Raw genomic sequence first — 55,698 nt, 5'->3', positions numbered from 1 at the left:
CTGGGTCAGGCGCGACTGGCTGACCGGGATGATGGCCGGCGCCCGGTTGCTGCGCGGGAACAGCAGGCCTACGGCGTGCATGGCCGACAGCAGCGGCGTCGCCGGCGCGAAGGTGAAATTGATCGACCGCGTCGTGCGCCCGGCCAGGCCGGCGATGACGTCGAGGATCTCTCGCATCGGATAGTGGATCAGCGAGTCCATCGCCACGACGTCGGTGAAGCGCCCGTGGTCGGCGCTCAGCATGTCGCCAACCCGAAAATCGATCCGGCCAGGGCACAGGTCGGCCGGCGCCCGTTCGCGGGCGATCTGGACCAGGTTGCCGGCGACATCGACCGCGACGATGCGGGCGCCCCGACGCGCCACCGCGACCGAAAGGGCGCCGGTGCCGCACCCGGCGTCCAGCAGCGTCGCGCCGTCCATGTCGGTCGGCAGCCAGCCCATGAACACCGCCCGCATCCGATCGCGGCCTTCCCGCACGGTCTGCCGGATGCCGCTGACCTTCACGTCCGAGGTCAGGTGGGCCCAGGCGGTCACGGCCGTCTTGTCGAAGTAGGTTTGCAGCCGTCCGCGGCGCTCGTCGTAGGGGGCGACCGACATCATTCGAACCCCAGGAAGTCGAACACGTCGCGGTCCTTCATCGGCATCACATCGTAGGAACGGGATCCGGCCCAGAGGCTGGCGGCCAGCCGCATGTATTCGTTCAGCACCGCGTCCAGCTCGGGCGACGACTCCATTTCGAACAGGGTGGATTTCTTCAGCCGGCTGCGGCGGATCACGTCGAGGTCGGGGAAGTGCGCCACCCGCTCCAGGCCGATCGCCGCGTTGAAACGGTCGATCTGATCGGTGTCGCGGCTGCGGTTGGCGATCACGCCGCCGAGGCGCACCTCGTAGTTCTTCGACTTGGCGCGGATCGCCGCGATGATCCGGTTCATCGCGAAGATGGAATCGAAGTCGTTGGAGGCGACGATCAGGGCTCGCTCCGCGTACTGCAGCGGCGCCGCGAACCCGCCGCAGACGACATCTCCGAGGACGTCGAAGATGACCACGTCGGTGTCTTCGAGCAGATGGTGCTCCTTCAGGAGCTTCACGGTCTGGCCGACCACATAGCCGCCGCAGCCGGTGCCGGCGGGAGGGCCGCCGGCCTCGATGCACATCACCCCGTTGTAGCCTGGGAAGACATAGTCCTCGGGCCGCAGTTCCTCGGAGTGGAAATCGACGCTTTCGAGGATGTCGATGACCGTGGGCGCCAGCTTCTTGGTCAGGGTGAAGGTCGAGTCGTGTTTCGGATCGCAGCCGATCTGCAGCACCCGCTTGCCGAGCTTGGAGAAGGCGGCGGAGAGGTTCGACGAGGTGGTGCTCTTGCCGATGCCGCCCTTGCCGTAGACGGCGAACACCTTGGCCTTGTCGATGCGCAGGTCGGGGTCCATGCGGACCTGCACGCTGCCTTCGCCGTCGAGCTGGCGCTTCAGGGTCTGCGGCATTTCGAGTGTGGTCATCGGGTCGCCTCGCTCATCATGCCGCGGTCGGAACGCCTTCGAGGCGATCCTCCAGGTCGTCGCTGGCCCGCCGCAGGGCCTCCAGGGTGGCGTCGTCCGGCGCCCAGTACTGCCGGTCGCAGGCCTCCAGCAGCCGCTTGGCCATGCGCGACGACGAAGTCGGGTTGAGCGCCGCCAGGCGCTCGCGCATCGCCGGGTCCAGGACGTAGGTCTCAGTGATCTGCTGGTAGATCCAGGGCGCGACCTGACCGGTGGTCGCCGACCAGCCCATGGTGTTGGTCACCTGAGCCTCGATCTGGCGCACGCCCTCGTAGCCGTGCTGCAGCAGCCCCTCGTACCAGCGCGGGTTCAGCATCCGTGTGCGGGTCTCCAGCGCCACCTGTTCGGCCAGGGTCCGCACCTTGGCTTCGCCCTGGGTCTGGTCGCCGATGTACACGGGCATCTCGACGCCCCGGGCGCGGCGCACCGCCCGGCTGATGCCGCCCAGCGTGTCGACATAGTGGTCGATCGTGGTCACGCCGAGCTCGACCGATTCGACGTTCTGATAGGCGAGGTCCACGCGCTTGAGGATGTTCTGCAGCATGGCCGACTGGCGCATCGGCGCGCCGGTGCGGCCGTAGGCGAAGCACTTCCGCGCCTGGTAGGCGTCGGCGAGTTCGTCCTCGTCGGTCCAGCAGCCGGCGTCGATCAGCTGGTTGACGTTCGCGCCATAGGCGCCGTCGGCGTTCGAGAACACCCGCAGGGCGGCGGTCTCCAGATCGCAACCCTGTTCGCGCTGATGATCCAGCGCGTGCTTGCGCACGAAGTTCATCTCCAGCGGCTCGTCCGCCGCGGCGGCGAGATAGGCCGCCTCGGCCAGCATGCGCACCTGCAGCGCCAGCAGGTCGCGGAAGATGCCCGACAGGGTCATGACCACGTCGACGCGCGGCCGGCCCAGCTCTTCCAAGGGGATCAAGGCGGCCCCGCAGAGGCGGCCGTAGCTGTCGAAGCGGGGTCGCGCGCCCATCAGCATCAGCGCCTGGCCGATCGGCCCGCCTTCGCTTTTCAGGTTGTCGGACCCCCACAGCACCAGCGCGATCGATTCCGGGAAGGCGCCGGTCTCGGACTGGTGACGGTCCAGAATGATCTGCGCCTGGTGCGCACCCTCCCGCAGGGCGAAGGCGCTGGGGATGTGGAACGGATCGAAGCCGTGCAGATTGCGCCCGGTCGGCAGGATCTCCGGCGTGCGCAGCAGGTCGCCGCCCGGCGCGGGCCGTATATAGCCGCCATCGAGGGCGTGCAGGATCGCATCGACCTCGTGATCGCGCGCCAGCAGCCGGTCGCTGGCGGCCAGGCCCGACAGCAGCGCGATGTTGGCGCTCGATGCGTTCAGGCCGCTGAGCAGGATGGCGGTCTGCGGCGCGGCGCCCGCGACCAGCGCCATCAAGGCCTCGCGCGCCGGCGCGGGTCCGCCGCGCGCCTGGGACATCGCCACCATCAGCTCGAGGCGCTCGTCCGGCGTGGCGGGTTCACCGACCGTATGCAGGCCGCTGGGGATCAGGGTCTGTTCGACCTCGAACACCTGGTCGGCGATCGCGGCGATGGCGCCGTCCTGGGCCGCCGGAATCTCCAGCGCCTGGGCCTGTTCGCGGATCAGGCCTTCCAGCGCGCCGCGTTCGCCGTTCGCGTCCGGGCCCAGGGTCCGCCAGCGCTGGATCGACGCCTTGAGGTCCAGCAGGCCCCGGTAGAGCCCCGCCTGGGCGATGGGCGGCGTCAGGTAGCTGACCAGGGTCGCGCCCGAGCGGCGCTTGGCCAGTGCGCCTTCGGAGGGGTTGTTGGCGGCGTAGAGGTAGACGTTCGGCAGATCGCCGATCAGTCGGTCCGGCCAGCAATCGGCGGACAGGCCGACCTGCTTGCCCGGCATGAATTCGAGCGCCCCATGGGTGCCGAAGTGCAGCACTGCGTTGGCCCCGAAGTCTTCGCGCAGGTAGCGATAGAAGGCCGAGAAGGCGTGGGTCGGGGCGAAGCCGCGTTCGAACAGCAGCCGCATGGGATCGCCCTCGTAGCCGAATCCCGGCTGCAGGCCGACGAACACATTGCCGAACTCGGCGCCGAGCACGAAGATCGAGCGGCCGTCGCTGAGCGCCTTGCCGGGCGCGGGGCCCCACTGGCCTTCGATCTCTGCCAGGTGCCGCTCACGGCGCACATGATCGTCCACCGGGATGCGCCGATGAACGTTGGCGTCGGCGCCGAATTGCGCGGAGTTGCCGGCGATGAGGCGGGTGCGCAGCTCATCGACGCTCGCCGGCGCCTCGACGTCGTAGCCTCCGGCCTGCAGCGATTTCAGGACGTTGTGCAGCGAGGCGAAGACCGACAGATAGGCGGCGGAGCCGACCGCGCCGGAATTGGGCGGGAAGTTGAACAGCACGATCGCCAGCTTGCGGTCCTTCCGCGCTGTCCGGCGCAGGGTGACCAGCCGCAGGACCCGCGCGGCCAAGGTCTCCGCCCGCTCCGGGCAGGCCTGCATAAGCGGGGCTTCGGCGGAGACCGGAAACCGGCACCGGCGGGCGCAGCCCTGGCACGAACTGCCGTCGCCAGTGGAACGGCCGCCAAACACCATCGGCGAGATCGCCCCGTCCAGCTCGGGGATCGCGACCATGATGGTCGATTCGACCGGCGACAGCCCGGCGCTGGAGGCGCCCCAGGCTTCGAGGGTCTGGAATTCCAGGGGCTCGGCCGAAATGTAGGGCACGCCCAGCCGCGCCAGAATCTCCTCCGCCGCCTTCGCGTCGTTGTAGGCGGGGCCGCCCACCAGCGAGAAGCCGGACAGGGACACGACGGTGTCCACGGTCGAGCGGCCGTCCTGCATGAAGAAGCGCTCGATGGCCGGTCGCGCGTCCAGGCCGCTGGCGAACGCCGGCACGACGCGCAGGCCGCGCGCCTCCAGCGCCGCGATGACCCCGTCATAGTGTCCGGCGTCGTCCGCCAGGACATAGGAGCGCAGCACCAGCAGGCCCACCACGCCGACCGGATCGCCGGCGGGCGGGGGCAGGGCATCCAGCTGCTCGACGATGCGGCCGGCCGCGCGCGGATGGTACAGCCCGACCTCCGGATAATCCTTGGGCGGGGCCCCGACGACCCGGCCCCGCAAGGCCTGCCGCGGGCCGTCCGCATAGCGGCCGACCAGGAAGCTGAGCATCGCCACGAGGTTGTCCTGCGAGCCGGACAGCCAGTATTGCATCGTCAGGAAGTAGGCCCGCAGGTCCTGGGCCGCCCCGGGGATGAAGCGCAGGATCTTCGGCAGACGACGCAGCATCGCCATCTGGCCCGCGCCGGAACTCTTGACCTTCGAGCCCCGCAGCCGCTTCAGCAGCGCCAGGGGCCCCTTGTCCGAACCGTCCATCCGGAACGGGCCGAGCTTGGTCAGCCGGATGACCTCGCCGGCCGACAGGGCGCCGATCATGGCGTCGCAACTCTCCCGCCGCGCCTCGAGGGCCGGCAGGACCGCGCGCACATGATCCTCCATGAACAGCATGGTCGCGACGATGATGTCGCCCCCGGCGATGTCGGCGAGGCAACGGTCCAGGGCGTCCGGATTGCCGGCCCAGTCGGTCGCGGCGTGCAGGGCCAGGGACAGGCCGGGGATCTCGCGGGACAGGTCCGACGCCGCGCGCTTGAACACGCCGCTTAGGTGACGGTCCAGGGTGACGATCACGACGCGAACCGGCGCGCCAGGGTCCGGCGCGGGACTACCGCGCGAAATGGCTGCGTGCATCATAAAGGGTCTCAAGGTGAACGAGGGCGATCCCACGGGACGCGGCAAACTGCTCGGTGTTGCGGCGCGCCTTTCCGCGCACGAAGAAGGGAATCTTGGCGAGTTCGGCCTGCGCCTCGTCGCTCCATGCGATCACGGACGCCACCGCCGCGGCATCGGGCGCAGCGGCCGGGGCCGGCGGTGACGCACTGGCCGCGCCCGCGCCCAGGTGCGAGGCGCCAGCGGCGTCGTTGAACTCGAAATCATCGCGGAACATCGCCAGCAGGTGCTCCTCCAGCCCCATGACCAGCGGATGCACCCAGGTGTCGAACAGCACGTTGGCGCCTTCGAACCCCATCTGCGGCGAGTACCGCGCCGGGAAGTCCTGGACGTGGGCGGGCGCGGAGATCACCGCGCAGGAAATCCGCAGGCGCTTGGCGATATGCCGCTCCATCTGGGTGCCGAGCACCAGTTCGGGCTGCAGCTCGGCAATCACCCGCTCGACCTCCAGGTAGTCGTCGGTGATCAGCGCCTCGACGCCGTATTTCGCGGCGGCGGCGCGGACCTCGCGGGCGAATTCGCGGTTGTAGGCGCCCAGGCCCACCACCTCGAAGCCGAGCTCCTCGGCGGCCACGCGGGCGGCGGCGATCGCGTGGGTGGCGTCGCCGAAGATGAACACGCGCTTGTTGGTCAGGTAGTTGGAGTCCACCGAGCGGGACCACCAGGGCAGCCGACCGGCCGATTCGGCGAGCACCGGCGCGGGATCGATCCCCGCGATCTCGGCGACCTCGCGGATGAAGTCGCGGGTGGCGCCGACGCCGATCGGGATGGTCCGGACCGACGGCTGGCCGTGCGTCCGTTCCAGCCAGGCGGCCGCGGTCCCGGCGATTTCCGGATAGAGCACCACGTTGAAATCGGCCTGCGGCAGACGCCGCAGATCCGCCGGCGAGGCGCCGAGCGGCGCGGTGACGGCCACGTCCACGCCCAGCCGCTGCAACAGGCGGGTGATCTCGACCAGATCGTCGCGATGGCGAAACCCAAGCGCGGTGGGCCCCAGGATATTGCAGCGCGGACGGCGCGTCGCATCCGGAGCCGGGCGCGGCTGGGCGTCGCCCGGGGCCAGGGTCCGCACCATCTGATAGAAGGTTTCCGCCGCGCCCCAGTTCTCCTTCTTCTGATAGGAGGGCAGGTCGAGGGGGATCACCGGGATCGGCAGGGCGATCGCGCGCGCCAGTCCGCCGGGATCGTCCTGGATCAGCTCGGCGGTGCAGGATGCCCCGACGATCATCGCCTCCGGCTTGAACCGCTCGTAGGCGTCGCGGACCGCGGTCTTGAACAGTTCGGCGGTGTCGCCGCCGAGGTCGCGGGCCTGGAAGGTGGTGTAGGTCACCGGCGGGCGGTGGTCGCGCCGCTCGATCATCGTGAACAGCAGGTCGGCGTAGGTGTCGCCCTGCGGGGCGTGCAGGACATAGTGGACGCCCTGCATCGCGGTCGCGACGCGCATGGCGCCGACATGGGGTGGTCCTTCATAGGTCCAGACCGTGAGTTTCATCGGTCAGACCCTCAGCAGGTCGCGGCGCGCCAGAGGTCGCGCGAAGAGAGCCGCCAGGTCGCCGGCCTGGTCGAAGCCGTGCACGGGCGAGAACACCAGCTCGATCGACCATTTCGTGGTCATGCCCTCCGCCTCGAGCGGATTGGCCAGGCCCAGGCCGCAGACCACCAGGTCGGGCCGCGCGGCGCGGCAGCGTTCCAGCTGCCGGTCGACATCCTGGCCCTCGGAGATGACGGCCTCGGGAATCTGCTCCAGTTCCCGGGCGACGAGGTCCTTGTTCAGGTAGGGCGTGCCCACCTCGATCGGCCGCATGCCGAGCTCCCGCGCCAGGAACCGCGCCAGCGACGGCTCCATCTGGGAATCGGGAAAGAAGAAGACGCTCTTGCCCTGCAGCGCCGTTCGATAGCGTTCCAGGGCGCGCCGGGCGCGATCCCGTGGGGGGGCGATCACGCGCTGGAAATGGTCGTCGGCGATCCCCCAGGCGTCGGCCGCGGCCTTGAACCAGGCCGTCGATCCCTCCGCGCCGAACGGAAACACCGCCGGCAGGCGCTTGGCGCCGCGGGACGCCAGCCTCTGGGCGGTGTCGCCCAGAAACGGCTGGGCCAAAAGGAACCGGGTGTTGGGGCCGATCGGGGCGATCTCGCCGGACCGCCGCGGGGGAAAGAAATCCACGCTCGCAATGCCCAGCGCGCTGAACAGCCGGCGGAACTGGTCCTCGACGATATCGGGCAGGGTCCCGACCACAAGCAGCGAGGGCGGCGCGTTCGCCGGCGCTTGCGGCGCCTCGGGGACCAACGCGGCCAGGCAAGCGTCCTCGCCCTGGGTGAAGGTAGTCTCGATCCCGCTGCCGGAATAGTTGATCACCCGCAGCGCCGGCGCGTAGCGCGTCGACAGCCGCTGGGCGGCCCGCGAGAGATCCAGCTTGATGACCTCGGAGGGGCACGAGCCGACCAGGAACAGCATGCGGATGTCGGGCCGGCGGGCCAACAGCTGGTCGACCACCCGGTCGAGCTCTTCATTGGTGTCGGCGAGGCCGGCGAGGTCTCGCTCTTCCATGATGGCGGTCGCGAAGCGAGGCTCGGCGAACACCATCACCCCCGCGGCCGACTGGATCAGGTGCGCGCAGGTCCGCGAGCCGACGACGAGGAAGAAGGCGTCCTGGATCTTGCGGTGCAGCCACACGATGCCGGTCAGACCACAGAACACCTCCCGCTGGCCGCGCTCGCGCAGGACGGGTCGATCCCGAGGGGTTGCAGGCGCTGGCCGGGCCAGGCTGGACAGCGCGCCGAGGACCGTCACGCAGCGCCCCCCATGGACCCATGCGACGTGAGCGGCCCCAGTCGGCCCTCAAGGCGCGCGGCCCGGAGCTTCAGCAGAAACTGCGCGGCGTTGATCACGTAGGTCGCGTAGGCGGCGACGGCGATCAGCATCTGCTGCCGCGCCGTGCCCCAGCCGGCGAACAGGGCGACGAGGTAAGCGGTCTGCAGACCCAGCACCAGCATGCTGAACGCGTCTTCCCAGAAGAATGCGCGTGCGAAGAGCCAGTGACCGAAGACCTCTTTTTCCCAGATCGAACCGGTGACCATGATCGCGTAGAGCGCGACGGTCTTGACCAGGATCGAGACGGTGGCGACTTCGTAGCCGTGGCCGGTCAGCAGGTAGCGGCCGATCAAGACGATGCTGACCGCGAAGGCCAGGAACTGCAGCGGGGCCAGGACGGCCTGGACGATCGTCCACGGCGAGGCGTCGCGCCGCCGCCGCTCTTCGGGGCTGTAGAGCGCAGGTTTGACCGGGTGAGCTGGCCGGACGTGCTCGAAGGGCTGTCGGCCGGAATGGCCTCCCCAGGGGCACGGCGCGATGCGATCGATCACGTCGTCCACCAGGGTTGAAGCCGTTAGTCCCAAGCTCATTCGCCTCTGTATTGAATGGGAGCGCCCGTGATCGGCTTGGCGGAGAGTCTCCCCTTCGGAACGGTCGTTTCCCCCCGCACTGAAGCTCGCGGTCATGGCTTAGCTCCGAAGGCGAAATCCCCGAGAATTCCTTGACTGTTAGGAAGCCTAGGCGCCGGTTTTTTCACTGTCAAGACATCCTTACGTCCATAGTGTTTGACAGTTTCGAGTTTTCTTACGAATTTGTAAATCGACCCCTAAACAGGGCGGAATCTTTTGGTATGGTGAAGTCGCTGGACGTAAAGGGCTTACGACAAAGGCCAGTCTCAGCAAGGGGAAACGCAGCCCCGGCGTGGCAGTGTAAGCAATGCCGGTGCGGAGTGGCGCTAAAGCGGAGACGCGCGAACGGGAAGACTCCGCATAGACGTAGGGGTTCCTATGACTAGCTTCCCTTCTGCACTAAAAAGTGTCTTTGGGGGTAGGGCGACTGACGATCTACCGAGCATTCAAGAGATCCCCAGGGCCTGGCCAATATTCAGACTGGTCTCTTCACCGCGCCCGCCAAGACCGGCCGGTCTCCGGGAAATGGTCGAGGGCGAGATCGTACCCCGGCTCGTGCAGGCTCACGCCGCGCCGGTCGCTCGTCAGGCGTGTGTCGCCGGGCCCGAAATCCCGCTCGACGCCAGGTCCGCCCTGGCGTTCGTTCGCATCGTATTGTCCAGAAATCAGGACACTCTTGGCGGCTTTGTCGAAAACCTGCGGGCGCGTGGGGTCGACTCGGCAAGGCTCTATGCGGACCTGCTGGCGCCGGCCGCGCGACTTCTGGCCGATCTCTGGGACGAGGACGAGATTTCGTTCACCGAGGTGACCATCGGTCTGGGCCGGCTACAGGGTCTGGCGCGCGACCTGGACTCGGCCACGCCCTACAACGGTGACAACAATCCGTCGGCCCGGTCGTGCCTGTTCTCCCCGCGTCCTGGCGAGCAACAGACGTTCGGCTTCTACATGATCGAGGAAAGTTTCCGCTGGTCAGGCTGGCGGACCTGGATCGAGACCGCCGCGACAAACGCGGAGCTGGTCGCCGACGTGCGCTGCCAATGGTTCGATATGTTCTGTCTGAGCGTCAGCCGTTCGACCGACATCGAAGACGTCGCCACGACGATCGAGACGGTGCGACGCGCGTCGCGTAACCGCGAACTGTTTGTTCTGGTAAACGGACGCCCATTTCTTGAGCGTCCGGAACTGGTCGCAACCGTGGGGGCGGACGCTGTTGCGTCGTGCGGTCGGGATGCTTTGCATATCGCGGACAAGGCTGTGTGGCGTCTCGCGAACGTGTGATGATGACTAGCCCCATCAAGGTTCGGTCTTCGTGATGGACGCAAAGGGTGGTTCCCCCCTCTCCGGCGGCCCGAAACGCCAGCCGTTTTCGCGTGGTCATTTGGGAAAGCTGGACGCGGCCGCCGCCGCGCGGGTCGCCGCAGCGGGGGGCGATATAGCCCTGATCATCGACCGTGACGGCGTGATCCGCGACCTGGCGTTGAGCAATGACGACCTGGCGGACGCGGGGGTCGGCGCCTGGCTGGACCAGCGCTGGTCCGACACCGTCACTGTCGAGAGCCGGCACAAGGTCGACGAACTTCTGCGCGACGCAGTGCGCTACGGCCGCACCAAATGGCGCGAGGTCAACCAGCTCACGCCGGCGCTCAACTCGCTGATGGTGCGCTACGTCGCCGTCGACGCGGGCCGGGAAGGCCATGTCATCGCCATCGGTCGCGACGATCGGCCGACGGCGACGATGCAGCAGCGCCTGATCGAGGCGCAGCAGACCATGGAGCGGGACTATTCGCGGCTGCGGGACGCGGAATTCCGCTACCGCCTGCTGTTTCAGATGTCCGCCGAGGCCGTCATCATCGTCGATGCCACTGCCAGGAAAATCGTCGAGGTCAATCCCGCCGCCACGCACATAGCCGGAAAGTCCGGGCCCCGGCTGGTCGGCGAGTCGTTCGCCAGGATGTTCGATCCGGCCAGCCAGGAGGACGCCGCGGCCCTGCTGGCGGTGGCCCAGTCGACGAACCGGACCGGCTGCGCGCAGATGCACCTGTCGATCCAGGGGCGGGCGTTTCTGGTCTCCGCCTCGCTGTTCCGGGAGGGTCGGGCGATGCTGTGCCTGGTCCGGCTGTCGCCATCAGACTCGGGCGCATCCGTGGAGGCGGACGGGTCGGCGCGGCTTCAGGAGGTTCTGGCGCGCATCCCGGACGCCTTCCTGGTGACCGATAGCGCCCTGACCATTGTCATGGCCAACACCCTGTTCCTGGACATGGTTCGCATCCCGACCCTGGAGCAGGCGCTCGGTCGCTCGCTCGGCCAGTTCCTCGGGCGCGCCGGCCTGGAACGCAACGTCCTGATCGACAACTTGCGCGCCAACGGTTCGGTGCGCAATTTCAGCACCTCCCTGCGCAACCAGTTCGACGAGCCGGAAGATGTGGAGATTTCGGCGGTCTCCGTGCCGGACGGTTCGGAGACCTATTTCGGATTCACCATCCGCGGCGTGCGCCGCCGCCCCGCCGACCTCGGTCTGGGTGGGAAAGAGGTGAACCGGTCCGTGGACCAGCTGACCGAGCTGGTTGGCCGGGTGAAGCTTAAGGAACTGGTGCGCGAAAGCACGGACCTCGTCGAGCGGCTGTGCATCGAGGCCGCACTGGAATTGACTAAGAACAACCGCGCCTCCGCCGCCGGGCTGCTGGGTCTGAGCCGCCAGAGCCTCTATTCCAAGCTGCATCGCTTCGGACTCGGCAACCTCGCCGATGGCGACGGTCAAGGCCTGCCCTGAGGCGCCGCAGCGGCGCTCCGCCGGGCCTTCCAGCCAGCTTAGATGTCAACTCGTCGAGACGTTTTGGAGTGTCAATCCGAATTGACGCTCAGCGGGGCCAAGTGTATCCCTGGGCCATGAGCGGGCTGGATGTGACACTGGGTAGTCGCGACGGGTCTTCGCGGCGGCCCTCGGCCTCGGCCGTGCTGGAATTGCTGAAGCCGGTCACCTGGTTCGCGCCGGTCTGGGCGTTCATGTGCGGCGTCGTATCGTCCGGCGCGTCGCTGGTGGCCCACTGGCCCATGGCGCTGGCCGGCATGGTGCTGGCGGGCCCGGCAATCTGCGCCGCCAGCCAGGCCGCGAACGACTGGTTCGATCGGCACGTCGACGCGATCAACGAGCCGAACCGGCCGATTCCGTCCGGACGGATTCCGGGCCGCTGGGGCCTCTGGATCGCGATCATTTGGACCGCACTGTCCCTGTTGCTGGCTGCCTCGCTCGGACCCTGGGTGCTGTACGCGGCGCTGATCGGGCTCGCGCTCGCCTGGGCCTACAGCGCACCCCCCTTGCGCCTGAAGCAGGCGGGGTGGTGGGGCCCGATCTCGGTGGCGATCTGCTATGAGGGTCTGGCCTGGTTCACCGGCGCCGCCGTGATGACGGACGGGTTTCCGGACGCCCATGTCGTCGTCCTCGCCGGCCTCTACAGCTTCGGCGCCGTCGGGATCATGGTCTTCAACGACTTCAAGGCCGTTGAGGGCGATCGGCAGATGAACATCCTGTCCGTGCCGGTGGATCTCGGCGTGGAGAACGCCGCCTGGCTGGCCTGCATCATCATGGCGGCGCCGCAGGTGGTGGTGGCGACGCTGCTCGTGTCCTGGGGCCTGCCGCTGCATGCGGCCGCCGTGGGGCTGTCCCTCGCCATCCAGTGCGGCCTGATGGTTCGGCTGCTGGGCGATCCGCGCAAGTTCGCGCCGTGGTTCAACGCCACGGGCACCTTGCTCTACGTCCTGGGAATGCTGGTGAGCGCGTTCGCTGTCGGCGCGCATATTGGAGCTCCGCGATGAAATCGGCGCCGTTGAGTTGGCTGGGAATCGTTCGGCTTGGGCTGGTGCAGAGTGCGCTGGGCGCGATCGTCGCCCTGACCACGTCCACCCTCAATCGGGTCATGGTGGTCGAAGAGGCGATGCCCGCGGCTCTGCCCGCGGCCTTCATCGCCTGGCACTATGTGATCCAGCTGTCGCGGCCACATTGGGGCTACGGGTCGGATCTGGGTCATCGGCGCACCCCCTGGATCGTCGGCGGCATGGGGGTCCTGGCCCTCGGCTGCGTCGTGGCGGCCGACGCGACAGTGATGATGTCGCACGCCCCCCTGATGGGATCGCTGCTGGCGCTGCTCGCCTTCGCGATGATCGGCGGCGGGGTCGGGGCCGCGGGCACCTCGCTGCTGGCCCTGCTGGCGACCCGGGTCGCCCCGGAGCGGCGTCCGGCGGCCGCGTCGATCACCTGGATCATGATGATCGTCGGCATCGTCGTCTCCGCCGGGGTGTCCGGCGCGCTGCTGCAGCCCTTTTCCGCCCAGCGGCTGGCGCTGGTCGCCTCGGGCGTTGCGGGTGTCGGCTTCCTGATGACGTTGCTGGCGGTCTGGAAGGCAGAAGGCGAGGGGGCGGTCACCGCTCCGGCCGTCCCATCTCCCGCGGCGCCGCGGCCGTCGTTCGGCCAGGTGCTCGCGGAAATCCGCACCGATCCCCTGGCGCGGCGGTTCACCATCTTCGTGTTCGTCTCGATGCTGGCCTACAGCGCGCAGGAGCTGATCCTGGAGCCCTTCGCCGGCCTGCTGTTCGGCATGACGCCGGGCCAGTCGACGCAACTGTCGGGCATTCAGCACGGGGGCGTCCTGCTGGGCATGATCCTGGTCGGCGCCCTGGGCGCCCGGTTCGGGGATCGCAAGTCGTTGTGGATGCGCCGCTGGACCATCGCCGGCTGCGTGGGATCCGCCGCGGCCCTGGGCGGCCTGGCGGCGGCCAGCGTGGTCGGTCCGGGCTGGCCGCTGGCGCCGACCGTATTCGTGCTCGGCTTCGCCAACGGCGTCTTCGCCGTGTCCGCGATCGGCTCGATGATGGGACTGGCCGGCGCCGGGCGCGAGTCGCGCGAAGGGGTGCGGATGGGCGTCTGGGGCGCCGCCCAGGCCGGGGCGTTTGCCATCGGCGGATTTCTCGGCGCGGTGGGGGTCGGCGTCTTGCGCGACCTGCTGCACCAGACGCCGCTCGCCTTCCTGCTGGTGTTCTGCGCCGAGGCGCTGGTGTTCCTGATCTCCGCGTTCCTCGCCAGCCGGCTGGAGCCGGCCGCGGCGCGGATAGAGGGCCGGTCGGCGACGCCCCAACTGGGCGGAGCCCACGGATGACCCCCGCGCCCCAGGAGACCTATGATGTCGTCGTGGTCGGCGGCGGCCCCGCCGGCGCCACGGCGGCCGAACATCTGGCCAAGGCGGGCCGCTCGGTCCTGCTGCTCGACCGCGCCGGCCGGATCAAGCCGTGCGGCGGCGCGATCCCGCCGCGCCTGATGCGCGATTTCGACGTGCCGGATTCGGTGCTGGTGGCGCACGCCACCTCGGCGCGGATGATCGCCCCCTCGGCGCGCCAGGTCGACATGCCTATCGAGGGGGGTTTCGTCGGCATGGTTGACCGCGAAACCTTCGACGAATGGCTCCGCGAACGCGCCGCCCGCGCAGGCGCAGAGCGCCGGACCGGCCTGTTCGAGCGGATCGAACGCGACGCCGACGGCGTGGCCATGGTGTGCTACCGGCGCCTTGACGCGGCCGGGGGTGAAGAGCTCTCCCGCGTGCGCGCCCGCAGCGTGGTCGGGGCCGATGGCGCACGCTCGCAGCTGGCGCGCCAGACGATCAAGGGCGCCGAGCGCATGCCCTGCGTCTTCGCCTATCATGAGATCATCCGCTCGCCGGCAAACCTGGAGGCGGACTTCGACGCCCGGCGCTGCGACGTCTTCTACCAGGGCCGCCTGTCGCCGGACTTCTACGCCTGGATCTTTCCGCACGGCGAGACGGCGAGCATCGGCGTCGGCAGCGCCCGGAAGGGGTTTTCCCTGCGTGGCGCGGTGAAGGCCCTGCGCGCTTCGACCTCGCTGCAGGACTGCGAAACCCTGCGGACCGAGGGCGCGCCCATCCCCCTGAAGCCGCTCAAGCGCTGGGACAACGGCCGCGATATCGTGCTGGCCGGAGACGCCGCCGGGGTGGTGGCGCCGGCCTCGGGGGAGGGCATCTACTACGCCATGACCGGCGGGCGGCATGCGGCGGATGCGGTCGAGGTCTTCCTGAAAACCGGATCGCCCCGCGCACTGGCCAATGCGCGCAGGACCTTCATGCGCACGCACGGGACCGTCTTCTGGGTGCTCGGGATCATGCAGCACTTCTGGTACCGCAGCGACAAGCGCCGCGAACGCTTCGTCACCATGTGCGCCGATCCCGACGTGCAGAGGCTGACCTGGCAGGCCTATATGAACAAGGAACTGGTGCGCGCCGATCCCCTGGCGCACGCCCGGATATTCTTCAAGGACATGGGGCACCTGCTCGGCTTGTCATCCCCGTGAAGCGCGGGCGCGCCGGGCCCATCGGCGCGGTTTCGGTCGCCGCCGCCGCGGCGCTAGCCGTGGCCGCGGTCGGCGGCACGGTGACAGAGCTTGGTCCCTGGTATCGCGCCCTGTCGAAGCCCGCGTGGCAGCCGCCGGATTGGGCGTTCGGCGTGATCTGGACCGCGATCTTCGCCTTCGCCGCCGCGGCAGGTGCGACGGGCTGGCGCGCGACCGCCAGCACCGTGACCCGCGAATGGATGCTCGGCCTGTTCGCGTTGAACGGCTTCCTGAACGTGCTCTGGAGCCTGCTCTTCTTCCGTCTGCACCGACCGGACTGGGCCCTGATCGAGGTCGTGGGCCTCTGGCTATCGATCGGCGTGCTGATGGTATTCCTGGCGCGGGTGTCGCGCACCGCCAGCGCGCTGCTGGCGCCCTACATCGTCTGGGTCTCGATCGCGGCGGCGCTGAACTACGAGGTCATCAGGCTGAACCCGCCGTTTGGCGGGGCGTGGCCATGAAACCGGGGCCTGGCGATGCTTGAGCGTCTGTTCACCAGCGGCCACGCTGTCGATCTGGTCTTGTTGTTCATGGCCGCGGAGTTCGCCTTCCTATGCTGGCGCGGTCGCACGCGCCGGCGGCCAGGCGCGACCCTAGACCGCCTGCTGGCCATCGCGCCCGGCGCATGCCTCGCCATGGCCGTACGGGCCGGGCTGACCGGCGCTGACTGGATGTGGATCGGCCTTTGGCTGGCGGCGTCCTTGCCGTTTCACCTCGGCGATCTGGCGCGCCGCCGGCTCTGAGTGGCCCGGTCCCAACGCGCTCACACGCAATCAGCCGGAACTCCGAAGAGCTCCGGCTGGCGGCCTGGATCTGCGCGAACAGACGATTCGACGCAGCCTATTTGGTGTTTTCCTGAAGGTACGCGATCACGTCGGCGCGCTTCTGAGGATCCTTGACGCCGGTGAAGGTCATGAAGGTTCCGGGCACCACCTTCTGCGGATTTTCCAGGTAGGCGTAGAGCTGCTGCTCGGTCCAAACCAGTCCCGAGTTCTTGTTGGCGTCCGAATAGTGGAAATTCGGAATCATGCCGGAATGCCGGCCGATGATCCCGTGCAGCGACGGGCCGACCTTGTTGGTGCCGGCGTCCTTGGAATGGCAGGTCTCACACTGGGCGAAGACCGATTTGCCGCTCACCGGGTCGCCGGACACCGCCGCGCCGGACGCATCCTTGATGTCGAGCGAGATCATCGTCGCCGCGGGCGCCGGAGCTTCCGGAGCGGGCGGGGGAGTCGCTTGCGAGGCAGCTGCCGGCTCGGCGGCCGGGGGAGCGCTCGAGGCGTCCGGCTTCTTGGAGCAACCGCCCAACGCGACGACGGCCCCGAAAACAACGCTTACGGCGAACGCCGCTCTGATACTTGGCATAAATCCTCCGCTGGGATTCCGGTCGTTTCAACGCGGTCAGTTTGAAGCAGGACTTGGCGTTCGTCGAGACTATTTGACAGCAAGTGTCAATCAAACGTTACATACCCACGTTCGAGGAATCGCGCCCTTCAAGGCCCGTCGTCGTGGCCGCGGCCGATACACCGACGCACCCCCGGCCGGAATAGCCAGACCCGCAAGACGACGAACGGCGCCGCAAAGCCGGAAGTTGGCGGCGCCGGCCAGGGCCTCGACTTCGCCCGCCATCGCCGCCAGCCGCTCGAAACGGGGGCCCCGTCGCATCGCCCCGGGCGCAGGGGGTGGCCTCCAATAGTGTGTTGCGCTAGCTTGACGTCCAGTCTTCTGGTCAGAGGGAATTCGACCTCACATGCGTGTCGCGTATCCCTTCTCGGCGATCGTCGGCCAGGACGAGATGAAACTGGCCCTGTTGATCGCCGCCACCGATCCGAGCATCGGCGGGGTGATGGTGTTCGGCGATCGGGGCACCGGAAAGTCCACCGCGGTGCGCGCGCTGGCCGCGCTGCTGCCGCCCATGAAGGCCGTGAAAGGCTGCGCGTTTCACTGCGATCCGAAAGCCGACGCGGGTCGCTGTCATGACGATTGCCAGCGCGACAAGCAGCGCGGCGCCGCGCGGACCGAATGGATCGCTACCCCGGTGGTGGACCTGCCGCTGGGCGCCACCGAGGACCGGGTGGTCGGCGCGCTCGACCTGGAACATGCGCTGACCCGCGGCGAGAAGCGGTTCGAGCCCGGCCTCCTGGCGCGCGCCCATCGGGGGTTCCTCTATATCGACGAGGTGAATCTGCTGGAGGACCATCTGGTGGACCTGCTGCTCGACGTGGCCGCGTCCGGCGAAAACGTCGTCGAGCGCGAAGGCCTCAGCGTGCGGCACCCCGCCCGGTTCGTGTTGATCGGCAGTGGCAATCCCGAGGAGGGCGAGCTTCGGCCGCAGCTGCTCGACAGGTTCGGGCTATCGGTCGAGGTGACGACGCCGACCACTCTGGGCGACCGGGTCGAGGTGGTGCGCCGCCGCGACACCTTCGACCGCGATCCCAAGACGTTCGGCGCGGCCTGGGCGGGCGCCGACGCCGAGGTCCGCGACCAACTGCTGGCCGCGCGCGCCGGGTTGGCGGCGGTCGAGATCCCCGACAGCGTTCTGGAAACGGCATCGAAACTCTGCATGGCGATCGGTGCGGAAGGGCTGCGCGGCGAGCTGACCCTGATGCGCGCCGCCCGCGCGCTGGCCGCGCTCAACGGCGAGCCGGCGGCGTCGGACCGGCACATCCGCGATATCGCGCCGATGGCGTTGCGGCATCGGTTGCGCCGCAATCCGCTCGATCCGTCCGGTTCGACGGCGCGAATCGATCGCGCGATGAGCGACCTTTTCGACGCATGAACGCGCCGGCCCGCCCGTCGCCGGCCCGCCCGTCGCCGGCCCGAATGTCCCCGGCCTGGGCGGACGCCGCGCTGGCGGCCGCGCTGTTCGCTGTCGATCCGGTCGGGCTGCGCGGGGTGATCGTGCGCAGCGGCGCCGGGACGGTGCGGGATCGGTGGGCCGAGATGGTTCGCGACCTGCTGCCGGCGGACGCGCCGGTGTGCCGCATTCCGCTGGGAATCGAGGACGATCGCCTGCTGGGCGGGCTGGATCTGGCGGCAAGTCTCGCCGCCGGCCGGCCGGTCGTGCAGCACGGGGTGCTGGCGCAGACCGACGGCGGGGTGGCGATCCTGGCCATGGCGGAACGCATCGACGCCGCCGCCGCCGCGCGCCTCGCCGCCGCGCTCGACCACGGCGAGGTGATCGTGGAACGCGACGGCGTGGCCCTGCGGCTGGCCGCGCGCCTCGGCATGATCGCCTATGACGAAGGCCTCGCGCCGGAGGAGCAGCCGCCGGCCGCGCTGGTGGAGCGTCTGGCGTTCCGGATCGATCTGGACGTCGTCGCGAGCCGAACGGCGCTCGACGCCGCCCACGACAGGACGGCCCTCGATCAGGCGCGGGATCGGCTCGCCTCTGTGGCGCCGGCTGATCCCGATATCGTCGAGGCGGTTTGTCTGGTGGCGGCGCGGCTGGGGCTGGGTTCGGTCCGCGCGCCCTTGCTGGCGCTGCGCGCGGCGCGAGCGCACGCGGCGCTGCGGGGCGGGTTGACGATCACCGCCGAGGATGCGGCGGCGGCGGCGCGCCTTGTCCTGGCCTGGCGGGCGACCTCCGCGCCGGCCGAACCCGAGGCCGACGCCGCGCCGCCAGAAGCCGACAATGCGCCTGATGCGCCGCCCGACGTTCAGGACCGGGACGAGGACCAGGATCCGCGCGACGGCGAAACCGAATCGGCCGCGCCGACCGATACTGTGGTCGAGGCGATCCAGGCGGCGTTGCCGGACGATCTGCTGTCGCGGCTCAGCCTGGACGACCCGCCGCGCGGGACCGCGGCGCAGGCGCGCGGATCGGGCGACGTGGCCAAGTCGGCCCGGCGCGGCCGGCCGATGGGGTCCCGGTCCGGTTCGCTGCGGGCCGGCGCCCGGCTGAACCTCGTCGAGACCCTGCGCGCCGCCGCGCCGTGGCAAGGGCTGCGCGGCGGCGGCGTGGCGGCCGGCCGCATCCAGGTCCGCCCGGCCGATTTCCGTATCCGCCGCTTCGTGCAGCGCCTGGAGGCCACGACGATCTTCGCGGTCGACGCCTCCGGCTCGACGGCGTTTCAGCGGCTTGCCGAGGCCAAGGGCGCGGTCGAGCTGCTGCTGGCCAAGGCCTACGTTTCCCGCGCCCGCGTCGCCCTGATCGCCTTTCGGGGCGCCGGGGCCGAGACCCTGCTGCCGCCGACCCGCTCCCTGGCCCGCGCCAAGAGCCGGCTGGCCGAACTGCCCGGCGGCGGCGGCACGCCGCTGGCGGCCGGCGTGGAGGCGGCTGTGCTGCTGGGGCAGGCCGAAAGGGCCAAGGACCACACGCCGCTGCTGGTGTTCCTGACCGACGGCCGGGCCAATATCGCTCGCGACGGGGCGCCGGGGCGTGCGGCGGCGGAAACCGACGCCCTGGCCGCCTGCCGCAACCTGCGCGAGGCAGGGCTCGCCGCGGTGTTCGTCGACACCTCGCCCCGCGCCCAGCCGGATGGCGACCGGTTCGCGCACGCCATGGGCGCGACCTATCTGCCGCTGCCCTATGTCGACGCCAGCGCCGTGTTCGGCCTGGTCGACGGCTTGCGCGCCGCGCGGCGTTGAGGCGGGCGGTGTCGCGATGAGGGTGCGGCCGGACTGGGATCGGGAAGGCCGCGACTGGCCGAACCGCGCCGCCAGCCGCTTCGTCCGCGCGTCTGGCCTGGATTGGCACGTCCAGGTGATGGGCGAGGGGCCGACCGTGCTGATGCTGCACGGCTCCGGCGCGGCGACCCATTCCTGGCGCGACCTGGCCCCGCGGCTGGCGCGCGACTTTCGGGTCGTCGCCCCCGATCTGCCGGGTCACGGATTCACCGCGATGCCGGGCGGCGACGGCCTCACCCTGCCCGGCATGGCCCGGGCGCTCGGCGGCCTGCTGCAGGTGCTCGAGGCGTCGCCCGCACTGGTCGTCGGGCACTCCGCGGGCGCGGCTATCGCGCTGCAGATGCGGCTGGAGGGGCAGGTCGGCGACAGCGGCGTCGTCAGTATCAACGGGGCGCTGAGGCCCTTTCCCGGCTCCGCGGGCCATATCTTCCCGGCCATGGCCCGGCTGCTGTTTCTCAATCCCCTGGCCATCCAGACCTTCGCCTGGCGCGCGGGCCGCCCCGGCGCCGTCTCGCGGCTGATCGAGGGCACGGGCTCGACGATCGATGCGGCGGGCCTGGGCTACTACGGCCAGCTGTTGCGCACGACAGGCCATGTCGCCGGGACGCTTGGCATGATGGCCAACTGGGACCTGCAGCCGCTGGTCGCCCGGCTGCCGAGTTACGACGGGCCGTTGACGCTGCTGGCGGCGGAGGGCGACCGCGCGGTGCCGGTCGAGGTGTCCAGGGCGGTCAAGGCGATGGCGCCACAGGCCGAACTGATCGTGCTGCCGGGGCTCGGCCATCTGGCCCATGAGGAAGCGCCGGACCGCATCGCGGACATCGTCCGGCGCGCGGCGCGGGCCCAGCCGGCCGCCGCCGCTCGCTTGCCTAGCGCCGGGAGATCAGCTTAGGTGTCAGCCTATGTTGACAGTCGAACGATCAAGATCGGTTGACACGTCCGCCGAGCCTCGTCCGCCGCACGCGGTGATCGTCGGGAGCGGGTTTGGCGGTCTGGCCGCCGCCGTCAGGCTCGGCGCCCGCGGCTATCGGGTCACCGTGCTGGAGCGACTCGATGCGCCGGGCGGACGCGCCGGCGTCCACCGCCAGGACGGGTTCACCTTCGACGCCGGGCCCACCATCGTTACCGCGCCCTACCTGTTCGAGGACCTCTGGCGGCTGTGCGGGCGGGAGATGGCCGACGATGTGACGCTGAAGCCGATCGACCCCTTCTACCGGCTGGTGTTCGACGATGGCGAGACCGTCGACTGCCACGCTGACCCGGTCGCCATGCGGGCCGAGGTCGCGCGGATCTGTCCCGACGACCTGCCCGGCTACGAGCGCTTCATGGCCCGGAGCCAGGCGATCTGCCGGCTTGGATTCGAGAAGCTCGGCCACGTGCCGTTCATGTCGCTGGGGGACATGGTGCGCCAGGCGCCGGACCTGCTGCGGCTGGGCGGCGCCCACAGCGTGTTCGGGCTGGTGTCGCGCTACATCAAGGACCCGCGCCTGCGCGTGGCGCTGAGCTTCCACCCGCTGTTCGTCGGCGGCAGCCCCTTCGACACCACCGCCGTCTACTGCCTGATCTCGCATCTGGAACGGCGATGGGGCGTGCACTTCGCTATGGGCGGCACGGGCGCCCTGGTGCGCGGACTGGTGGGCTTGATCGAGGGGCAGGGCGGCGTTCTGCGCTATCGGGCCGACGTCGGCGAGATCGTCGTCGAGGACGGCCAGGCCCGCGGCGTGCGCCTGCGCTCGGGCGAGACCATCGCCGCCGATATCGTGGTCTCCAACGCCGACGCGGCCTACACCTATCGCCACCTCGTGCCGGCCAGCGCGCGCAAGCGCTGGACCGACCGCAAGATCGACGCCGCCAAATATTCGATGAGCCTGTTCGTCTGGTATTTCGGCACGCGGCGCCGCTACCCGGACGTCGAACACCACACCATCCTGCTCGGCCCCCGCTACCGCGGCCTGATCGACGACATCTTCAACAACAAGGTGCTCGCCGCGGACATGAGCCTCTATCTGCACCGGCCCACGGCGACCGATCCGTCGCTGGCGCCGCCGGGCTGCGACGGCTTCTATGTGCTCTCGCCGGTCCCGCACCTGGACGCTGACATCGACTGGGCGGTCCAGGCCGAGCCCTATCGCCGGGCGATCGCGCGGCGCCTGTCGGACACCGTGCTGCCGGGGCTGGAGGAACACGTCGTCACCTCGCGGGTGACGACGCCACAGGACTTTCAGGACCTCTACTGCTCGGTCAAGGGCGCCGCGTTCAGCCTCGCGCCGACCCTGCTGCAGAGCGCGTGGTTTCGACCCAATAATCGGAGCGAAGATGTCAAAGGTCTCTATCTCGTCGGCGCCGGCGCCCAGCCTGGCGCCGGCCTCCCTGGCGTCCTCTCCTCCGCCCGAATGCTCGACGCCCTGGTCCCGGACCCCGAGTTCGCCTGCGTCCGCGCCTAGGGGCGGCCATGCCCGGCCCGCCGACAGCGCCGCCTGCCGCGAGATGATCCGTGGCGGGTCTCGATCCTTCTTCCTGGCCTCCCTGCTGCTGCCCGAGAGCGTCCGCGAGGCGGCCTATGCCATCTACGCCTTCTGCCGGCTCTCCGACGACGCGGTCGATGTCGAGGGGGGCCAGATGGGCGCCGTTTCGCGCCTGCGGGCCCGCCTCGCCTGCATCTATGCCGGCGCGCCCGCGCCCGAACCGGTCGACCGGGCGCTGACCGACGCCGTGGCGCGTTTCGGCATCCCGCGCGTGGCGCTGGAGGCCCTGCTGGAGGGGCTAGAGTGGGATGTCGAGGGCCGAGCCTATGAGACGATCGACGACGTTCACGCCTATGCGGCGCGGGTGGCCGGATCGGTCGGCGTGATGATGGCGGCGCTGATGGGCGCGCGAACCCCGGATCTTGTCGCGCGCGCCTGCGACCTGGGCGTGGCGATGCAACTGACCAACATCGCCCGCGATGTCGGCGAGGACGCGCGCGCCGGGCGCCTCTATCTGCCGCGCGCCTGGCTGCGCGAGGCGGGCATGGATCCCGACGCCTGGCTGCGCGATCCGGTGTTCACGCCGCAGATCGCCGCGGTCACTGGCCGGCTGCTGCGCCACGCGGACCAACTCTATCAGCAGGCGGATCGCGGCATCGCCAATCTCGACCCGACCTTCCGTCCCGCGATCTTCGCGGCGCGGCGTCTCTATGCCGAGATCGGCGTCAGGCTGGCGCGGCAAGGCCTGGATTCGGTGTCGGTGCGGACCTGCGTGCCACTGTGGCGCAAGGCGCAACTGGTCGCGTGGGCGGTCAACCCGGCACGGCGAAAGCCGGCCCTGACGCCCGCGGGACCGCCCCTGGCGCAGACCCGCTATCTGGTCGACGCGGTGGCGCTGGAAACCGCCTGGCCGGTCCCGCCGCGCGACGGCCGGCGCACAGGCGTCGAGGCCGACGCGGAGTGGATCATCGGCCTGTTCGCGACCCTGGAAGGGCGTGGACGCTTCGCCGGTTCGGCGCGATGATCCGGGCGTCAGGCGCGGACGTATAGGCATCGCGCGGCCAGCGACCGCGGGCACGGAACGCCATGAGCACGCACACCATCTTCATCCTCGGATTGATCCTGTTCGACGGCGTCGCCGTGGGATTGGCCATCTGGCAGTACTGGACCGTGCGGCCGACCAAGCAGGATGGAAATGACGAGGCGTCCGCCCTGGCGCGGGCGTCAGCCAAGGACCCTGGGCATCCTGAAGGGTAGCATGGCGCGCACTATGGGCGAGCGAAGCCGGTCGAGCGAGAGGCTCTCGTGGACGATCTCGGCCGGCTCTCCCTCGAGGCGACCGGCGAGCTGGGAGCGTGAATAGAAAGGCGTATCCTCGAGCGTGCGCAGCACCCGCGGCGCATCGTCCGCTTGGCCGCGCGCCGTGCGGGCCATTCGCCACCCGGTGGGCGGCAGGGGCGTCCGCGGCGGTGGCGCGATGGGCTCCACCCCGCCGTCCGGACGGATCCGCAGGGCCAGGTGGTGCGGCTCGCCGACCCGGCGGGCGACGTCGTAGAAGATCAGGGTGTCGCGCGGCAGATGGGCGCGCGACCAGTCCCAGCTGCAGAAGGCCCGTTCGAGCGGCTCGGCGCCGGCGTTCATGTCGAAATAGCCCGCGCCCCGCCACCGGCAGGCGGGATCGTCCAGCGTCACCTCGACCCGTGCGCGCGGCGCCAGCGGTCGCCAGATGTGGCGTCCGTCCGCGTCCAGCGCGAATGACGCCCCGGTGAGCGCGCTGGGGTAGAGGCGCACGGTTCCGCGAACCCGCCGGGGCAGCGGCGCGGTGACCTCGTCGAACCTGATGGTCACGGCGTCATCCTCCCAGGCGAGGCTGCTGGGTCCGATCGACAGGACGGTGTCCTCCCGGTGCAGCGCCGTCCGGCGGCGCTCGGTCATCGCCCATCGCTTTCCGGCCGCGCCATAGAGCGCCACATTGACCGCGCAGTGGTCGAGCGGATCGGCCCATCCCGACCAGGCGTAGTAGGGCGAAAAGACGCTGCCGATGAAGGCGATCAGCGTCAGGCCGTGCTGGCCGTCGTCGCTGAGTGCGTCGACATACCACCAGGCGTAGCCCCCCGGCTGGACCGGCCGGCCAAAGCCCGGTCCCGCATCAGCTGCTGGGCCGCCAGCCGGCCGGAGAGCGCCGCCATCGGCACGCCCGCCCCCGGATGCGCGCCGCCGCCCGCCTGATACAGCCGCGGAATCCGCGTCCTGGCCCCCGGCCGTTTGAACGCCGCCGCCCATCCGTGGGTCGCCGGTCCATAGAGCGCCCCGCCGCTCGCCGGAAACAGGGCGTTGAAATCCGTCGGCGAGGTGATTGCCGCCGTCTCCAGGGGCTGACCCAACGCCAGGCCGCACCGCGCCAGATGAGCCGAAACTTGGGTCTCGCATGCCCTGATCTCCGTTTCGTCCAAGGGGGCGTGGTCGCCATTGGCCGGTGCGTTGACCAGGACCAGCAGTCGGTCGGCGGGCGCCACGCCCGGCTCGCCATCCCCACGATCCTGGGCGCAGACATAGATGGTCGGCCCGCGCGGCAGCCGGCCCCGCCGCAGGATGTCGTCGAACTCGGCGGCGTAGTCGGCGGAAAAGAACACATTGTGCCGGGCCAGCGGAAAGCCGCGCGTCTCGGTGCGCAGCGCCCAGGTCAGGGCGGACAGCGAGCGCCCGGCGGCCGGCTGGGCCGGGGCTGCGGCCCGGGCCGCCGCGCCCAGCGCGCCCGACGCCAGCGCGGCCGAATCGGCGTTGACCACGACCCAGTCGGCCGCCAGGCGCTCGTCGCCGGCCAGGATCACCCCGCCGGCGCGGCCCCGTTCAAGATCGATCGTCTCGGCATGGGCGCCGTAGACGAAGGCGACGCCCAGGGATGTCGCCACGGCTTCCATCGCCTCGGCCAGCCGCTGCATGCCGCCCGCCACCGCCCACACCCCGGCCTGCTCCACATGGGCGATCAGCATCAGGGTCGCGGGGGCGGCGAAGGGGGAGGAGCCGCAATAGGTGGCGTAACGTCCGAACAGCTGGCGTAGGCGCGGATCGGCGAAATGGTCGCCCAGGGCCCGCCACAGCGTGTCGAACGGCCGGATGCCCAGCAAGGCGTCCGCCCGGCCCCAGCCGATCTTGCCGGCCAGGCCGACCGGGCCGGTCTTCTGCTCGGTCAGGAAGGAGTCGCGAAGGGTTTCGTAGATCCGCCGTGATTCGCTGCAGAACGCCCGATAGCCGGCGGCCTCTTTCGGGCCGGCGAAGGCGCCGATGGCCTCGGCCGTGCGGGGGATGTCCGCGAACAGGTCCAGCCGCTCGGCCTCGTTCCAGGCGTGGCGCGCCAGAATGTCGAGCGGCTTCAGCTCTATGTGAGCCTCGAGCGAGGCGCCGGCCGCTTCGAAGATCTCATCGAAGACCCAGCGCATGGTCAGCACCGTCGGTCCGGCGTCCACCGAGACCCCGCCAACACCGGTCTCCCGCATCTTGCCGCCGGCCTGGGCGGCGCGTTCGACCACGGTCACCTGAAAACCCGACCGGGCGAGCTCGATCGCGCAGGCGAGGCCGCCGATTCCGGCCCCGACGATGACGACCTTTTCCTGCCCCACCGGCAAATTCCCGTGTCCGCGTTGCTTTACGCCCTAGCATGTGTCTAGCTTCGAGGACATTCTTGTTGTCCAAATTGATTTACACTCGGACGATCGCCGCATCCCGCTGGGAGTTGACCGCATGACGGTGGCCTTGAGGATCGAATCCACGCTTGAGGCGGCGGTCGCCCTCGCCGAGGCCCAGAATGCCCCGCCGCGCCTCGCCGCCGCGCTCCGGCACGCGGTATTTCCAGGCGGCGCGCGGGTTCGCCCGCGCTTGTGCCTGGCGGTCGCCGAGGCCTGCGGCGGCGGTGACACGGGCCTGGTCGAGGCGGTGGCGGCGGCGATCGAACTCCTCCACTGCGCCTCGCTAGTGCATGACGACCTGCCCTGCTTCGACGACGCCGCCACGCGGCGCGGCAAGCCCTCGGTGCACGCCGCCTTTGGCGCCCCGCTGGCGGTGCTGGCGGGCGACGCGCTTATCGTGATGGCCTTCGACGTCCTGGCCCGCGCGGGGGCCGCCGCGCCGGCCCGGCTGCCCGCGCTGCTGACCATCGTAACTCGCGGCGTGGGCATGCCGGGCGGGATCGTCGCCGGCCAGGCCTGGGAGAGCGAGCGCTCCGTGCCCGTCGAGTCCTATCATCGCGCCAAGACCGGGGCCCTGTTCGTCGCTGCCGCGATGTGCGGCGCGGTGGCGGTCGGCGCGGATCCGACGCCCTGGCGGGAGCTGGGCGAGAAGCTTGGCGCGGCCTACCAGGTCGCCGACGACCTGCTGGACGCGGTCAGCGCCGAGGCGGATTGCGGCAAGCCGACCGGCCGCGACGCCGCTCTGCAGCGGCCCAGTCTGGTGGCGCAGCTGGGCCTGAAGGGCGCGCATGCGCGGCTGGAGGGCCTCGTCGGCGAAGCGGTCGCCGCGATCCCACCGTGCGACGGCGCCAGGAGCCTCCGGGACCTGGTGCAGATCCAGGCCACGCGGCTGGCGCCAAAACAGCTGGCGCGCAGCGCCGCCTGACCCGCCATGTCCGCGACGACGTGGCGCGATCGATGGACCGGCTGGCGCAACGGGCTGCTGTCCGATCCGGGTTTCCAGCAGTGGGCCGCGGACTTTCCGCTGACCCGGCCGATCGCGCGCCGCCGCGCGCAGGGCCTGTTCGATCTGGTCGCTGGCTTCGTCTACTCGCAGACCCTGGCGACCTGCGTGCGGCTGCGGCTGTTCGAACTGCTGCGCGACGGGCCGCGCGCGACCGCCGCGCTGGCGGAGGTGCTCGACCTGCCCCTGGAGGCCGTGGACCGGCTGCTGGGCGCGGCCCAGGCGCTGCGGCTGGTGGAGCGCGCGGGGCCCGGCCGCTATGCGCTGGGCGCGCAGGGCGCGGCCCTGCTGGGCAATGCCGGCCTGCTCGAGATGATCGAGCACCATCGGCATCTCTATGCGGACCTGGCGGACGGCGTCGGCCTGCTGCGCCGTGGCGGGGGAGAAGGCCACCTGGCCGCCTACTGGCCCTATGCGACCTCGGCCGCGCCGCAGGCCACCACACCCGAGGACGTCTCGGACTATTCGGCGCTGATGGCCGCGACGCTTCCGGCGGTCGCCGCCGACCTGTTCCAGGCCTACCGCATCGGCCGCCACCGCCGGCTGATGGATGTCGGCGGCGGGGAGGGCGCGTTCCTGGCCTTGGCGGGGGCGCAGGCGCCGGCGCTGGAACTGATGCTGTTCGACCTGCCGGCGGTGACGCAGCGCGCCCGGCGGCGGCTGGCCTGCGCGGGCCTGCTCGATCGTACAGAGGTGTTCGCTGGGGATTTCCTGTCCGAACCCGTGCCCGCGGGCGCCGACCTGATCACCCTGGTTCGTATCCTGCACGACCATGACGACACCGGCGCCGTCGCGCTGTTGCGGTCCATCCGCGCGGCGCTGCCGCCGGACGGCGCCCTGCTGATCGCCGAACCGATGTCCGCCGCGCCCCGGACCGACCGGGTCGCCGACGTCTATTTCGCGCTCTACCTGCTGGCCATGGGCCGCGGCCGCGCCCGGACGCCCGCCGAGATCGCCGCGCTGGCGCGAACCGCCGGATTTCGTCGGATCCGGACCCTGCGCACCCGCACGCCTTTCCTGCTGCGCGCGGTGTTGGCCCAGCCCTGAACCGTAGCTGTGGCGGGCAAAATGAGGAGACCAAGATGGACACATTGGCCGTCGTGATCGAGCAGCCTGAACAACTGTCACTGCGCCACCTCGACCTCAAGGACATCACCGCCGATGACCTCATGGTGGAGATCGACTGGAGCGGGATCAGCACCGGCACCGAGCGCCTGCTCTGGAGCGGCCGCATGCCGCCCTTTCCCGGCATGGGTTACCCCTTGGTGCCGGGGTATGAATCCGTCGGCCGGGTGGTCGATGCGGGGCAAGGCGCGCGCGGGCGGATCGGCGAGACCGTCTTCGTCCCCGGTTCGTCCGGTTTCAAGGATGCACGCGGCCTGTTCGGCGGCGCGGCGCGGCGGCTGGTCGCGCCCAGCGCACGGGTCGTCTCCATCCCCGAGTCGCTGGGCGATCGCGGGGTCCTGATCGCCCTGGCGGCCACCGCACGCCACGCGATCGCCGGCGGCGCCACCCCGGATCTGATCGTCGGACACGGCGTGCTGGGCCGGCTGCTGGCCCGGCTGGCGGTGATCGAGGGCGGCCCGCCACCGACCGTCTGGGAAACCAACTCCCTGCGCGGCGAGGGCGCCGAGGGCTATCGGGTGGTCCATCCCGACGCGGACGAGCGGCGCGATTATCGCGCGATCTATGACGTGAGCGGCGACTCCAAGCTGCTCGGCGGCCTGATCGCGCGCCTGGCCCGGGGTGGCGAGGTGGTGCTGGCCGGCTTCTACGACCAGCCGCTGTCGTTCGAATTTCCGCCGGCCTTCATCCGCGAGGCCCGCCTGCGCGTCGCGGCGGAATGGGCGCCTGAGGACCTGGCCTTCACCACGCGGCTCATCGAGACCGGGGCCCTGTCGCTGGAAGGCCTGATCACCCATCGCCGGCCGGCGGAGGAAGCCGATGGCGCGTATCGCACGGCCTTCACGGATTTCACCTGCCTGAAGATGGTTCTCGATTGGCGGCAGTGTGCCTGAGGTCTGACAGAGCCCAACTGTCAGGTCAGATTGACGATATTTTCGGATCGCAACGAAGTGTACGTTTAGATTGACAACCCTTGGCGTAAAGTTAGGCTGACACTCTCGGCTCGACTAGATAGGGGCCGAGCGGTGGAAGGCCAAGCCTATGAGCGTCACCTTGATCGACAACCGCCGTCTTCGCGCGGAAGCCGCGGTTGAACCCGATCCCGTCCACACCGGCGCGGTGACGAAGGAGACCCAGGTGATCGCCATCTACGGCAAGGGCGGCAGCGGCAAGAGCTTCGCCCTCTCCAACCTCAGCTACATGATGGCCCAGCAGGGCAAGCGGGTCCTGCTGATCGGCTGCGACCCCAAGTCCGACACCACCTCGCTGCTGTTCGGCGGCAAGTCCTGCCCGACCATCATCGAGACCTCGGCCCGCAAGAAGCTGGCCGGCGAAGAGGTCCGCATCGAGGATGTCTGCTTCACCCGCGACGGGGTGTTCGCGATGGAGCTGGGCGGCCCCGAAGTCGGTCGCGGCTGCGGCGGGCGCGGCATCATCCATGGCTTCGAACTGCTCGAGAAGCTGGGCTTCCATGACTGGGGCTTCGACTACGTCCTGCTCGACTTCCTGGGCGACGTGGTCTGCGGCGGCTTCGGCCTGCCGATCGCCAGGGACATGTGCCAGAAGGTCATCGTCGTCGGCTCCAACGACCTGCAGTCGCTCTATGTCGCCAACAACGTCTGCTCGGCGGTGGAATACTTCCGCAAGCTCGGCGGCAATGTCGGCGTGGCCGGCATGCTCATCAACAAGGACGACGGCACCGGCGAGGCCCAGGCGTTCGCCGACGCCGTCGGCATCCCGGTGCTGGCCGCGATTCCGGCCGACGACGACATCCGGCGCAAGTCCGCCAACTACCAGATCATCGGCACGCCCGGCGACCGCTGGGGACCCTTGTTCGAATCCCTGGCCGCGAACGTGGCCACGGCGCCGCCGGTGCGACCCAAGCCGCTGACCCAGGACGGTCTGCTGGGCCTGTTCGCCGCGGACCAGACGGGCGGCGCCTATGTGCTGCAGCCGGCGAGCCAGGCCGACATGCGCGGCGGCGTGTTCGCCGAGACCCGCACCCTCGAAGTCATCTACGACGCGGTGTAGGCGATGAGCGACCGGGCGCCCTCCGACGCGATGATCTCCGCCGATGGCGCGGTGAGCGAGGTCGTCGCTTCGCCGGGCGTCGGCGACGGCGGCGGATGCCACGCCGGGCCGGATGAACTGCGCCAGGCCGCCCAGAGCGCCGGCAAATCCGACATCCTCGACCGGTACGCCAAGGACTATCCCAAGGGCCCCCATGACCAGCCCCAGAGCATGTGCCCCGCCTTCGGCTCGCTCCGCGTCGGGCTGCGCATGCGCCGCACGGCCACGGTGTTGTCCGGCTCGGCCTGCTGCGTCTACGGCCTGACCTTCACCTCGCACTTCTACGGCGCACGCCGGACCGTGGGCTACGTCCCGTTCAACTCCGAAACCCTGGTGACCGGCAAACTCTTCGAGGACATCCGAGAAGCCGTCTTCCAGCTGGCCGATCCCGCACTCTACGACACGGTGATCGTCACCAACCTCTGCGTGCCCACCGCCTCCGGCGTGCCGCTGCAACTGCTGCCCAAGCAGATCAACGGCGTGCGGATCATCGGCATCGACGTTCCGGGCTTCGGCATCCCCACGCACGCGGAGGCCAAGGACGTACTGGCCGGGGCCATGCTGAAATACGCCCGCGGCGAGGCCGAGCAGGGTCCGGTCGCCGCGCCGCGCGAGCAGTCCGACAAGCCCACCATCACCCTGCTGGGCGAGATGTTCCCCGCCGATCCGGTGGGCATCGGCATGATGCTTGAGCCGCTGGGCCTGGCCGCCGGCCCGGTCGTGCCGACCCGGGAATGGCGCGAGCTGTACGCCGCCCTGGACTGCGCCGCCGTGGCTGCGATCCACCCCTTCTACACCGCCTCGGTGCGTGAATTCACCGCCGCTGGCCGCGCGATCGTCGGTTCGGCGCCGGTGGGGCGCGACGGCACGGCCGCCTGGCTCGATGCCATCGGTCAGGCCTGCGGGATCGCCCAGTCCCAGGTGGACGCGTCCAAGAACCGCTTCCTGCCGGCCATCCAGGGTGCGCTCGCCGCCGCGCCGATCCGCGGCCGCATCACCCTCAGCGGTTACGAGGGCTCCGAACTGCTGGTCGCCCGGCTGTTGCTGGAGAGCGGCGCCGACGTGCCGTATGTCGGCACCGCCTGCCCGCGCACCCCCTGGTCCGACCCGGACCGCGAGTGGCTGGAATCACGGGGTGTGCGGGTGCAGTTCCGCGCCTCGCTGGAGCAGGACATCGCCGCGTTCGAGGAGTTCGGACCCGACCTCGCCATCGGCACGACCCCGGTGGTGCAGTACGCCAAGCAGCGCTCGATCCCCGCGCTCTACTTCACCAACCTGATCTCGGCCCGGCCGCTGATGGGACCGGCGGGGGCCGGCTCGCTGGCTCAGGTGATCAACGCCGCGCTCGCGAACAAGGCCCGCTTCGACCAGATGAGCGCCTTCTTCGAAGGCGTCGGCACAGGGCACGCCAGCGGTGTCTGGGAAGACACCCCGATCGACCGGCCCGAGTTCAAGGCGCGCTACGCCAAGACCATGGCCGCGGCCCGCGCCCAGGAAGAGGCGGTCGGCTCATGACGCTGATCCTCGATCATGATCGCGCGGGCGGCTATTGGGGCGCGGTCTACGCCTTCACGGCCATCAAGGGGCTGCAGGTCATCATCGACGGACCGGTGGGGTGCGAGAACCTGCCCGTGACCTCGGTGCTGCACTACACCGACGGCCTGCCGCCACATGAGTTGCCGATCGTGGTGACCGGTCTCGGCGAGGAGGAACTGGGCCAGACCGGCACCGAGGGCGCGATGAAGCGGGCCTGGCGCACGCTCGACCGTGACCTGCCGGCGGTGGTGGTCACCGGATCGATCGCCGAGATGATCGGCGGCGGCGTCACCCCGGAAGGCACCAATATCCAGCGCTTCCTGCCGCGCACGATCGATGAGGATCAGTGGCAGAGCGCCGATCGCGCCCTGACCTGGCTCTGGACCCAGTTCGGTCCGAAGAAGGTCCCGAAGTTGCGCCCCCGCAAGGACGGCGAGCCGCCGAAGGTCAACATCATCGGGCCGATGTACGGCATGTTCAACATGCCGTCGGACCTGGCGGAGATCCGGCGGCTGATCGAGGGGATCGGCGCCCAGGTCAACCTGGTCTTCCCGCTGGGCAGTCATCTTGCGGACGTGCGCCGACTGGCGGATGCCGACGTCAACGTCTGCATGTACCGGGAGTTCGGCCGGCAGCTCTGCGAGACCCTGGAGCGGCCCTATCTGCAGGCGCCGATCGGGCTCGACTCCACCACCCGGTTCCTCCGCACGCTTGGCGAGCTGCTGGAGCTCGATCCGGAACCCTTCATCGCGCGGGAAAAGCACACCACCATCAAGCCGATCTGGGATCTGTGGCGCTCGGTGACCCAGGACTTCTTCGGCACCGCCAGCTTCGCCGTCGTGGCCAACGAGACCTACGCCCGCGGGATCCGCGCCTTCCTCGAAACCGACATGGGCCTGCCCTGCATGTTCGCCGTCTCGCGGGTCGCCGGGCGCAAGTCGGACAACGAGGCGGTAAGGCGCGCCATTCGCGAGACGCCGCCCCTGGTCATGTTCGGCAGCTTCAACGAGCGGATGTACATGGCCGAGGCCGGATCCCGGGCCACCTACATTCCCGCCTCCTTCCCGGGGGCGATCATCCGCCGCCATACCGGCACGCCGTTCATGGGCTACGCCGGCGCGACCTACCTGGTGCAGGAGGTCTGCAACGCGCTGTTCGACGCGCTCTTCCACATCCTCCCGCTCGCCGCGCAGATGGACAAGGTGGAGGCGACGCCGGCGCGCCGGCATGTCGAGCTGGCCTGGGACCCGGACGCCAAGGCGGCGCTCGACCGAATTGTCGAGGCGCAGCCGGTTCTGGTGCGGATTTCCGCGGCGAAACGCCTGCGTGACGCGGCCGAGCGCGGCGCGCGCCTGGCCGGCGAGGGGCGCGTCCTGGCGAGTCGTGTCGCGATCGCGCACGCGGGCCTGATGGAGGGCCAGGCGGCATGATGGGCAGGGACGCCTTCGCGCCGCCTACGGGCGGACGGCAGCAAACACGCAGCTGCGACGGCCCGCGCTCAAGTGGGGTTGTTCTCAACGGCCTCATCAAGAGATCGCGATGATGGTCCTCGCGGTTGGCGTCGCTGTCAAAGTAATCCCGTCCATAGGGTGAGCAACAGCGAGATTGGAGCAGGAGTTATGGCAGAAAGAGATCTAAGTACAGGTAGCTTGACGGGCTTGACTGAAGCGGAAGCAAAAGAATTCCATCGAATTTTCATGGGAAGCTTCATCGGGTTCACCATCATCGCGATCATCGCGCACGTTCTGGTTTGGAACTGGCGTCCCTGGTTGCCTGGTGTCCAGGGTTACTCCGAGCTGATGGAGCACGGAAAGATGGCCGGTCAGTTGGCTCTGAGCTACTTCAGCTAAAGGAGAACTATCATGTGGAGGATCTGGCTTCTATTTGATCCAAGACGCGTACTCGTCGGATTGTTCGTCTTCCTGTTTGTCCTGGCGTTGCTGATTCACTTCATCCTGCTCAGCACGTCGCGGTTCAACTGGATCGAAGGCCCGAACGTCAAGCACGCCGCTCCTGCGGCGTCGCAAACCCTGACGGTCGATCCGACCAAGGCGCCGATCAAGCCCGCCTAGGCGCGATCGTCTCCTGATCTACCCAAGAAGGGAGCGGGCGTGTGTCGGCCCTGGCCGACCCGCCCGCCACCCGGACTTCCGAACTCCCAGGTCGGACCTGGCGGACGAACAAACCAGCGCGGAGACCCGCAGCCATGGCGTTGCTGAGCTTTGAACGAAAATACCGCGTGCGCGGAGGCACTCTGCTCGGCGGCGATCTGTTCGATTTCTGGGTCGGCCCCTTCTACGTCGGCTTCTTTGGAGTGACGTCGGTGTTCTTCGCCGCCCTCGGGACGGCGCTGATCGTCTACGGCGCCGCGCTTGGGCCCACCTGGAACATCTGGCGCATCAGCATCGCGCCGCCCGACATCAGCTACGGCATGGCGCTGGCGCCGCTCAAGGAGGGCGGCCTGTGGCAGGCCATCACCTTCTGCGCCCTGGGGGCCTTCGGGTCGTGGGCGCTGCGCGAAGTGGAGATCGCCCGCAAGCTGGGGATCGGCATGCATGTGCCGTTCGCCTTCAGCTTCGCGATCCTGGCCTATTTCGTGCTTGAGGTGGTGCGGCCGGCGCTGCTCGGGGCCTGGGGATACGCCTTTCCCTACGGCATCTTCAGCCACCTGGAGTGGGTGTCCAACACCGGGTATAGATATTTGAATTTCCACTATAATCCAGCGCACATGATCGCCGTGTCGTTCTTCTTTGCGACGACCTTCGCGCTCTCCCTGCACGGCTCGCTGATCCTGTCGGCGACCAATCCCGGCAAGGGCGAGGCGGTCAAGACGCCGGAGCATGAAGACACCTTCTTCCGCGACGTGATGGGCTACTCGATCGGCACCCTGGGCATTCACCGGCTTGGCCTTTTCCTGGCGTTGTCGGCGGTGTTCTGGAGCGCGGTCTGCATCGTCATCAGCGGCCCGGTGTGGTCGCTCGGCTGGCCGGAATGGTGGAACTGGTGGCGTAACCTCCCGATTTGGGGCTAGCGAGGAGACGGACTGTGGCGGGTTATCAAAACATATTCACCCAGGTCCAGGTCCGCGGGCCGGCCGAGATGGGGGTCGCCCTCCCGGCGGGCCAGTTCAGCCGCGACGGGACCCCCTGGCAATCGTGGCTGCTGGGCATCATCGGCAACGCGCAGATCGGGCCGATCTATCTTGGTGTCACGGGTGTCGCGTCGCTGCTCTGCGGCTTCCTGGCCTTCGAGATCATCGGACTCAACATGTGGGCTTCGGTGGGCTGGAATCCCGCCGAGTTCGTGCGGCAGCTGCCCTGGCTCTCCCTGCAGCCGCCGCCGCCGGAATACGGGCTGCAGATCTTCCCGCCCCTGGCGCAGGGCGGATGGTGGCTGATGGCGGGATTCTTCCTGACCGCATCGCTCATCCTGTGGTGGGTCCGGACCTATACCCGGGCGCGGGCCCTGGGCCTCGGCACCCACGTGGCCTGGGCCTTCGCCTCGGCGATCTGGCTTTACCTGGTGCTGGGCTTCATCCGGCCGATCTTCATGGGCAGCTGGAGCGAAGCCGTACCGTTTGGAATCTTCCCGCACCTGGATTGGGTGGGGTCGTTCTCGATCCGCTACGGCAACCTGTTCTACGACCCGTTCCACTGCCTCTCGATCGTCTTCCTCTACGGCTCCACCCTGCTGTTCGCCATGCACGGCGCCACGATCCTGGCGGTCAGCCGGTATGGCGGCGAGCGGGAGATCGAGCAGGTCACCGATCGCGGCACGGCCTCGGAGCGGGCGGCCCTGTTCTGGCGCTGGACCATGGGGTTCAACGCCACGATGGAGTCGGTGCACCGCTGGGCCTGGTGGTTCGCCGTGCTGACGCCGCTGACCGGCGGGATCGGCATCCTGATCACCGGCACCGTGGTCGACGACTGGCACGGGTGGGCCGTCGCGCACCACTATGCCTTCACGCAATAGCGCGACCCCTGGCTCAGCCCCGCGAAGGCGGCGGGGTTGGGTTCCGCGCGTTGACCGCCTCCATCTCGGCCACCACCCCGCGACCCTCGGCGAGGATGAAGGCCTTCAGGCGCGCATGCAGCGGCAGGAGCGGCATCGACCGGCGGTGCGCGACGAACCAAGTGCGCATCCAGGGCGAGCCATGAACATCCAGCGCCTTCAGCAGCCCCAGGCCCAGTTCGAGACACGCGGTGTGCCGCGACAGGCCCGCCAGGCCGATCCATGGCGATCGATAAGGCGCCCGCGAAGGTCCAGGGAGGAAGCGCGCTGCCATGACAAAGACCGGTGAAATCGCGCCCCTCGCGGCCAAGGAACGCTACAAGCCCGGCGTGCTCAAATATAAGCAGATGGGCTATTGGGCGCCCGACTATGAGCCGTCCGAGACCGACATACTGGCGGTCTTCCGGATCACCCCGCAGGACGATGTCGATCCGGAGGAGGCCGCCGCCGCGGTGGCCGGCGAGTCCTCGACCGCGACCTGGACGGTGGTCTGGACCGACCGGCTGACGGACCACTCGCACTATCAGGCCAAGGCCTATCGCCTGGAGCCGGCGCCCGGTTCGCCGGGCCAGTACTTCGCCTACATCGCCTACGACATCGACCTGTTCGAGGAAGGCTCGATCGCCAACCTTACCGCGTCGATCATCGGCAATGTCTTCGGTTTCAAGCCGCTCAAGGCGCTGCGCCTCGAGGACATGCGCATTCCGACCGCCTACCTGAAGACCTTCCAAGGCCCCCCGACCGGCATCGTCGGCGAGCGCGAACGGCTGAACTGCTACGGCCGCCCGCTGCTGGGGGCGACGATGAAGCCGAAGCTCGGCCTATCGGGGCGCAACTACGGACGGGTCGTCTACGAAGCGCTGAGCGGCGGGCTGGACTTCACCAAGGACGACGAGAACATCAACTCACAGCCGTTCATGCATTGGCGCGACCGGTTCCTCTACTGCATGGAGGGCGTCAACAAGGCGAACGCGGTCAGCGGCGAGATCAAGGGCCACTATCTCAACGTCACCGCCGCCACCATGGAGGACATGTACGAGCGCGCCGAGTTCGCGCGTGACCTCGGCAGCGTCATCGTGATGATCGACCTGGTGATCGGCTACACCGCGATCCAGTCGATGGCCAAGTGGGCCCGCCGCAACGATATGATCCTGCACCTGCACCGCGCGGGCCACTCGACCTATACCCGGCAGAAGGCGCACGGCGTCTCCTTCCGCGTCATCGCCAAATGGATGCGGATGGCGGGGGTGGACCACATCCACGCCGGTACGGTGGTCGGCAAGCTCGAGGGCGACCCCAACGTCGTGCGCGGCATCTACGACACCTGCCGCGAAACCCATGTCCCGAAGAACCTGGAGCACGGGATCTTCTTCGACCAGCCCTGGGCCAGCCTGAAGAAGATGATGCCGGTGGCCTCCGGCGGCATCCACGCCGGCCAGATGCACCAGCTGCTGACCTATCTGGGTGAGGACGTCGTGCTGCAGTTCGGCGGCGGCACGATCGGCCATCCCATGGGGATCTCCGCGGGCGCCACGGCCAACCGGGTCGCCCTGGAGGCCATGGTCAAGGCGCGCACCGAAGGCCGCGACATCTGGAACGAGGGACCCGACATCCTTGTCCAGGCCGCGCGGAGTTGCGCGCCGCTGCGGGCCGCGCTGGATACCTGGGCGCATGTCACCTTCGACTTTGCTTCCACGGACTCGGTCGATTTCGTTCCCACGCCGACGGCGAGCTGAGGAGGTTCCCGATGCGTCTCACCCAGGGCCAATTCTCCTTCCTGCCCGATCTCACCGATCCGGAAATCGCTGCGCAGTGCGCCTACGCCCTGGACCAGGGCTGGTCGATGGCGGTCGAGTTCACCGACGATCCGCATCCACGCAATGTCTACTGGGAGATGTGGGGCGCGCCGATGTTCGACCTCAAGGACCCGGCGGGGGTGGTGATCGAGGTCAACGCTTGCCGCGAAGCCCAGCCGCGCTGCTACGTGCGGCTCCTCGCCTTCGACGCCAGCAAGGGCTTCGAGACGCTGCGGATGAGCTTCATCGTGCACCGGCCGCCGGACGAGCCGGGGTTCGAGCTGATCCGCGCGGACGGCCCCGGCCGCAACATCGGATACACCTTGCGCCCCTACGCCGCCGACGCCCCCCCGGGGCGGCGCTACGGTCCCGGGCGCACGCCATGACCCCAGCCCGGTGTCTGATCGCCCCCAGCCTCCTGGCCGCCGATCTGGCGCGCCTGCGCCACAAATTGGCGGACGTGCCGGACCGACGGAGGGCCGCATGACCACCCCGTCCAACGTCATCGACGCCACCGTCCCGGATCGCATCGACCTCGCCGCCCTGGCCAACCAGGTGGAGCTTGGCGAGATGTTCGAGGAACTGGACGCGGAGCTGGTGGGCCTGGCGCCGGTGAAGCGGCGCATCCAGGAGATCTCCGCCCTGCTGGTTGTCGACCGGGCGCGCGCCCAGGTCGGCCTGACCTCGACGCCGCCGTCGCTGCACATGTGCTTCACCGGCAATTCCGGCGTCGGCAAGACGACGGTGGCGCGCCGCATGGCCCGCATCCTCCACCGTCTCGGCTATATCCGACGCGACCATGTGGTCAGCGTGACCCGGGACGATCTGGTCGGCCAGTTCATCGGCCACACCGCGCCCAAGACCAAGGAGGCGCTGAAGCGCGCCATGGGCGGCGTGCTGTTCATCGACGAGGCCTACTACCTCTATCGGCCCGAGAACGAGCGCGACTACGGCCAAGAGTCGATCGAGATCCTGCTCCAGGTGATGGAGGACAATCGCGACGACCTGGTGGTGATCCTCGCGGGCTACAGCGAGCAGATGAAGGCGTTCTTCAGCAGCAATCCGGGCATGGCGTCGCGGGTCGCCCACAATATCGACTTCCCCGACTATTCGACCGAAGAGCTGTTCAGGATCGCCAAGCTGATCGCCGAGCAGATGAACTATCGCTTCGACGCCGAGGGTGCGGTGGCGATGCTGGACTACATCAAGCGTCGCCAGGCGCGGCCCAACTTCGCCAATGCGCGTTCGATCCGCAACGCCCTGGACCGCGCGCGCCTGCGCCAGGCCCGCCGGCTGTGCGACGGCTGGTCCGCCGTGGTCGACCGCGAAGCGCTGGAGACCATCCGGGCCGAGGACATTCGCGCCAGCCGGGTGTTTACGGATGGCGACGATGGCCGCTGAGCCGCTTGCCGATACGCCGATGTCGTTCGAGGCCTTCGTCGCCGATCCCAGCCATTGGGACGCGCCGCCGGAGGCGAGCCTCGCGGCCCTGGTCGGCGCGATCTCGCGCGCCTGCCGGGCGGTCGGCAAGGCCGCCAGGCTGGGCAGGCTGATGCCGTTTACCGCCGCTCTGGAGGTCAACGTCCAGGGGGAGTCGCAGAAGCCGCTCGACGTCGTGGCCAACGACATTTTCCTCGCCGAGTGCGGCCCCTTTATCGCTGGGCTGGTTTCGGAGGAGATGGAGGAGCCGGTCTACGCCGACGAGCGGCTCGGCAGCGCGCCCTATCTGCTGGTCATCGATCCGCTCGACGGGTCGTCGAATACCGAAACGGCGATGACGGTCGGCGCGTTCTTCTCGGTCCTGCGCGCGCCCGCGGCCAAGGTCGCGCCCGAAGACTTCCTGCAGAATGGCGACGCTCAGATCGTCGCCGGCTACGCCCTGTACGGCTCGACCACCCTGCTGGTCATCACCCTGGGGCGTGGCGTCCATGGGTTCACGCTGGATCCCGGCGATGGGGTCTTCCGGCTGACGCACCCCGACATGACCCTGCCGCAGAACACGCGGGAGTTTGCCATCAACGCCTCAAACCAGCGGTTCTGGGAACCGCCGGTGCAGCTGTTCGTCCAGCAGTGCCAGGACGGCGCGGAGGGTCTGCGCGGCGAAGACTACAACATGCGCTGGAACGGCGCCCTGGTCGCCGAACTGCATCGAATCCTCGTGCGCGGCGGCATCTTTCTCTACCCCTGGGACAATCGCAAACCGGCCCGCAAGGGGCGCCTGAGGCTGCTGTACGAAGCCAATCCGGCCGCCAAGCTGATCGAGGCCGCCGGCGGCGCCGCCTCCACCGGCCGCGAGCGGATTCTCGGGATCACGCCGCGCGCAGTGCATGAGCGCACGCCCCTGATCTTCGGCTCGAAGGACGAGGTCACGCGGCTGGAGACCCACCATGCGGGCTACGATCGCGGCGAGGCGATGGTGTTTCGAACGCCGTTGCTGCACCGCCGTTCGCTGTTCCGCCGGGTCTGAGGAGCCCGCGCCTTGTCCAAGAAGCATCCCATCATCGCCGCGACGGGGTCCTCCGGCGCCGGCACGACCACCGTGCGCACGACCTTTCAGCAGATCTTTCGGCGCGAGGGCGTCGACGCCGCCATCATCGAGGGCGACGCCTTCCACCGCTACGATCGCGCGGCCATGGGCGAACAGATCACCCTGGCCCAGGCGAGGGGGAACAACCACCTCAGCCACTTCGGGCCCGACAACAACCTGTTCGCCGAGCTGGAGGCGCTGTTTCGCGACTATGGCGAGAACGGCGGCGGCAAGGCGCGAAAGTACCTTCACGACCCGACCGAGGCGGCGCCCTATGGCCAGCCGCCGGGCACCTTCACGCCCTGGGAGGACCTCGCGCCAGGCTCGGATCTGCTGTTCTACGAGGGGCTGCACGGGGCGGTGGCCCATGAGGACGTGGACGTCGCCCAGCATGCGGACCTGCTGGTCGGCGTCGTGCCGATCATCAATCTGGAGTGGATCCAGAAACTGCATCGCGACCGCTCGCAGCGCGGCTATTCGAAAGAGGCGGTGGTCGACACCATCCTGCGGCGGATGCCGGACTACCTGACCTACATCTGTCCGCAGTTTTCCCGGACGCACGTGAACTTCCAGCGCGTTCCGGTGGTCGACACGTCCAACCCCTTCATCGCCCGTGACATTCCGTCGGCGGCGGAGAGCATCCTGGTTATCCGCTTCCGCGATCCGGCCGGCATCGATTTCCCCTACCTGCTGTCCATGCTGCACGACAGCTACATGTCGCGGCCGAACACCATCGTCTGTCCAGGCGGGTCGATGCCGCTGGCGATGCAGCTGATCTTCACGCCGATGGTCTGGCAGCTGCTGGACAAGAAGCGCCGGGCCTCATGAGCGACGCGGCGGTGATCGCCACGCCTGAGGCCGTCACCGTCGAGGCCGGAGCCTCAGGCTCGTGGTGGAAATATGTGGGCCTGAACGGCGGGATCGTCGGCCTCGACAGCTTCGGCGCCTCCGCGCCCAACTTGCGCCGAGCCCTGGCGAATTGAGGGTTCCGCGTCGGTTCAGGCCGTCTTGGCCAGGCTGGTTTCGACGATCCGGACGATGTCGGCCGCGTTCAGGCCGGCGTCCGAATATTGCTTCTGCGGGTCGTCGTGGTCCTGGAACGCGTCCGGCAGCATCAGGGTGCGCACGGACAGGCCGGCGCGCATCAGATCGTTGTTCGCCAGGTAGTCGAGCACCTGGCTGCCGAACCCGCCGATCGACCCCTCCTCCAGGGTGATCAGCATGTGGTGGCTTTGGGCCAGCCGGCGGACCAGGTCGCGATCGAACGGCTTGACGAACCGCGCGTCGGCGACCGTGCAGGAGATGCCGCGCATCTGCAGCCGCTCGGCCGCGGCGAGCGCGGGCTGTAGCCGCGTGCCGACGCTGAGCAGGGCGACGTCCTTGCCCTCGCGCAGGACCCGGCCCTTGCCGATCGGCAACACCTGGCCGCGTTCGGGCAGGGCGACGCCGACCCCCTCGCCGCGGGGGTAGCGGAAGGCGATCGGCCCCTTGTCGTAGGCGGCCGCGGTCGCGACCATGTGCATCAGCTCCGCCTCGTCCGCTGCGGCCATGATCACGAACCCCGGCAGGCAGCCCAGGTAGGCCATGTCGAACGCGCCGGCATGGGTCGCGCCGTCCGCGCCCACCAGCCCGGCCCGGTCGATGGCGAACCTGACCGGGAGCTTCTGCAGCGCGACGTCGTGGATCACCTGATCGTAGGCGCGTTGGAGGAAGGTCGAATAGATCGCGCAGAAGGGTTTGTAGCCTTCGGTCGCCAGGCCGGCGGCGAAGGTCACGGCGTGCTGCTCGGCGATGCCCACGTCGAACATCCGGTCGGGGAACCGCTTTTCGAACAGATCGAGCCCGGTCCCGGCCGGCATGGCGCCGGTGATCGCCACGACCCGGTCGTCCGCCTCGGCTTCGCGCACCAGCGCCTCGGCGAAGACCTTGGTGTAGCTGGGCGCCGCAGCCTGCGCCTTCGACTGCGCGCCGGTCACCACGTCGAACCGGCTGACGGCGTGCAGCTTGTCCGCGGACCGCGCCGCCGGCGCATAGCCGTGACCTTTCTCGGTCACCACGTGCAGCAGCACCGGCCCGCCGATGCCGTTGTCGCGGATGTTCTCCAGCACCGGCAGCAGGTGGTCGAAGTCGTGGCCGTCGATCGGGCCCAGGTACAGGAACCCCAGCTCCTCGAACAGCGTGCCGCCCATCAGCATCCCGCGGGTGTATTCCTCGGCGCGGGCGGCCGCCCTGCGCAGCGGCCGGGGCAGGCGCTCGGCCAGGCCACGCCCGAACCCACGCAGGAACTGGTAGCTTTTCGACGAGACGAGCTTGGCCAGGCGCCGGCTCAGCGCGCCCACCGGCGGGGCGATCGACATGTCGTTGTCGTTGAGGATCACCAGCAGCTGGCCCTTGCGGGCGCCGGCGTTGTTCATCGCCTCATAGGCCATACCGGCGCTCATCGCCCCGTCGCCGATGACGCAGATCACCCGGTTGTCGCCGCCCGACAGGTCGCGCGCCACGGCCATCCCGAGGCCGGCCGAGATCGACGTCGAGGAATGGGCCGCGCCGAACGGGTCGTACTCGCTTTCGCTGCGCTTGGTGAAGCCTGACAGGCCGCCGCCCTGGCGCAGCGTCCGGATGCGGTCGCGCCGCCCGGTCAGCACCTTGTGCGGATAGGCCTGGTGGCCGACGTCCCAGATCAGGCGGTCGCGCGGGGTGTCGAACACATAGTGCAGGGCGACCGTGAGCTCCACCACCCCCAGGCCCGCGCCGAGGTGCCCGCCGGTGACCGAGACCGCGTTGATCGTCTCCTGCCGCAGTTCGTCGGCCAATTGCCGCAACTGGTCCTTGGAAAGGCCGCGCAGGTCCGACGGGACAGTGACCTGGTCCAGGACCGGACTGTAAACACTCATGGACACCTCCAGCACCATGACGGCCGGCGATTCCCATCCAATCCGTCAAATGGACGCCGGTCCAGCCCCAAATCGTCACTCGACCACGAGATACTTGGCGTCCTGGGGCACTATCTGTCAATCTAACTAGACAGGGCATCTGGTCCTGGCGCGCCCTCCGGGGCCGCGCGCAATGGGAGGTGGCGATGCGAGTGGTCCTGGCCCAGCCGCGTGGTTTCTGCGCCGGGGTGGTGCGCGCCATCGAGATCGTCGAACGCTCGATCGAGAAATTTGGCGCGCCAGTCTATGTCCGCCACGAGATCGTCCACAACCAGCATGTGGTGAGCAGCCTGGAGGCCAAGGGCGCGCGGTTCGTCGACGAGCTCGACGAGATTCCCGCCGGGGCGGTGACGATCTTCAGCGCCCATGGCGTCGCCCGTTCGGTGGCCGACGACGCGCGAGCCCGGGGTCTGCCGGTGCTGGACGCCACCTGCCCCCTGGTGTCCAAGGTGCATGCCCAGAGCCGCCGCTATGTGGCCCAGGGCCGGGCCTTGATCCTGATCGGCCACGCCGGCCACCCCGAGGTCGAGGGCACCCTCGGCCAGGTGGATACGCCGGTCCATCTGGTCTCGACGGTGGACGACGTATCGACCCTGGACCTGCCCGCCGACCTGCCGGCCGCCTACGTCACCCAGACCACGTTGAGCGTCGACGAGACCCGCGGCGTGATCTCCGCCCTCAAGGCCCGGTTCAGCGACATCGTGGGGCCGAACACCTCCGACATCTGCTACGCGACCCAGCATCGGCAATCGGCGGTGCGGGCGCTCTGCCGCAGTGTCGACGTCCTGCTGGTGGTCGGCGCCGGCAACAGCTCCAATTCCAACCGGCTGCGCGAGATCGGCGTCGAGGCCGGCGTGCCCAGCTATCTCGTCGCCGACGGGGCCGCCGTGCGGGCCGACTGGGTCCGGGGCGCCCAGGTCGTCGGCCTGACCGCCGGGGCGTCGGCGCCGGAGGCGCTGGTGCAGGAGGTGATCGCGGTCCTGCGCGAGATCGAGCCCGTCGACCTCGCCCAGATGGACGGCGTCGAAGAGAGCATCGTCTTCCGCCTTCCACCGGAACTCCGGCGCGCCGGCGAGGCTGGCGGCGACGAAGCCTAGCCCGAGCCCGCGGGTCGACCGCGGGGCCGCGTCTGGCTGCCTGGCCCGTCGGTTTCGTTTGTGCAGGCCGTGGCGTGCCGCTGGCGTGTCACACTGTCGCGCGGAGCCTACACGCTACAGGCTTGAACGCGGGGCCAACAGAGCGCCCTTAGCGCCAGCATCCTGGGTTCGAGCCCCAGGTCCCCAGCTACGGTCCTTCGCCAGCGCGATGGGATCGGGCCGTTGCGGCAGCGTCGACGCGCCGGATGCAGCTCACAACTCCAAATTGCTGCGACAGCCCGTCACACGGGATTCTCCCTAGGTAATCGACCGGGATATCCACGCCCCGAATCACTGTGGTTCTTAGTCGTTAACCATAGTGAACAACGGCTGAAGGCGGACCCCGGTCCACTCGGTCCCGGGGGCAAAAGTGGGTGGCAAGGTTCTGATCATCGACGACGATCCGGCGCTGTTGCGCCTGATGTCGATGGCGTTTCAGGCGGCGGGTTTCTCGACGGTGGCCGCCGACAACGGGCGCAAGGGCATCCGGATGGCCAGCGCCCACCGCCCCGACCTGGTGATCACCGACATCGTCATGCCGGACATCGAGGGCATCGGCGCGATCCGGGCGATCAAGGGCGCCAAGCGGCCGCCCAAGGTGATCGCCATCTCCGGCGCCGGCCGCAGCCGCGGCGCCGACTACCTCAGCTGGGCCAAGCATCTGGGCGCGGACGAGGTCCTCGCCAAGCCGTTCCGGATGTCCGAGCTGCTGAAGATTTCCCAGTCCGTCATCGCCGCCAAATCCATCAACGCCAACGAGCAAGAGGGTTAGCCATGCACATCCTTATCGTGGAAGACAACGACTCCACCGCCAAGAGCCTGGAACTGGTGCTGGTCAACGAGGGTCACAACGTCTCCCTCACCGCCTCCGGCGAGGAGGCCGTCGATCTGGCCGGACTCTACGACTACGACACCATCCTGCTGGACCTCGACCTGGAGGACATCGGCGGCCTGGAGACGCTCCGCGCGCTGCGGATCAAGAAGCTGGCCACGCCGGTGATCATCCTGACCGGCTCCGCGGAGGCGGACGTGAAGGTCCAGGCCCTGCTGGCCGGCGCCGACGACTATGTCACCAAGCCCTTCCATCGCGGCGAGCTGGTGGCCCGGATCGGAGCGGTCGTGCGGCGCTCGCGAGGCCACGCGGAATCGATCATCTACACCGGCAAGATCGCGCTCAACCTGTCGACGCGCCAGGTCGAGGTCGACGGCACGCCGATCCACCTGACACCCAGCGAGTACAAGATGCTGGAGCTGCTCTCGCTGCGGAAGAACACCGTGCTCACCAAGGAGGCGTGCCTCAATCACCTCTACAACGGCCTTTCCGAGCCCGAGATCAAGATCATCGACGTCTTCATCTGCAAGCTGCGCAAGAAGATCGCGGCGGCCTCCGGCGGCGACGCCCAGATCGAGACGGTGTGGGGCGGCGGCTACATGCTGCGCGACGCCCGCACGGTCCGCCTCGCGGCCTAAGCTGCGGGTTTCGTTCAAGTCCTGGCGGCCGCGTGCGCGTGGCCGCTTTCACCCCCGGGGTGCGGCAAGCCACCGCGGGAGAACTACCTAGGTAATCATCTGGGGATGATTCCCACCCAGGCGTGTGTTTCTGATGGGCTCGGCCACAATTTGGTCACAGGCGCGCAAGGGGGCGCACCAGGATGGCATTCGACGGTTTCCTGCATCCGGACCCGAAGCGGCCTGACACCTCCGACGCCGAGGCGCGCCTGGCGGCGCTGCATCGGCAAGCCGGCGCCCTGGTGCACGACTTCAACAATCTGCTGACCGTGATCCTCAACGCCAACGAGGCGCTGGCGGCGCAGTTGCCGCAAGGCTCCACGGGGCGCGAGCTGGCCGAAGCCGCCCAGGCCGCCGCCGAGCGGGGCGCGGAACTGGTCGGGCGTCTGCTGGACCTCTCGCAGGACCCGGCGCAGGGCCCGGTCGATTGCGCCGAGGCGGTGGCCGCCACGGCGCGCCGCGCCCGCCTGGCCGCGCCGCGTTCGGTGACCGTCGAGGTCCGCCTGACCGACGCGCCGCTGATGGGCGCCGTGGACGGCGCGGGACTGGAGTCGGCGCTGCTGAACCTTTGCGTCAACGCCAGCCACGCGATGCCGGCCGGCGGCGTGATGACCCTCACCGCCCAGGCGCGCACCCTGGACGCCGCATGCGCCCAAGGCCTGGCCCTGGCAGCCGGGCGCTACATCGTGGTGACGGTGTCCGACACCGGCGTCGGCATGTCGCAGGAGGTCCTGGCGCGGGCGACCGAGCCGTTCTTCAGCACCCGCTGCGGTCGCGGCGGCACGGGGCTTGGCCTCTGCGGCGCGCGGGACTTCGTCGAGGCGGCCGGCGGGCGGCTGGTGCTGGCGTCCCGCGAAGGCCACGGGACGACCGCCAGCCTCTATCTGCCGCACGCCTGAGGGTTCAGGCCGCGCCGGCGGTGATGGTGGTGCGGATCAGTTCCGACAGGCTGTCGGCGCGCATCTTCGACATCACATTGGCGCGGTAGATCTCCACCGTGCGCGGGCTGATCGCCAGCCTGGCCGCGATCACCTTGTTGCTGGCTCCTTCCATGATCAGGTCCAGCACCTGGCGTTCGCGCGCGGTCAGGCTGTCCATGCGCCGCTGGATGCGGTTGCGGGCGGCCTCGGCGTCGACGGCGGCGTCGTTGTCTTCGAGGCAGGCGCGCACGGCGCGCAGGATCTGCTCGCTCTCGTAGGGCTTCTCGAGGAAGTCGTTGGCGCCCGCCTTCATGGCGTCCACGGCCCGGCTGACGTCGGCATGACCGGTGATGACAATCACGGGTAGTATGCAGCCGACCCCCTTCAGCGCCTTGATCAGCTCGACCCCATCCATGCTGGGCATGCGCAGGTCGGTGATCACGCAGCCGCGCGCCTCCGGATCGAAAGTCGCCAAGAAGTCGTGGGCGGAGATGAACCCCTTGGGCGTCAGGCCATCGGACTTGAGCAACATGACGAGCGAATCCAGCGCCGCCGCATCGTCATCGACGACGAACACCGTTCGATCTGTTGTTGGCGTCACCATCATTACCAGCCCGCGCCAATACAAAACAAAATGCGGCGCCACCGAGCCGACTGGGTTCAACCCAAATCCGCCCCTTATGGTTTTCGACTATAGCACTGGAAATTGAGAGGCCTAGCCCCATGCCCTCGGGCTTTGTGCTCGCCAAAGGTTGAAAGAGCCGTTCGGCGACGCTTGGGTCGATACCGGGACCACTATCCTCGACAGTCGTCAGCAAACCACCACTAGCATCTGGCCGGGTTGAGATGCTGAGCTGGCGGTTCGGGTACTTCGTTACAGCTTCGATGGCATTACGAGCCAGGTTAACCACAAGCTGTTGAATTTGGATGCGATCCGCCATCACCGTGTCTTCGCCCTTGTAGAGGTCGTAGACGATGCGCACAGCCGCGTCGCGGGCCATCAGCGAGACGATGAAGTCCACCTCGCCGATAATCCCGGCCAGACTCTCGGGTTTCTGCAGCGTCCCGCCCCGCGTCGCTAGGTCGCGCATGGTGCGGATAATCTCGCCCGCCCGCACAGCCTGGTCCCCGGCCCGCGCCACGGCGTCGATCAGGTCGTCGTCCTCCAGCTCCATACGCGCGATCAGATTGCGGGCGGCGCGCAGGTAGTTGGTCACCGCTGACAACGGCTGGTTGAGTTCGTGCGCCAGGACCGACGCCATCTCGCCCATGGAGTTCAGGCTCCACACCTGGGTGAGCTGGGCGCGCAGTTCCTCCGAGCGCCGCTCGGCCTCCTGCATGGAGGTGAGGTCGCGGACCACCATGGTCAGGAACCGGCCCTTGGCGGTTTTCGCCTCGCCGACCCGCAGTTCCATGGGAAACTGGGCGCCGCCCTTGCTGACGCCGGTTACCTGCCGGTGGCTGCCGCTGACGTCCTCGTGCGCCGGCTCGCCGGCCAGCGGCACGCCCTCGCCGGGCGGCATCAGGCGGCTGAAGTTCTGGCCGACCATCTCCCGGGCGGTCCAGCCGAACAGGCGCTCCGCCGCCTGGCTGAAGCTCTGGATTTCGCCGGCGTGGTCGATCACCACCAGGGCGTCGGCCACGATCGCCAGGCTGGCCTGCAGCAGGGCCTCGCGGTCGGCCTGGTCGACGGCCTGGCGGATCGCGGCGTCGCGCTGGGCGAGCAGCCGGCGGACGCCCTCGGCGAGGCCCAGTCCCAGGGTCAGGAAGATCGCGACCCGGACGCCGCGCTCGATCGGCGCGAAGCCGGCCAGGCCGTCGAGGCCAAAGCCGCCGGCCGCCATCAGCAGGGTCCCGGTCAGCGTCGCCCACGGTCCGCCGAACAGCGCGCAGACCAGCACCGCCGGCGCGCACAGCAAGTAAACCGAGTGGTCGAAAACCGGACGCAGCCCGTACTGAGCGGCCAGGATGGCCGCTGAAACGCCGATCGCCAGGAACTGGCCTCTAAGGATGCCGAAGCCTGTGTTCATCTTCACCACGCCGGTTGTGTGATTTCCCGTCCACAACCCTGCCATGCATTCTACATTCCGCGCCGGCCCCGTCCGACGTCTCCTATAGTGCTGAATTCCTAGGTCCAAGCAATTACGTACAACTACATAAGGGCGAGGTCTGATCAACCGATAGGTGCTGTCGGGCGAATTCCACCGGAGACTATCGCCCTACAGGCGAACACTTGATTCAGGCGCCCAACAGAAACAATCCCGGAGTGTCCGGCGCGCGCGCGTCGCCGCCGTTCAGCGACCTCTGCATCCAGACGATATCGACCCATCGACCGTGCTTGAACCCGAAACTGCGCCCGACGCCGGCGTCTTCGAAGCCCAGCGACCGGTGCAGGCCGATGGAGGCGGCATTGCCGCTGTCGCCGATCACCGCCACCAGCTGGCGCAGACCGAACGCCTCGCAGTCGCCGACCACATGGGCCAGCACGGCGCGCCCGACGCCCTGGCCGGTGGCGTCCGGCGCCACATAGACACTGTCCTCGGCGGTGAACCGATAGCCCGGCCGCGGCCGGAACGGGCTGGCGTAGGCATAGCCCAGCACCCGCCCGGCGGCCTCGGCGACCACATAGGGCAGGCCGTGGCCCAGCACGTCGCGGCGGCGCGCGTCCATCCACGCGGCGTCCGGGGGAACCTCCTCGAAGGTGCCGAAGCCGTGCAGCACATGGTGGCCATAGATCGCCGCCAGCGCCTCGGCGTCCCCGGTCTCCGCCGTCCGGATGATCATGCGGCCTTCCAGCTCCCCTCGAGCGCCCAGACCGCGAAAGCGTAGTCCAGGGCGATCTCCTTCAGGAAGTCGAACCGGCCCGACGCGCCGCCGTGCCCGGCCTCCATGTTGATCTTGAGCAGGATGGGGGCGTCGCCCGTCGTGTAATCGCGCAGCTTGGCCACCCACTTGGCCGGCTCCCAGTAGGTGACGCGCGGATCCGACAGCCCGCCGGTGGCCAGCACCGGCGGATAGGCCTGGGCCGAGACCCGGTCGTAGGGGCTGTAGCTCTCGATCAGGTCGTAGGCGGCGGGGTCCTCGATCGGATTGCCCCACTCCGGCCACTCCGGCGGGGTCAGCGGCAGGGTGGTGTCGCTCATGGTGTTCAGCACATCCACGAACGGCACGGCGGCGACGATCGCGCCCCACAGGTCGGGCCGCAGGTTCGCCACCGCCCCCATCAGCATCCCGCCGGCCGAACCGCCGTAGGCCGCGATCCGGCCCTTGGTCGCATAGCCCTCGGCCGCCAGGTGCTCGGCGCAGGCGATGAAGTCGGTGAAGCTGTTCGGCTTCCTGTCCTTGCGCCCGTCCAGGAACCAGCCCCAGCCCTTGTCCGACCCGCCGCGGACGTGGGCCACGGCCCAGATCCAGCCGCGGTCCACCAGGCTGAGATTGCGGATCGAGAAGCTGGGCTCCATCGCGTGCCCATAGCTGCCGTAGCCATAGAGCAGCGCGGGCGCCGAGCCATCCTGCGGGGTGTCCTTCAGCATCAGCAGGGAGATGGGGACCTCTGCGCCATCCGCCGCCTTGGCGTAGAGCCGGCGGGCGACATAGCGCGACGGATCGTGGCCGGAGGGGATCTCCTGGGTCTTGCGCAGGGTGCGTTCGCGGGTGGCCAGGTCGTAGTCGAAGGTCTGCCGCGGCGTGGTCGGCGACTGGTAGACGAAGCGGGCGGTGGTGGTGGCGTATTCGTAGCCGCCCTCCAGGTTTAGCGCATAGGCGTCCTCGGCGAAGTCGACGATGTGCTCGCTCCCGTCGCGCGCCGTCACCACCAGCCGATCCAGGGCGTTGACCCGCTCGGCGCGGACCAGGTAGCCGGCGTAGGCCGCGAAGCCGGTGACGTAGCGGCCGGGCGTGTGGGCGATCCAGTCGCGCCAGGTCGCCTTGGCCGGGACGGCGGCCTCAGACACTGAGAGCTTGAAGTCCACCGCCCCGTCGTCGTTGGTGCGGATCACCCAGCGGTCGCTCCAGTGGTCGGCGCTGTACTTGACCCCCACCCGCCGGGGCTCGGCCACCACCGGCGCGGCGGTAGGGTCGGTCGCCGGGATCAGCCAGATCTCCGTGGTCTCCTGGTTGCCCACATGGATCAGGATGTGGCTGTCGTCGGCCGCCACGCCAACGCCCAGGAACATGCCGTCGTCGGCCTCCTCATAGACGAGGACGTCTTCGCCGCCGCGCGCCGGGCGTCGGAAGACCTTGGACGGCCGGGCGTTCTCATCGCGCCAGATCCAGAAGACCCAGGCGCTGTCCGGCGAGAACACGAAGTCGCCATAAGCGCTCTCGACGGGCGGGCCGACCTCCTGGCCGCTCGCCAGGTCCTTGACCCGGAGGGTGTAGTACTCGCTGCCCTGTTCGTCGGCGGCCCAGCCGTAGAGCTTGTGGTCGGGGCTGTGGCTGGCCGCGCCCACCTGGAAATAGGCCTTGCCCTTGGCCAGGGCGTCCTCATCCAGCAGCACCTGCTCGCCATCGGCCTGGCCTCTGGGCCGGCGGGCGTGGACCGGGTGCTCGGCGCCCAGCGCATAGCGCGAATAGTAGTCGTAGGGGCCGTCGGGGGCGGGGACCGAACTGTCGTCCTCCTTGATGCGCCCCTTCATCTCCGCGAACATCGCCGCCTGCAGCGCCTCGGTGCCGGCCAGCGCGGTCTTCAGGTAGGCGTTCTCCGCCTCGAGATGGGTGCGGACGTCGGCCCGCAGCGCCTTGGGATCGCGCAGCACCTGCTGCCAGTTGTCGTCCTTCATCCAGGCGTAGTCGTCGGTGCGGACGCGGCCGAGCTGTTCGATGGTGTGCGGGATCTTGGGGGCGACGGGCGCTGTGGGCAGGATCATCCCCGGCTAATGCGACGCCACGCCGCGACGCTCAAGGCCTGTGCAGATTCGCGCGCGTCACTCCGGCGCGGGCTTCGCCGAAGTGTGGCGGCTTGTTGGCGAACCCGGTCCGTGATTCACTTCGTATACATCGAGAGCGCGCACCTTAGACGCGTCGGGCTAATCGAGTTACGGGGACCGCCATGGTCATGGACCTCGCCGTGGAGCTGATCCAGGCGACCGTTCAACTGGAACAACCGCTGGGCGACGGTACGCGTACCGTCGGCACCGGATTCCTGATCTCCGCGCCAGGGCCGGACGGCCAGCCGCGCACCGTGCTGATCACCGCCAACCACGTGTTCCAGAAGATGCCGGGGGCCAACGCCCGCATCGGCTACCGCATCTCCAACCCCGACGGCTCCTGGACCTATTCGCCCCAGCCGCTGAAGATCCGCGACGGCGACGGCCATGAGCTGTGGACCCACCACCCGAACCGCGACGTGGCCGCCATCACCATCAAGGCGCCGCCCGAGTTCGCCAAGGCCGCCCTGCCGGAGGGCTACCTGGCCAACGACGACACCTTCGACAGATACCAGATCAACGCCGGCGACGAGATGATGGCGCTGGGCTTCCCGCGCGGGCTGTCGGCCAATGCCGCCGGCTTCCCGATCCTGCGCTCGGGTCGCGTGGCCTCCTACCCGCTGGGGCCGGCGAAGATCTACCCGACCTTCCTGCTCGACTTCTCGGTCTTCCCCGGCAACTCCGGGGGTCCGGTGTTCGTCAGCCGCAAGCTGGCCGCCGGGCCGGTGACCAAGGCCTCCGACCCGCCCGCCGCCGATCCCGACATCGGCTTCATCGCCGGCCTGCTGACCCAGCAGGTCGAGCTCAACAACGAGCGGCTCGAGATCGGCATCGTCACCCAGGCCAAGTACATCCGCGAGACCATCGGCCTGATGGGCAACCCGCTGGCCCCCTCCACGGTGGCCGACGCCGCCCCCGTCGCCGGCGCCAAGACCGCGACGGCCGAGGAGGCGGCGCGGGACTGACGGTTCTACCCGCCGTAGACCACCGAGATCGTCTCGGCGATGCAGGCCGGCTTGTCTTCGCCCTCGATCTCGATGGTGCAGCGGTTCTTCAGCTGCATGCCGCCGGCCTTGGGCTCGGCGCCGATCAGCGTTTGGCGCATGCGCACCCGCTTGCCGACCCGCACCATGTTGATGAAGCGGACCTTGTCGGAGCCGTAGTTGATGCCGCGGGTCACGCCCTTCACCGGCAGCATGCCGGCGCCCAGGAACGGGATCAGCGACAGGGTCAGGTAGCCGTGGGCGATCGGGCCGCCGATCTCGCGGGTGGCGCGCTCGACGTCCACATGGATCCACTGGTGGTCGCCGGTGGCCTCGGCGAAGGTGTTGACGCGGTCCTGGTCGATCAGCACCCAGTCCGACACGCCCACCTCCTGGCCGACCATTCCGGGCAGGTCCTTGATTTCCACCGGGTTCATTCGTCACTCCCTCATCCTTGGTTCTGAGCCCCAAGCGTCTAACATCTGTCCGGGCCCGGGCAAGCGGGACGCAGCGGAAGCCGGGCATGACGCAGGCAGGGCAGGTTCGGACGGCGCGTTCCGACGAGGCCGGGGCGCTGACCGAACTCGCCCTGCGCGCCAAGGCGTCCTGGGGCTATGACGACGCGTTCATGGCCGCGTCGCGCGCCGAACTGACGGTCACGCCGGAGCGGATGGCCGCCTGGGACTTCTGGGTCGCCGAGGTCGAGGGCGCGCTGGCCGGGATGATCGCGCTCAGCCAGGCGGACGGGCGCGCGGCGGTCGAGGATTTCTTCGTGGAGCCGCATCTCCAGGGGCGGGGCGTTGGCGCGGCGCTGATGGCGGTGCTGCTGGCGACCTGCCGCGCGCGCGGCGTGCCCGCCCTGGACGTCGACGCCGATCCCCATGCCGAGGCGATCTATCTGCGCCTCGGCTTCACCACCGTCGGCCAGACCCCGTCGGGGTCCATCCCCGGCCGGATGCTGCCGAGGATGGAGCTACGGCTCGCTCCTGGCGCCGTGCCGGACGCTGAAGATGGTCACTAGGTCCGCCGCTGCGTCGTAGACCTAGCGGATCAGATAGGGCGGCAAGATCGCGAGTTCGCGGGCGCCTGTCGCGGCTCGAGCCCGCGATTGGGGAAGAGCTCCAGGCCGTTTCCGGCGGCGATAAGCGCGTGCGCGACGCCGATTGCCGCGCGAGGACTGTCGGGGGCGATGTAGTCGTGGATGGCTTCGAGGTCGCGCAGGGCCTCGTCTGCCCAGGTGACGTCAGCCACGCGTCTTCCAGGGACGTGGAGCCGGTCCGGGCGGCCCGTGGCCCCAGCGCTCGAGCCAGGCCTTGACCTCGGCGTGGCTGACGACGCGCCCGGCCTTCATGTCGGCGAGGCCGCGCGCCATGGCCGCCTCAGTTCGGGCGGATCTTCCTTCAGGTCGGGCGGCGTCACGACCGTTGGCAGGGGTGCGGGCGGCTTCATCGCGTTGGAGTCTAATGCGGGATCTCCGATCCGGAAACGCCCCTCACGCCACCCGGGGACCGTCCTTGGCCCAGTAGGCGTCGCGGATCAGGCGCTTGTAGAGTTTGCCGGTCTGATGGCGTGGCAGCTCCTGCATGAAGTCCAGCTGGCGCGGCGCCTTCACGTGGCTGAGGTTGGCCCGCGCATAGGCCATCAGCTCGCTCCGCAGCGCCTCGCCGGCCTCGGCCCAGTCCATCGGCTGGATCACCGCCACGACCTTCTCGCCCATCTCCTCGTCGGGCGCGCCCACCACCGCCACGTCGGCGACCTTGGGGTGGCCGATCAGCAGGTTCTCGATCTCCTGCGGATAGATGTTCACCCCGCCGGAGATGATCATGAAGCTCTTGCGGTCGGTGAGGTAGAGGAAGCCCTCCTCGTCCACCCAGCCCACGTCGCCCAGCGTGGTCCAGCCGTGCCGGTTGCGGCTATCGGCGGTCTTGGCCGGGTCGCCGTGGTACTCGAACTGGCCGCCGCCTTCGAAGAACACCATGCCCTCGGCACGCGGCGGCAGCGGCTCGCCCTCGTCGTCGCAGATCCGCACCTGGGCGGTCATGCCCCGGCCCACCGAGCCCTTGTGGGCCAGCCATTCCTCGGAATTGATGATGCAGAAGCCGTTGCCCTCGGTGCCGGCGTAGTACTCGTGCACGATCGGGCCCCACCAGGCGATCATCTGCTCCTTGACCGGCACCGGGCAGGGCGCGGCGGCGTGGAACACCGAGATCAGCGACGACACGTCGTACTTCGTCCGCGCCTCCGGCGGCAGCTTCAGCATGCGGACGAAGTGGGTCGGCACCCACTGGGCGGTGGTGACCCTGTACTGCTGGATGAAGCGCAGCGCGTCCTCGGGATCGAAGCGCTCCATCATGATCACCGTGCCGCCCATGGCCTGCACCCCCATCGACCAGCCCAGCGGGGCGGCGTGGTACAGCGGGGCCGGCGACAGGTAGACGGTGTCGGTGTTCCAGCCGTAGAGCGCCTGGCCGATCATCGCCAGGCCGTTGGGGGCGTCGATGGCCGGGTCGACGGCGGCGGCGCGCTTGACGCCCTTCGGCCGCCCGGTGGTGCCGGAGGAATAGAGCATGGCGCTGCCGGCGGTCTCGTCGGCGACCGGGGTGGTGGGGAAAGGCGCGCGCGCGTCCTCGAAGCTGGCGTAGGGGGCGATCGCCCCGCCGACCATGTAGAGCGCCACCCCGGGGATCAGCGGCGCCACCGCCAGCGCCATCTCGGCCAGGTAGGCGGAGGTGACGAACGCCTTCGCCTCGCAGTCCTTGACGATATATTCGACCTCGCCGGTGGTCAGCTTCGACGACAGGCAGGTGAAGCGCAGGCCCGAGCGCTGGCAGGCCCAGAGAATCTCGTAGTAGCGGGGGTGGTTCTCGATGAAGAGGGCCACCGCGTCGCCGGGCTTCAGGCCCAGGCTGCGGAACAGGTGCGCCCCCTGGTTCGACCGCTGGTCCAGCTGGCCGTAGGTCACCGTCTCGCCCGAGTAGGCCATGACGTAGGCCGGCTTGTCCGGGTTGGCGGCGGCGTGGAGGGACGGATGCATACTGGGATCTCCCGAGGGCCGCCGGTTGTGTCCGGGCGGTGGCTTGGCGCTGACGGCCATAGCGTGCGCTTGACCCATGGTCCGTCAAGCGGGGGAGAGCACAAGGGGCCGCGAAGCGGCGGCTACAGTCGTCATCCCGCGGCTGGTCCGCGGGACCCATGCCGACCGTGGCGCAGGCGTGGGGGAACGTCCCGTGCGGGAAGGTCCCGCGGCGGCGCGCGCCGGGGGGGTGGTGTTGAGGCGAGCATGGGTCCCGCGGCCCAGCCGCGGGATGACGGTTGGGGGG

General features: G+C 69.2%; 54 protein-coding genes (1 of these 54 only partly in view). 35 read left to right on the top strand and 19 right to left on the bottom strand.

What is annotated here, in order from left to right; translation table 11 throughout:
• The 6 genes in view from bchM to bchF are tightly spaced (at most 16 nt apart) and all read right to left on the bottom strand, a layout consistent with a single transcriptional unit that may run on beyond the window.
• Nucleotides 1–600: the 5' portion of a magnesium protoporphyrin IX methyltransferase gene (gene bchM, locus Q0R13_RS03240; RefSeq protein ID WP_293899399.1), read on the bottom strand. The gene continues 105 nt to the left of window position 1, outside the view; 600 of the gene's 705 nt are visible here — the first part of the coding sequence; it begins with the start codon at nt 598–600; the stop codon falls past the left edge of the window.
• Nucleotides 597–1,496 carry a ferredoxin:protochlorophyllide reductase (ATP-dependent) iron-sulfur ATP-binding protein gene (gene bchL / locus Q0R13_RS03235; RefSeq protein WP_293899397.1) on the bottom strand — a complete coding sequence of 300 codons (900 nt, stop codon included), beginning with the start codon at nt 1,494–1,496 and terminating at the stop codon, nt 597–599. The genes bchM and bchL overlap by 4 nt, the downstream gene beginning before the upstream one ends.
• Nucleotides 1,497–1,512: 16 nt before the next feature.
• Nucleotides 1,513–5,253, bottom strand: a complete 3,741-nt coding sequence (locus Q0R13_RS03230; RefSeq protein WP_293899395.1) for a magnesium chelatase subunit H — start codon at nt 5,251–5,253, stop codon at nt 1,513–1,515.
• Nucleotides 5,225–6,781 carry a ferredoxin:protochlorophyllide reductase (ATP-dependent) subunit B gene (gene bchB / locus Q0R13_RS03225; protein ID WP_293899393.1) on the bottom strand — a complete coding sequence of 519 codons (1,557 nt, stop codon included), beginning with the start codon at nt 6,779–6,781 and terminating at the stop codon, nt 5,225–5,227. Before bchB ends, Q0R13_RS03230 begins: the two co-directional genes overlap by 29 nt.
• A 3-nt stretch (nt 6,782–6,784) precedes the next feature.
• Nucleotides 6,785–8,080, bottom strand: a complete 1,296-nt coding sequence (locus Q0R13_RS03220) for a ferredoxin:protochlorophyllide reductase (ATP-dependent) subunit N (RefSeq protein ID WP_293899390.1) — start codon at nt 8,078–8,080, stop codon at nt 6,785–6,787.
• A complete protein-coding gene (gene bchF, locus Q0R13_RS03215) occupies nt 8,077–8,661 on the bottom strand; it encodes a 2-vinyl bacteriochlorophyllide hydratase (protein WP_293899387.1) in 585 nt (194 codons plus the stop codon). Before bchF ends, Q0R13_RS03220 begins: the two co-directional genes overlap by 4 nt.
• 594 nt (nt 8,662–9,255) lie before the next feature.
• Here bchF and Q0R13_RS03210 point away from each other — a divergent pair.
• From Q0R13_RS03210 to Q0R13_RS03180, 7 genes are all read left to right on the top strand, one after another.
• Nucleotides 9,256–10,008 (top strand): hypothetical protein, encoded by a 753-nt coding sequence (locus tag Q0R13_RS03210; RefSeq protein ID WP_293899384.1) that lies wholly within the window; start codon nt 9,256–9,258, stop codon nt 10,006–10,008.
• A gap of 100 nt (nt 10,009–10,108) precedes the next feature.
• Nucleotides 10,109–11,500, top strand: coding sequence for a transcriptional regulator PpsR (gene ppsR / locus Q0R13_RS03205; protein WP_293899381.1), 1,392 nt, complete (start codon nt 10,109–10,111; stop codon nt 11,498–11,500).
• 116 nt (nt 11,501–11,616) lie between these two features.
• Nucleotides 11,617–12,543 carry a chlorophyll synthase ChlG gene (gene chlG, locus Q0R13_RS03200; RefSeq protein WP_293899378.1) on the top strand — a complete coding sequence of 309 codons (927 nt, stop codon included), beginning with the start codon at nt 11,617–11,619 and terminating at the stop codon, nt 12,541–12,543.
• Entirely contained in the window at nt 12,540–13,880 is a 1,341-nt protein-coding gene (locus tag Q0R13_RS03195; protein ID WP_293899375.1) for a BCD family MFS transporter, read from the top strand. Before chlG ends, Q0R13_RS03195 begins: the two co-directional genes overlap by 4 nt.
• Nucleotides 13,877–15,082: a geranylgeranyl diphosphate reductase gene (locus Q0R13_RS03190; RefSeq protein ID WP_293899372.1), complete on the top strand. Its 1,206-nt coding sequence runs from the start codon at nt 13,877–13,879 to the stop codon at nt 15,080–15,082. The genes Q0R13_RS03195 and Q0R13_RS03190 overlap by 4 nt, the downstream gene beginning before the upstream one ends.
• A complete protein-coding gene (locus Q0R13_RS03185; RefSeq protein WP_293899369.1) occupies nt 15,079–15,582 on the top strand; it encodes a TspO/MBR family protein in 504 nt (167 codons plus the stop codon). Before Q0R13_RS03190 ends, Q0R13_RS03185 begins: the two co-directional genes overlap by 4 nt.
• 15 nt (nt 15,583–15,597) lie before the next feature.
• Nucleotides 15,598–15,864 (top strand): hypothetical protein, encoded by a 267-nt coding sequence (locus Q0R13_RS03180; protein WP_293899367.1) that lies wholly within the window; start codon nt 15,598–15,600, stop codon nt 15,862–15,864.
• A gap of 97 nt (nt 15,865–15,961) precedes the next feature.
• Here the strand turns inward: Q0R13_RS03180 and Q0R13_RS03175 are convergent, their stop codons facing one another.
• Nucleotides 15,962–16,312, bottom strand: coding sequence for a cytochrome c family protein (locus tag Q0R13_RS03175; RefSeq protein ID WP_293899364.1), 351 nt, complete (start codon nt 16,310–16,312; stop codon nt 15,962–15,964).
• Nucleotides 16,313–16,871: 559 nt separating this feature from the next.
• Between Q0R13_RS03175 and bchI the strand changes: the two genes are divergently transcribed.
• The 6 genes from bchI (at nt 16,872) to Q0R13_RS03145 (ending at nt 23,472) form a co-directional block, all read left to right on the top strand.
• Entirely contained in the window at nt 16,872–17,900 is a 1,029-nt protein-coding gene (gene bchI / locus Q0R13_RS03170) for a magnesium chelatase ATPase subunit I (RefSeq protein WP_293899362.1), read from the top strand.
• Complete coding sequence (locus Q0R13_RS03165; protein ID WP_293899360.1) at nt 17,897–19,711, top strand: magnesium chelatase subunit D; 1,815 nt, start codon at nt 17,897–17,899, stop codon at nt 19,709–19,711. The genes bchI and Q0R13_RS03165 overlap by 4 nt, the downstream gene beginning before the upstream one ends.
• A 16-nt stretch (nt 19,712–19,727) precedes the next feature.
• Nucleotides 19,728–20,642, top strand: a complete 915-nt coding sequence (gene bchO / locus Q0R13_RS03160; RefSeq protein ID WP_293899357.1) for an alpha/beta fold hydrolase BchO — start codon at nt 19,728–19,730, stop codon at nt 20,640–20,642.
• Nucleotides 20,643–20,715: 73 nt separating this feature from the next.
• A complete protein-coding gene (locus tag Q0R13_RS03155; protein ID WP_293899329.1) occupies nt 20,716–22,194 on the top strand; it encodes a phytoene desaturase in 1,479 nt (492 codons plus the stop codon).
• Between the two features lie 43 nt (nt 22,195–22,237).
• On the top strand, nt 22,238–23,239 hold the full coding sequence (locus Q0R13_RS03150) for a phytoene/squalene synthase family protein (RefSeq protein WP_293899326.1): 1,002 nt from the start codon (nt 22,238–22,240) through the stop codon (nt 23,237–23,239).
• A gap of 62 nt (nt 23,240–23,301) precedes the next feature.
• On the top strand, nt 23,302–23,472 hold the full coding sequence (locus Q0R13_RS03145) for a hypothetical protein (RefSeq protein WP_293899323.1): 171 nt from the start codon (nt 23,302–23,304) through the stop codon (nt 23,470–23,472).
• Here Q0R13_RS03145 and Q0R13_RS03140 read toward each other — a convergent pair.
• Both Q0R13_RS03140 and crtD read right to left on the bottom strand, forming a co-directional pair.
• Nucleotides 23,440–24,150 carry a hydratase gene (locus tag Q0R13_RS03140; RefSeq protein WP_293899320.1) on the bottom strand — a complete coding sequence of 237 codons (711 nt, stop codon included), beginning with the start codon at nt 24,148–24,150 and terminating at the stop codon, nt 23,440–23,442. The genes Q0R13_RS03145 and Q0R13_RS03140 overlap by 33 nt on opposite strands.
• 122 nt (nt 24,151–24,272) lie before the next feature.
• A complete protein-coding gene (gene crtD, locus Q0R13_RS03135; RefSeq protein ID WP_293899317.1) occupies nt 24,273–25,835 on the bottom strand; it encodes a 1-hydroxycarotenoid 3,4-desaturase CrtD in 1,563 nt (520 codons plus the stop codon).
• Nucleotides 25,836–25,956: 121 nt separating this feature from the next.
• Between crtD and Q0R13_RS03130 the strand changes: the two genes are divergently transcribed.
• The 10 genes from Q0R13_RS03130 (at nt 25,957) to pufM (ending at nt 35,607) form a co-directional block, all read left to right on the top strand.
• Entirely contained in the window at nt 25,957–26,826 is an 870-nt protein-coding gene (locus Q0R13_RS03130) for a polyprenyl synthetase family protein (protein ID WP_293899314.1), read from the top strand.
• 6 nt (nt 26,827–26,832) lie between these two features.
• Nucleotides 26,833–27,951, top strand: a complete 1,119-nt coding sequence (locus tag Q0R13_RS03125; protein WP_293899311.1) for a methyltransferase — start codon at nt 26,833–26,835, stop codon at nt 27,949–27,951.
• Nucleotides 27,952–27,986: 35 nt separating this feature from the next.
• Nucleotides 27,987–28,922: a chlorophyll synthesis pathway protein BchC gene (gene bchC, locus Q0R13_RS03120; RefSeq protein WP_293899308.1), complete on the top strand. Its 936-nt coding sequence runs from the start codon at nt 27,987–27,989 to the stop codon at nt 28,920–28,922.
• Nucleotides 28,923–29,070: 148 nt separating this feature from the next.
• Nucleotides 29,071–30,060 (top strand): chlorophyllide a reductase iron protein subunit X, encoded by a 990-nt coding sequence (locus tag Q0R13_RS03115; RefSeq protein ID WP_293899305.1) that lies wholly within the window; start codon nt 29,071–29,073, stop codon nt 30,058–30,060.
• 3 nt (nt 30,061–30,063) lie between these two features.
• Entirely contained in the window at nt 30,064–31,614 is a 1,551-nt protein-coding gene (gene bchY, locus Q0R13_RS03110) for a chlorophyllide a reductase subunit Y (protein WP_293899302.1), read from the top strand.
• Nucleotides 31,611–33,065 carry a chlorophyllide a reductase subunit Z gene (bchZ, locus tag Q0R13_RS03105; protein ID WP_293899299.1) on the top strand — a complete coding sequence of 485 codons (1,455 nt, stop codon included), beginning with the start codon at nt 31,611–31,613 and terminating at the stop codon, nt 33,063–33,065. The genes bchY and bchZ overlap by 4 nt, the downstream gene beginning before the upstream one ends.
• A gap of 159 nt (nt 33,066–33,224) precedes the next feature.
• Nucleotides 33,225–33,485 (top strand): light-harvesting antenna LH1, beta subunit, encoded by a 261-nt coding sequence (pufB, locus tag Q0R13_RS03100; protein WP_293899296.1) that lies wholly within the window; start codon nt 33,225–33,227, stop codon nt 33,483–33,485.
• A 12-nt stretch (nt 33,486–33,497) separates the two neighbouring features.
• A complete protein-coding gene (gene pufA, locus Q0R13_RS03095) occupies nt 33,498–33,707 on the top strand; it encodes a light-harvesting antenna LH1, alpha subunit (protein WP_293899293.1) in 210 nt (69 codons plus the stop codon).
• Nucleotides 33,708–33,874: 167 nt separating this feature from the next.
• Nucleotides 33,875–34,666 carry a photosynthetic reaction center subunit L gene (gene pufL, locus Q0R13_RS03090; RefSeq protein ID WP_293899290.1) on the top strand — a complete coding sequence of 264 codons (792 nt, stop codon included), beginning with the start codon at nt 33,875–33,877 and terminating at the stop codon, nt 34,664–34,666.
• A 14-nt stretch (nt 34,667–34,680) separates the two neighbouring features.
• Nucleotides 34,681–35,607, top strand: coding sequence for a photosynthetic reaction center subunit M (gene pufM / locus Q0R13_RS03085; RefSeq protein WP_293899287.1), 927 nt, complete (start codon nt 34,681–34,683; stop codon nt 35,605–35,607).
• 13 nt (nt 35,608–35,620) lie between these two features.
• Here the strand turns inward: pufM and Q0R13_RS03080 are convergent, their stop codons facing one another.
• Nucleotides 35,621–35,776: a hypothetical protein gene (locus Q0R13_RS03080; protein WP_293899284.1), complete on the bottom strand. Its 156-nt coding sequence runs from the start codon at nt 35,774–35,776 to the stop codon at nt 35,621–35,623.
• A gap of 142 nt (nt 35,777–35,918) precedes the next feature.
• Here Q0R13_RS03080 and Q0R13_RS03075 point away from each other — a divergent pair, with 142 nt between their 5' ends.
• From Q0R13_RS03075 to Q0R13_RS03050, 6 genes are all read left to right on the top strand, one after another.
• Nucleotides 35,919–37,382 (top strand): form I ribulose bisphosphate carboxylase large subunit, encoded by a 1,464-nt coding sequence (locus tag Q0R13_RS03075; protein WP_293899281.1) that lies wholly within the window; start codon nt 35,919–35,921, stop codon nt 37,380–37,382.
• An 11-nt stretch (nt 37,383–37,393) separates the two neighbouring features.
• Nucleotides 37,394–37,828 carry a ribulose bisphosphate carboxylase small subunit gene (locus Q0R13_RS03070; protein WP_293899279.1) on the top strand — a complete coding sequence of 145 codons (435 nt, stop codon included), beginning with the start codon at nt 37,394–37,396 and terminating at the stop codon, nt 37,826–37,828.
• 97 nt (nt 37,829–37,925) lie between these two features.
• On the top strand, nt 37,926–38,843 hold the full coding sequence (cbbX, locus tag Q0R13_RS03065; RefSeq protein WP_293899277.1) for a CbbX protein: 918 nt from the start codon (nt 37,926–37,928) through the stop codon (nt 38,841–38,843).
• Nucleotides 38,824–39,909, top strand: coding sequence for a class 1 fructose-bisphosphatase (locus tag Q0R13_RS03060; protein WP_293899274.1), 1,086 nt, complete (start codon nt 38,824–38,826; stop codon nt 39,907–39,909). The genes cbbX and Q0R13_RS03060 overlap by 20 nt, the downstream gene beginning before the upstream one ends.
• Nucleotides 39,910–39,921: 12 nt before the next feature.
• Entirely contained in the window at nt 39,922–40,797 is an 876-nt protein-coding gene (locus Q0R13_RS03055; RefSeq protein WP_293899271.1) for a phosphoribulokinase, read from the top strand.
• On the top strand, nt 40,794–40,952 hold the full coding sequence (locus Q0R13_RS03050; RefSeq protein ID WP_293899268.1) for a hypothetical protein: 159 nt from the start codon (nt 40,794–40,796) through the stop codon (nt 40,950–40,952). Before Q0R13_RS03055 ends, Q0R13_RS03050 begins: the two co-directional genes overlap by 4 nt.
• A gap of 15 nt (nt 40,953–40,967) precedes the next feature.
• On the opposite strand, the gene dxs is transcribed toward Q0R13_RS03050, so the two are convergent.
• Nucleotides 40,968–42,863: a 1-deoxy-D-xylulose-5-phosphate synthase gene (gene dxs / locus Q0R13_RS03045; protein WP_293899265.1), complete on the bottom strand. Its 1,896-nt coding sequence runs from the start codon at nt 42,861–42,863 to the stop codon at nt 40,968–40,970.
• 185 nt (nt 42,864–43,048) lie between these two features.
• On the opposite strand from dxs, the gene ispH reads away from it, so the two are divergent.
• The 4 genes from ispH to Q0R13_RS03025 all read left to right on the top strand — a co-directional run bounded on the left by ispH (nt 43,049) and on the right by Q0R13_RS03025 (nt 46,446).
• On the top strand, nt 43,049–43,999 hold the full coding sequence (gene ispH / locus Q0R13_RS03040; protein WP_293899262.1) for a 4-hydroxy-3-methylbut-2-enyl diphosphate reductase: 951 nt from the start codon (nt 43,049–43,051) through the stop codon (nt 43,997–43,999).
• Between the two features lie 409 nt (nt 44,000–44,408).
• A complete protein-coding gene (locus Q0R13_RS03035) occupies nt 44,409–44,810 on the top strand; it encodes a response regulator (RefSeq protein ID WP_293899259.1) in 402 nt (133 codons plus the stop codon).
• Nucleotides 44,811–44,812: 2 nt separating this feature from the next.
• Nucleotides 44,813–45,508, top strand: coding sequence for a response regulator transcription factor (locus Q0R13_RS03030; protein WP_293899256.1), 696 nt, complete (start codon nt 44,813–44,815; stop codon nt 45,506–45,508).
• Between the two features lie 182 nt (nt 45,509–45,690).
• Nucleotides 45,691–46,446 (top strand): ATP-binding protein, encoded by a 756-nt coding sequence (locus Q0R13_RS03025; RefSeq protein WP_293899253.1) that lies wholly within the window; start codon nt 45,691–45,693, stop codon nt 46,444–46,446.
• Nucleotides 46,447–46,450: 4 nt separating this feature from the next.
• Here the strand turns inward: Q0R13_RS03025 and Q0R13_RS03020 are convergent, their stop codons facing one another.
• From Q0R13_RS03020 to Q0R13_RS03005, 4 genes are all read right to left on the bottom strand, one after another.
• Nucleotides 46,451–47,044, bottom strand: coding sequence for a response regulator (locus Q0R13_RS03020; protein ID WP_293899250.1), 594 nt, complete (start codon nt 47,042–47,044; stop codon nt 46,451–46,453).
• On the bottom strand, nt 47,028–48,497 hold the full coding sequence (locus tag Q0R13_RS03015; RefSeq protein WP_293899247.1) for an ATP-binding protein: 1,470 nt from the start codon (nt 48,495–48,497) through the stop codon (nt 47,028–47,030). Before Q0R13_RS03015 ends, Q0R13_RS03020 begins: the two co-directional genes overlap by 17 nt.
• 208 nt (nt 48,498–48,705) lie before the next feature.
• Nucleotides 48,706–49,251 (bottom strand): GNAT family N-acetyltransferase, encoded by a 546-nt coding sequence (locus tag Q0R13_RS03010; protein WP_293899245.1) that lies wholly within the window; start codon nt 49,249–49,251, stop codon nt 48,706–48,708.
• The gene (locus Q0R13_RS03005; protein WP_293899242.1) at nt 49,248–51,335 is read right to left on the bottom strand and encodes a S9 family peptidase; all 2,088 of its coding nucleotides are present in this window, start codon (nt 51,333–51,335) and stop codon (nt 49,248–49,250) included. The genes Q0R13_RS03010 and Q0R13_RS03005 overlap by 4 nt, the downstream gene beginning before the upstream one ends.
• Nucleotides 51,336–51,517: 182 nt before the next feature.
• Here Q0R13_RS03005 and Q0R13_RS03000 point away from each other — a divergent pair, with 182 nt between their 5' ends.
• Entirely contained in the window at nt 51,518–52,360 is an 843-nt protein-coding gene (locus Q0R13_RS03000; RefSeq protein WP_293899239.1) for a serine protease, read from the top strand.
• A gap of 5 nt (nt 52,361–52,365) precedes the next feature.
• On the opposite strand, the gene Q0R13_RS02995 is transcribed toward Q0R13_RS03000, so the two are convergent.
• A complete protein-coding gene (locus Q0R13_RS02995; RefSeq protein ID WP_293899236.1) occupies nt 52,366–52,815 on the bottom strand; it encodes a MaoC family dehydratase in 450 nt (149 codons plus the stop codon).
• Nucleotides 52,816–52,901: 86 nt separating this feature from the next.
• Here Q0R13_RS02995 and Q0R13_RS02990 point away from each other — a divergent pair, with 86 nt between their 5' ends.
• Nucleotides 52,902–53,399: a GNAT family N-acetyltransferase gene (locus Q0R13_RS02990; protein WP_293899234.1), complete on the top strand. Its 498-nt coding sequence runs from the start codon at nt 52,902–52,904 to the stop codon at nt 53,397–53,399.
• A gap of 29 nt (nt 53,400–53,428) precedes the next feature.
• On the opposite strand, the gene Q0R13_RS02985 is transcribed toward Q0R13_RS02990, so the two are convergent.
• The 3 genes from Q0R13_RS02985 to Q0R13_RS02975 form a co-directional block, all read right to left on the bottom strand.
• Nucleotides 53,429–53,629 carry a type II toxin-antitoxin system RelE/ParE family toxin gene (locus Q0R13_RS02985; RefSeq protein WP_293899232.1) on the bottom strand — a complete coding sequence of 67 codons (201 nt, stop codon included), beginning with the start codon at nt 53,627–53,629 and terminating at the stop codon, nt 53,429–53,431.
• Nucleotides 53,622–53,750: a hypothetical protein gene (locus Q0R13_RS02980; protein ID WP_293899229.1), complete on the bottom strand. Its 129-nt coding sequence runs from the start codon at nt 53,748–53,750 to the stop codon at nt 53,622–53,624. The genes Q0R13_RS02985 and Q0R13_RS02980 overlap by 8 nt, the downstream gene beginning before the upstream one ends.
• A gap of 120 nt (nt 53,751–53,870) precedes the next feature.
• Nucleotides 53,871–55,412 carry an acyl-CoA synthetase gene (locus Q0R13_RS02975; RefSeq protein ID WP_293899226.1) on the bottom strand — a complete coding sequence of 514 codons (1,542 nt, stop codon included), beginning with the start codon at nt 55,410–55,412 and terminating at the stop codon, nt 53,871–53,873.
• Between the last annotated feature and the right edge of the window lie 286 nt (nt 55,413–55,698).

The organism is Phenylobacterium sp. (assembly GCF_025351295.1).
Lineage (GTDB): Bacteria > Pseudomonadota > Alphaproteobacteria > Caulobacterales > Caulobacteraceae > Phenylobacterium.
This window is presented reverse-complemented; position numbering and strand designations above follow the sequence as displayed.

Excerpts from the sequence above, each read along its gene's own strand:
- bchL (WP_293899397.1), bottom strand. The coding sequence starts at position 1,496 with ATGACCACACTCGAAATGCCGCAGACCCTGAAGCGCCAGCTCGACGGC.
- Q0R13_RS03230 (WP_293899395.1), bottom strand. The coding sequence starts at position 5,253 with ATGATGCACGCAGCCATTTCGCGCGGTAGTCCCGCGCCGGACCCTGGC.
- bchB (WP_293899393.1), bottom strand. The coding sequence starts at position 6,781 with ATGAAACTCACGGTCTGGACCTATGAAGGACCACCCCATGTCGGCGCC.
- Q0R13_RS03210 (WP_293899384.1), top strand. The coding sequence starts at position 9,256 with ATGGTCGAGGGCGAGATCGTACCCCGGCTCGTGCAGGCTCACGCCGCG.
- chlG (WP_293899378.1), top strand. The coding sequence starts at position 11,617 with ATGAGCGGGCTGGATGTGACACTGGGTAGTCGCGACGGGTCTTCGCGG.
- Q0R13_RS03195 (WP_293899375.1), top strand. The coding sequence starts at position 12,540 with ATGAAATCGGCGCCGTTGAGTTGGCTGGGAATCGTTCGGCTTGGGCTG.
- Q0R13_RS03190 (WP_293899372.1), top strand. The coding sequence starts at position 13,877 with ATGACCCCCGCGCCCCAGGAGACCTATGATGTCGTCGTGGTCGGCGGC.
- Q0R13_RS03180 (WP_293899367.1), top strand. The coding sequence starts at position 15,598 with ATGCTTGAGCGTCTGTTCACCAGCGGCCACGCTGTCGATCTGGTCTTG.
- Q0R13_RS03175 (WP_293899364.1), bottom strand. The coding sequence starts at position 16,312 with ATGATCTCGCTCGACATCAAGGATGCGTCCGGCGCGGCGGTGTCCGGC.
- bchI (WP_293899362.1), top strand. The coding sequence starts at position 16,872 with ATGCGTGTCGCGTATCCCTTCTCGGCGATCGTCGGCCAGGACGAGATG.
- Q0R13_RS03165 (WP_293899360.1), top strand. The coding sequence starts at position 17,897 with ATGAACGCGCCGGCCCGCCCGTCGCCGGCCCGCCCGTCGCCGGCCCGA.
- bchO (WP_293899357.1), top strand. The coding sequence starts at position 19,728 with ATGAGGGTGCGGCCGGACTGGGATCGGGAAGGCCGCGACTGGCCGAAC.
- Q0R13_RS03150 (WP_293899326.1), top strand. The coding sequence starts at position 22,238 with ATGATCCGTGGCGGGTCTCGATCCTTCTTCCTGGCCTCCCTGCTGCTG.
- Q0R13_RS03145 (WP_293899323.1), top strand. The coding sequence starts at position 23,302 with ATGAGCACGCACACCATCTTCATCCTCGGATTGATCCTGTTCGACGGC.
- Q0R13_RS03140 (WP_293899320.1), bottom strand. The coding sequence starts at position 24,150 with ATGACCGAGCGCCGCCGGACGGCGCTGCACCGGGAGGACACCGTCCTG.
- Q0R13_RS03130 (WP_293899314.1), top strand. The coding sequence starts at position 25,957 with ATGACGGTGGCCTTGAGGATCGAATCCACGCTTGAGGCGGCGGTCGCC.
- Q0R13_RS03125 (WP_293899311.1), top strand. The coding sequence starts at position 26,833 with ATGTCCGCGACGACGTGGCGCGATCGATGGACCGGCTGGCGCAACGGG.
- bchC (WP_293899308.1), top strand. The coding sequence starts at position 27,987 with ATGGACACATTGGCCGTCGTGATCGAGCAGCCTGAACAACTGTCACTG.
- Q0R13_RS03115 (WP_293899305.1), top strand. The coding sequence starts at position 29,071 with ATGAGCGTCACCTTGATCGACAACCGCCGTCTTCGCGCGGAAGCCGCG.
- bchY (WP_293899302.1), top strand. The coding sequence starts at position 30,064 with ATGAGCGACCGGGCGCCCTCCGACGCGATGATCTCCGCCGATGGCGCG.
- bchZ (WP_293899299.1), top strand. The coding sequence starts at position 31,611 with ATGACGCTGATCCTCGATCATGATCGCGCGGGCGGCTATTGGGGCGCG.
- pufA (WP_293899293.1), top strand. The coding sequence starts at position 33,498 with ATGTGGAGGATCTGGCTTCTATTTGATCCAAGACGCGTACTCGTCGGA.
- Q0R13_RS03080 (WP_293899284.1), bottom strand. The coding sequence starts at position 35,776 with ATGCGCACTTGGTTCGTCGCGCACCGCCGGTCGATGCCGCTCCTGCCG.
- Q0R13_RS03075 (WP_293899281.1), top strand. The coding sequence starts at position 35,919 with ATGACAAAGACCGGTGAAATCGCGCCCCTCGCGGCCAAGGAACGCTAC.
- Q0R13_RS03070 (WP_293899279.1), top strand. The coding sequence starts at position 37,394 with ATGCGTCTCACCCAGGGCCAATTCTCCTTCCTGCCCGATCTCACCGAT.
- cbbX (WP_293899277.1), top strand. The coding sequence starts at position 37,926 with ATGACCACCCCGTCCAACGTCATCGACGCCACCGTCCCGGATCGCATC.
- Q0R13_RS03060 (WP_293899274.1), top strand. The coding sequence starts at position 38,824 with ATGGCGACGATGGCCGCTGAGCCGCTTGCCGATACGCCGATGTCGTTC.
- Q0R13_RS03050 (WP_293899268.1), top strand. The coding sequence starts at position 40,794 with ATGAGCGACGCGGCGGTGATCGCCACGCCTGAGGCCGTCACCGTCGAG.
- dxs (WP_293899265.1), bottom strand. The coding sequence starts at position 42,863 with ATGAGTGTTTACAGTCCGGTCCTGGACCAGGTCACTGTCCCGTCGGAC.
- ispH (WP_293899262.1), top strand. The coding sequence starts at position 43,049 with ATGCGAGTGGTCCTGGCCCAGCCGCGTGGTTTCTGCGCCGGGGTGGTG.
- Q0R13_RS03030 (WP_293899256.1), top strand. The coding sequence starts at position 44,813 with ATGCACATCCTTATCGTGGAAGACAACGACTCCACCGCCAAGAGCCTG.
- Q0R13_RS03025 (WP_293899253.1), top strand. The coding sequence starts at position 45,691 with ATGGCATTCGACGGTTTCCTGCATCCGGACCCGAAGCGGCCTGACACC.
- Q0R13_RS03015 (WP_293899247.1), bottom strand. The coding sequence starts at position 48,497 with ATGAACACAGGCTTCGGCATCCTTAGAGGCCAGTTCCTGGCGATCGGC.
- Q0R13_RS03010 (WP_293899245.1), bottom strand. The coding sequence starts at position 49,251 with ATGATCATCCGGACGGCGGAGACCGGGGACGCCGAGGCGCTGGCGGCG.
- Q0R13_RS03005 (WP_293899242.1), bottom strand. The coding sequence starts at position 51,335 with ATGATCCTGCCCACAGCGCCCGTCGCCCCCAAGATCCCGCACACCATC.
- Q0R13_RS03000 (WP_293899239.1), top strand. The coding sequence starts at position 51,518 with ATGGTCATGGACCTCGCCGTGGAGCTGATCCAGGCGACCGTTCAACTG.
- Q0R13_RS02995 (WP_293899236.1), bottom strand. The coding sequence starts at position 52,815 with ATGAACCCGGTGGAAATCAAGGACCTGCCCGGAATGGTCGGCCAGGAG.
- Q0R13_RS02990 (WP_293899234.1), top strand. The coding sequence starts at position 52,902 with ATGACGCAGGCAGGGCAGGTTCGGACGGCGCGTTCCGACGAGGCCGGG.
- Q0R13_RS02980 (WP_293899229.1), bottom strand. The coding sequence starts at position 53,750 with ATGGCGCGCGGCCTCGCCGACATGAAGGCCGGGCGCGTCGTCAGCCAC.
- Q0R13_RS02975 (WP_293899226.1), bottom strand. The coding sequence starts at position 55,412 with ATGCATCCGTCCCTCCACGCCGCCGCCAACCCGGACAAGCCGGCCTAC.